Origin of the sequence: Pseudomonas sp. W4I3, assembly GCF_030816195.1 — a bacterium.
In the GTDB taxonomy this organism is placed as follows: domain Bacteria; phylum Pseudomonadota; class Gammaproteobacteria; order Pseudomonadales; family Pseudomonadaceae; genus Aquipseudomonas.
On record NZ_JAUSXS010000001.1, the window covers coordinates 3,910,538 to 3,968,208 of the forward strand.

At 63.1% G+C, this 57,671-nt stretch carries 24 protein-coding genes and 3 pseudogenes (1 of these 27 cut by a window edge); 10 read left to right on the top strand and 17 right to left on the bottom strand.

Features of this window, described 5'->3' with window-relative positions:
* A protein-coding gene (locus QF045_RS17770; protein WP_306493377.1) for a TonB-dependent siderophore receptor crosses the window boundary here: on the top strand, positions 1 to 282 show its 3' end. It extends 1,860 nt beyond the left edge of the window; 282 of the gene's 2,142 nt are visible here — the last part of the coding sequence; its start codon lies off the left edge, out of view; its stop codon occupies positions 280 to 282.
* Here QF045_RS17770 and QF045_RS17775 read toward each other — a convergent pair whose 3' ends face one another.
* The 4 genes from QF045_RS17775 to QF045_RS17790 form a co-directional block, all read right to left on the bottom strand.
* Positions 283 to 720, bottom strand: a complete 438-nt coding sequence (locus QF045_RS17775) for a carboxymuconolactone decarboxylase family protein (RefSeq protein ID WP_306493378.1) — start codon at positions 718 to 720, stop codon at positions 283 to 285.
* Positions 721 to 813: 93 nt separating this feature from the next.
* Positions 814 to 2,259, bottom strand: coding sequence for a mechanosensitive ion channel family protein (locus QF045_RS17780; RefSeq protein ID WP_306493379.1), 1,446 nt, complete (start codon positions 2,257 to 2,259; stop codon positions 814 to 816).
* A gap of 269 nt (positions 2,260 to 2,528) precedes the next feature.
* On the bottom strand, positions 2,529 to 3,395 hold the full coding sequence (locus QF045_RS17785) for a pirin family protein (protein ID WP_306493380.1): 867 nt from the start codon (positions 3,393 to 3,395) through the stop codon (positions 2,529 to 2,531).
* Between the two features lie 76 nt (positions 3,396 to 3,471).
* On the bottom strand, positions 3,472 to 4,677 hold the full coding sequence (locus QF045_RS17790; protein WP_306493381.1) for a multidrug effflux MFS transporter: 1,206 nt from the start codon (positions 4,675 to 4,677) through the stop codon (positions 3,472 to 3,474).
* 99 nt (positions 4,678 to 4,776) lie between these two features.
* On the opposite strand from QF045_RS17790, the gene QF045_RS17795 reads away from it, so the two are divergent.
* From QF045_RS17795 to QF045_RS17815, 4 genes and pseudogenes are all read left to right on the top strand, one after another.
* Positions 4,777 to 5,883 (top strand): efflux RND transporter periplasmic adaptor subunit, encoded by a 1,107-nt coding sequence (locus QF045_RS17795; RefSeq protein ID WP_306493382.1) that lies wholly within the window; start codon positions 4,777 to 4,779, stop codon positions 5,881 to 5,883.
* Between the two features lie 2 nt (positions 5,884 to 5,885).
* The gene (locus tag QF045_RS17800; RefSeq protein ID WP_306493383.1) at positions 5,886 to 8,960 is read left to right on the top strand and encodes an efflux RND transporter permease subunit; all 3,075 of its coding nucleotides are present in this window, start codon (positions 5,886 to 5,888) and stop codon (positions 8,958 to 8,960) included.
* 110 nt (positions 8,961 to 9,070) lie between these two features.
* A pseudogene (locus tag QF045_RS17805) lies at positions 9,071 to 13,760 on the top strand (RHS repeat-associated core domain-containing protein).
* A 1,727-nt stretch (positions 13,761 to 15,487) separates the two neighbouring features.
* Complete coding sequence (locus QF045_RS17815) at positions 15,488 to 15,871, top strand: hypothetical protein (protein ID WP_306493384.1); 384 nt, start codon at positions 15,488 to 15,490, stop codon at positions 15,869 to 15,871.
* An 82-nt stretch (positions 15,872 to 15,953) separates the two neighbouring features.
* Here the strand turns inward: QF045_RS17815 and QF045_RS17820 are convergent, their stop codons facing one another.
* The 6 genes and pseudogenes from QF045_RS17820 to QF045_RS17845 form a co-directional block, all read right to left on the bottom strand.
* Complete coding sequence (locus QF045_RS17820) at positions 15,954 to 17,183, bottom strand: M20/M25/M40 family metallo-hydrolase (RefSeq protein ID WP_306493385.1); 1,230 nt, start codon at positions 17,181 to 17,183, stop codon at positions 15,954 to 15,956.
* A gap of 60 nt (positions 17,184 to 17,243) precedes the next feature.
* Positions 17,244 to 18,291: pseudogene (locus QF045_RS17825) on the bottom strand (diguanylate cyclase).
* A 79-nt stretch (positions 18,292 to 18,370) separates the two neighbouring features.
* Entirely contained in the window at positions 18,371 to 19,003 is a 633-nt protein-coding gene (locus tag QF045_RS17830; RefSeq protein WP_124387038.1) for a LysE family translocator, read from the bottom strand.
* 53 nt (positions 19,004 to 19,056) lie between these two features.
* The gene (locus tag QF045_RS17835; RefSeq protein WP_306493386.1) at positions 19,057 to 19,446 is read right to left on the bottom strand and encodes a TIM barrel protein; all 390 of its coding nucleotides are present in this window, start codon (positions 19,444 to 19,446) and stop codon (positions 19,057 to 19,059) included.
* Positions 19,406 to 19,927: a TIM barrel protein gene (locus tag QF045_RS17840; RefSeq protein ID WP_306493387.1), complete on the bottom strand. Its 522-nt coding sequence runs from the start codon at positions 19,925 to 19,927 to the stop codon at positions 19,406 to 19,408. Before QF045_RS17840 ends, QF045_RS17835 begins: the two co-directional genes overlap by 41 nt.
* 27 nt (positions 19,928 to 19,954) lie before the next feature.
* A complete protein-coding gene (locus QF045_RS17845; protein ID WP_306493388.1) occupies positions 19,955 to 20,137 on the bottom strand; it encodes a rubredoxin in 183 nt (60 codons plus the stop codon).
* 158 nt (positions 20,138 to 20,295) lie between these two features.
* On the opposite strand from QF045_RS17845, the gene QF045_RS17850 reads away from it, so the two are divergent.
* Positions 20,296 to 21,711, top strand: a complete 1,416-nt coding sequence (locus QF045_RS17850) for a PLP-dependent aminotransferase family protein (protein WP_306493389.1) — start codon at positions 20,296 to 20,298, stop codon at positions 21,709 to 21,711.
* A 19-nt stretch (positions 21,712 to 21,730) separates the two neighbouring features.
* On the opposite strand, the gene QF045_RS17855 is transcribed toward QF045_RS17850, so the two are convergent.
* Positions 21,731 to 22,201: an Lrp/AsnC family transcriptional regulator gene (locus QF045_RS17855; protein ID WP_306493390.1), complete on the bottom strand. Its 471-nt coding sequence runs from the start codon at positions 22,199 to 22,201 to the stop codon at positions 21,731 to 21,733.
* 123 nt (positions 22,202 to 22,324) lie between these two features.
* Here QF045_RS17855 and QF045_RS17860 point away from each other — a divergent pair, with 123 nt between their 5' ends.
* A complete protein-coding gene (locus QF045_RS17860) occupies positions 22,325 to 23,569 on the top strand; it encodes a methionine gamma-lyase (protein ID WP_306493391.1) in 1,245 nt (414 codons plus the stop codon).
* Positions 23,570 to 23,798: 229 nt separating this feature from the next.
* Positions 23,799 to 24,470: a helix-turn-helix transcriptional regulator gene (locus QF045_RS17865; protein WP_306493392.1), complete on the top strand. Its 672-nt coding sequence runs from the start codon at positions 23,799 to 23,801 to the stop codon at positions 24,468 to 24,470.
* 117 nt (positions 24,471 to 24,587) lie between these two features.
* Here the strand turns inward: QF045_RS17865 and QF045_RS17870 are convergent, their stop codons facing one another.
* From QF045_RS17870 to QF045_RS17885, 4 genes are all read right to left on the bottom strand, one after another.
* Positions 24,588 to 26,546: a MacB family efflux pump subunit gene (locus tag QF045_RS17870; protein WP_306493393.1), complete on the bottom strand. Its 1,959-nt coding sequence runs from the start codon at positions 26,544 to 26,546 to the stop codon at positions 24,588 to 24,590.
* Between the two features lie 3 nt (positions 26,547 to 26,549).
* Positions 26,550 to 27,701, bottom strand: a complete 1,152-nt coding sequence (gene macA, locus QF045_RS17875; RefSeq protein WP_306493394.1) for a macrolide transporter subunit MacA — start codon at positions 27,699 to 27,701, stop codon at positions 26,550 to 26,552.
* Positions 27,702 to 28,175: 474 nt separating this feature from the next.
* Entirely contained in the window at positions 28,176 to 39,509 is an 11,334-nt protein-coding gene (locus QF045_RS17880; RefSeq protein WP_306493395.1) for a non-ribosomal peptide synthetase, read from the bottom strand.
* Positions 39,506 to 52,453, bottom strand: coding sequence for a non-ribosomal peptide synthetase (locus QF045_RS17885; RefSeq protein ID WP_306493396.1), 12,948 nt, complete (start codon positions 52,451 to 52,453; stop codon positions 39,506 to 39,508). Before QF045_RS17885 ends, QF045_RS17880 begins: the two co-directional genes overlap by 4 nt.
* Positions 52,454 to 52,910: 457 nt before the next feature.
* Between QF045_RS17885 and QF045_RS17890 the strand changes: the two genes are divergently transcribed.
* Positions 52,911 to 53,855 (top strand): aliphatic sulfonate ABC transporter substrate-binding protein, encoded by a 945-nt coding sequence (locus QF045_RS17890; RefSeq protein WP_306493397.1) that lies wholly within the window; start codon positions 52,911 to 52,913, stop codon positions 53,853 to 53,855.
* A gap of 457 nt (positions 53,856 to 54,312) precedes the next feature.
* Here the strand turns inward: QF045_RS17890 and QF045_RS17895 are convergent, their stop codons facing one another.
* On the bottom strand, positions 54,313 to 55,497 hold the full coding sequence (locus tag QF045_RS17895; protein ID WP_306493398.1) for a sugar transporter: 1,185 nt from the start codon (positions 55,495 to 55,497) through the stop codon (positions 54,313 to 54,315).
* A 203-nt stretch (positions 55,498 to 55,700) separates the two neighbouring features.
* Positions 55,701 to 56,700: pseudogene (locus tag QF045_RS17900) on the bottom strand (bile acid:sodium symporter family protein).
* 85 nt (positions 56,701 to 56,785) lie between these two features.
* Here QF045_RS17900 and QF045_RS17905 point away from each other — a divergent pair.
* Complete coding sequence (locus tag QF045_RS17905; protein ID WP_306493399.1) at positions 56,786 to 57,574, top strand: helix-turn-helix domain-containing protein; 789 nt, start codon at positions 56,786 to 56,788, stop codon at positions 57,572 to 57,574.
* Positions 57,575 to 57,671: the final 97 nt, after the last annotated feature.

A 57,671-nucleotide genomic window follows, 5' to 3' on the forward strand; every position in this document is an offset into this window, starting at 1 on the left:
TTGCCGTGGGTCAATGGCCTGGCGGTGCTCGGCGGCGTGCAATACAGCGCCAAGAAGTACGCCAACCGCAGCGGGAATGTGGAGGTGGGCGATTATGCGGTGGTCAACGTCGGCAGCCGCTACACCACCAAGGTCGATGGCTATGAAACGGTGTTCCGCCTGAGCGTCGACAACCTGTTCGACAAGCGCTACTGGCGCGACGCGGGCGAATACATGGGTGACGACTACCTGTTCCAGGGCGCACCGCTGACGGCGCGCCTGAGTGCGTCAGTGAATTTCTGATTATTTAGGCATCTTGCGAAAGCCCACCGCGAGGCGGTTCCAGCTGTTGATGGTGGCGATCGCCACGCTCAGGTCGACCTGTTCCTGTGGGCTGAATTCGGCGGCCAGTGTGTTGAAGTCTTCGTCCGGGGCGTGGGTGTGGCTGAGCAGGGTCAGGCTTTCGGCCCAGGCCAAGGCAGCGCGTTCACGCGGGGTGAAAAACGGCGTTTCACGCCAGGCCGACACGGTGTACAGGCGGCGCTCGGTTTCACCACCCTTGCGTGCGTCGGCGGTGTGCATGTCGAGGCAGAATGCGCAGCCGTTGATCTGCGAGACGCGCAGGCGCACCAGTTCCAGCAGCGGCAATTCGATGGACAGCTTGCCGACCGCTGCCTCCAGGGCAAGCATCGCCTTCATGGCGTCTGGGGAAGCGGTGTAGAAATCGGTACGGGTTTGCATGGTGATACTCCAGAACGGTGGGATTGGTGAGCAGGTTAGTCACCTGGGCGTTCTGGAGAAATAGCCAATCCGGGAGAAGAACAGGTGACCAATCTACAGGCCACGATTCCTCAGCCACTGCAGGAAGCCCTTCTTCATCGGCACCACCGGCGCGTCCTCGGTCAGCGCCTGGGCAGCGTGCACGCGGAAGTCCAACAACGCCTTCATCGCTTCGCCGATGTCGTGCCGCGCATCCAGGCACGGCTTGAGGTACTCGTTTTCGATGCGGTACAGCGTGCAGTAGGTCTTGGCTGTAAAGTCCGCCAGGGTGGCCTGCTCGGTCAGGATGCCGGACTCGCCAATCACCTCCCCCGGTCCCATGCGCCCGGCCTCGAACGTGTGGCCGCCCTTGACCAGCATCACCGAGACCACCCCGGATTCGATGATGAACAGGTGATCGCTGACCTCCCCCGCCGGCAGGATCATGTCGCCGGCGCGGTAGGTGTGCAGGCTCATGTTCTGGCTGAAGGTGTCTTTTTCTTCCTGGCGCAGGGTGGAAAAGATCGACGAACGTTCAAGCAATGCCCGTGCGCCGGAAACCGTGGCGGGCGTGCCGCCCTCAGTGGCGGACAACAGGCCCACGCCCGCCGCTTGCAGGTGCCGGAAAGCCAGGTCGTAAAGCTGGTTGCGCACGTCGCGCTTGAGGCCCATGGCCGGCACGAAGCCGCTGATTTCGTACTCCACGCCGCCGCTGGTCGAGGCCTTGAATGCGACGCTCGGGGCCGGTTTGGCCAACAGAGCCCGGCAGCCTTGCATGGCCCGCTCAAGGGCCTCGATCACCGTCTGCGGGCGCGCATGGGGGCTCACTTGCAGGCTGACCGCGAGGCCGAACATGTCCGCCGGGCGCGAGAAGTTGATGATCTTGGCCTTGGCCGCCAGGGAATTGGGGATGACCGCCAGGCTGCCCTGGGAGGTCTGCAACCGCGTGGCGCGCCAGTCGATGTCGGTGACACGGCCTTCGGTGCCGTCGATGGAGATCCAGTCGTCGATCTGATACGGCTTGGTGGTGTTGAGGACGATCCCGGAAAACACGTCGCTCAAGGTGCTTTGCAGGGCCAGGCCGACGATGATCGCCACGGCGCCGGAGGTGGCGAGCACGCCTTTGACTGGCAGGTCGAGCACGTAGGCCATGGCGGCGATGATCGCGATCAGGAAAATCACCGCGCCCATCAGGTCCTGCAACAGCCGCCCGGTGTGGCCGACCCGCTGCATCATCACCGCGCCGAGCAGAACCGTGAGGGTACGCGCCGCGAACAGCCACCAGCCGATCTGCAACGCGGTTGCCGCCAGGTGCAGGGTGGTGTCATCGGCGTAAGGCGCCGCTTGCATGGGGTTCATGCCGTCGTTGAACAACACTGCGCTGAAGACCGCAAAGATCACCAGCCGCGCCGCGAGTTTCCAGTTAGCGAGCGTGGGCGAAATAAGGCGCCACACGGCGATGTCGATAAGGATCAGCGCCACGGCGCACAACATCGGGTGATCAGTGATAAATGAGGGCATCCAGGCGACTCCAGGGCGAATGCCGAGAAGATCGCATGAAATGCTGATGGCGGGTATAGCGCAGCAAAAAAAGTGGGAGGGGCTTTGATCGTTCCCGCGAGCGTGGGAACGATCATCGAACGCCAGTGAGCCAAAGGCTTTTTGTAGGAGCGAGCTTGCTCGCGAAGAACTCAGGGCCCCGCGTTTATCCAGAATGAACGCATTGCCTGGTCGTTTTTCGCGAGCAAGCTCGCTCCTACAATGAACCACTTACTCTTAAGCGACTGGGATCAACCCTGCATCCGCCCGAACTTGCCCGACTGGAAGTCGGCGAACGCCTGGTGGATTTCCTGCTCGGTGTTCATCACGAACGGGCCGTGGCCGACGATGGGCTCGTCGATCGGCTCGCCGCTGAGCAACAACACCTTGGCGTCGTCATTGGACTCCAGGCTGATCCGGTCACCGTCACGCTCGAACAACGCCAACTGCCCCTGGCGCGCCACTTCCTCGCCATTGACCAGCACGGTTCCGCTGAGGATCACCAGCGCGGTGTTGCGCCCGGCGTGCAAGTCCAGCGTCACGGCCTTGCCGGCATTCAGGCGCAGGTCCCACACGTCAATCGGCGTGAAGGTGCGCGCCGGGCCTTGAATACCGGCGAATTCACCGGCGATCAAGCGCAGGTGCCCCGCATCGTCCGCCAGCGGCAGCACCGGAATGTCGCCATCGACGATGGTCTGGTAACCGGGCTCCGTCATTTTGTCCTTGGCGGGCAAGTTGACCCACAGTTGCACCATCTCCATCGAACCGCCTGTGCGGGCAAAGTCCTGGGAGTGGAATTCTTCATGGAGAATGCCTTTGGCAGCCGTCATCCATTGCACATCACCCGGGCCGATTTTGCCGCCGGCACCGGTGGAGTCGCGGTGCTCCACTTCGCCGTCATAAACGATGGTCACCGTTTCAAAGCCGCGATGCGGGTGCTGGCCGACGCCGCGACGGGTGTCGGTAGGCGTGAATTCGACCGGGCCGCCGTGGTCCAGCAGCAGGAATGGGCTGATGTGTTTGCCCATGGTGTCGTAGGAAAACAGCGTGCGCACCGGAAAGCCATCGCCAACCCAGTGGGTGCGTGGGCTGGTGTAGATACCGATCAGTTTTTTCATGGTGTACCTCCAAAGTGCCTACACCATAAGGCCCTCGGCCGTTGCGCACTAGCCGGCGAAAGCGGCCCGGATCGTTCTATGTATAGGACAATGCCTTGGCCGCCCGCTGACGCAACAGGTGAAACGCGACGAAGGCCGTGACAGCAAAAACGGCCTGGATGACGATCATCGGCGTCGCGCTACCATCGCGTAGATGGCTCAACAGCACGCCGCTGCAGGTGGCCCCGAACATCTGCGCGAACCCCATCAACCCGGCCGCCAGACCTGCACGGTGGGCGTTGGGCATCACCCCGCCCGTGACCGCCCCGGGCAGCACCAGCCCGCCGCCAAGCGTGGCCAGGGCGATGGGCAGGTCCAGGCCCACCACTGAGAGCCCGAACAGCGCATAGATCAGCAGTGCCAACACCCCGCCGGCGGCCACCAGCGTCACGCCTATCGTCACAATCCGTTGCGGTCCCAGGCGTAGGATATTGCGCCGGGTATAGGTGGACCCGACGATCAGCATCGACACGATCAGGCCGAAATTGATGCCGTACTCCAGGCTGCTCAAGCCCAGCAGGTTGATAAACACCGCCGACGAACCGGCAATGACCGCAAACATCGCGCCGTAGGTACAGGCCAGCGCCACAGCGTAGGCGCGGTACTGGCGACCCTTGAGCAAATCCAGATAGTGCCCGCCGAGGGTGCGCCAATGCGCGGCCCTGGGATCGAGATGAAGGTTGCTCTCGCGAAAGAACAGCACCGCGAGCACTAACACCACGCTGCCAATGACCCCTGCGAGCACGATGGGCGCGTGCCAACCGAACAGTTTGATCAGCAAGCCGCCCGCCATCGGCGCCACAACGATGGCATAAAGCATGCCGATCATGGTCAGCGCCAGGGCCGGGCCCGCCTCGGTTTTCCACACATCACGCACCACCGTGCGCGCCAACACCAACGCGGCGCACGCCCCCAGGCCCTGTAGCACGCGGGCGGCGATGAATTGCTGGATGTCAGTGACCAGCAGCATCGACAGCGTCGCCAGCACATACAGCGTGAGGCCAGCGAGCAACACCGGGCGCCGGCCGATACGGTCCGACAACGGCCCAAACAGCAACTGGCCCAGGCCGAACGCGGCGACAAACGCCGACAGTGCCATCAGCGCCGAGCCTTGCGGCGCCGCCAGTGCCTGCTCGATGGCGCCCAGGCCCGGAATGATCAATTGCGTGGAGACTTCACCCAGCGCGGTCAAGGCAACCAGTAAGAACAACAAGCGGCGCGAAGGTGTCGGGGCGTTTGCCATGGGAGATATCCGGGGCTGGATTAATTTATATTTCGACCATAATATGGACGAAAAATTATGTCCATAATTTTTTACCCTGTGGTCACCCTGGAGTCCGTCATGCCCCCTCTCCATCTGCGCCTTCTCACGCCGCTGGCTTTGCTCGTCGTCCTCAGTGGCTGCAACAGCCAGGCCGACAGCGCCGCTCAAGCCTCCCCGCCGCGCCCGGTCCTGGCTGTTAACGTCGAGGCTGGCGGCACCCAGCAGAGCGCATACACCGGCGTGATCGCCGCCCGCACCGAAAGCAACCTGGGCTTTCGGGTCAGCGGCAAGGTGATCGAACGCAAGGTCGACCCCGGCCAGCACGTCTCCCGTGGCGGTACGTTATTGGTGCTGGACATCGGCGACTTCGAACTGGCACTGCGCTCGGCGAAAAACCGCGTCAACGCCGCCCAGGCGCAGTTGCGTCAGCGCCGCGATGACGAAAACCGCTACCAGCGCCTGGCCAGCACCGGCGCGGTGTCACGGCAGATCTTCGACCAGTCGGCGACCAACCTGCGGGTTGCCGAAGCGGAACTGGCCGCTGCGCAATCGGACGCCAGCCAGATCGAAAACCGCCGCACCTATTCCGTGCTCAAGGCTGATGGCGACGGCATCATTACCGACGTGCTGGCGGATCGCGGCCAGGTGGTGGCCGAAGGGCAGACCGTCGCGCGCCTGGCCCATGACGGCGCCCGCGAAGCCATCGTCAATCTGCCGGAACACCAGCGCGCCCAGGCCACGCAAAACGCCCTGGCCTTCGCCTTCGGCGCCCCGGAACAGTCGGTCACCGCCACCCTGCGTGAGCTGTCCGCCAGCGCCGACCCCACCACCCGCACCTACCGCGCACGCTATGTGCTGCACGGCCCGGTCGAACGATTCGCCCTCGGTTCCACCATCACCGTGCGCCTGCAGGGTAACGGTCAGGCCCAGCAAACCCGCGTGCCCATCGGCGCGTTGCAGGACGCGGGGCAAGGCACCGGCGTATGGCTGATCGGTGAAGACAACACCGTCAGCTTCGCCCCGGTGAAAGTCGCCAGTCTCGGCCAGGAAGAGGCCCTGCTCGACAGCGGCGTCACGCCCGGCCAAACCATCGTCGCCCTCGGCGCGCACCTGCTGCACAGCGGTGACAAGGTACGCCTGCTGCCCGCCCAGGCGCTGGCCCTCAACCGCAAACAGGACCAATGAGCATGCGTGGAATCAACCTCTCGGAACTGGCGGTCAAGCACCGCGCGGTCACGCTGTTCCTGATCATCGCAATTATCGCTGCCGGGATTTTCGCGTTCGGCAAACTGGGGCGCGCCGAAGACCCATCGTTTACCGTCAAGGTCATGACCATCACCGCCGCCTGGCCCGGCGCCACCGCCGTGGAGATGCAGGAGCAAGTGGCCGACCGTCTGGAAAAGCGTCTGCAGGAACTGGACTACTACGACCGCGTCGAGACCATCGCCCAACCGGGGTTCGTCTCGATGCGCATGACTTTTCTTGAATCCACGCGCCCAAGCGAGATACAGGACCTGTTCTACCAGACCCGTAAAAAACTCAGCGACGAAGCCGCGAAACTGCCCAAAGGGGTGATCGGGCCGTTTTTCAACGATGAGTATTCGGATGTCTATTTCGCGCTGTATGCCCTTGAGGCCGAACACCTGCCCCATCGCGATCAAGTGCAAATGGCCGAAGCACTGCGCCAGGGCCTGCTCAACCTGCCGGGCGTGAAGAAGGTCAACATCCTCGGCGAACAGGCCCAGCGCGTGTTTGTCGAGTTCTCCTATGAGCGCCTGGCGACCCTGGGCATCAAGCCCGAACAGATCTTCGCCGCCCTCGCCGCACAAAATGCCGTGGCCCCCTCAGGCTTCGTCGAAACCGCCGGTGCCCGCGCCTACATCCGCATCGATGGCGCTTTTGACAGCCTGGCGTTGATCGAAAACGTGCCGATCCAAGCCAATGGCCGCGTGCTGCGCATCGCCGATGTGGCAACCGTCCGGCGAGGCTATGAAGACCCGCCCAGCTACCGCATCCGCCACCAGGGCGACCCGGCGCTGATGCTCGGGGTCATCATGGAGAAACACTGGAACGGCCTGGAACTGGACAAGAGCCTGCAGGCCCAGGAAGCCCGAATCCAGGCCGACCTGCCCCTGGGCGTGAACTTTGCCAAGGTGTCCGACCAGGCGAAAAACATCAGCCTGGCGGTGAACGAGTTCATGCTCAAATTCTTCGTCGCCCTGGCCGTAGTGATGCTGATCAGCCTGTTGGCCCTGGGCTTTCGCGTGGGGCTGGTGGTGGCGGCGGCGGTGCCGCTGACGCTGTCGATCGTGTTTGTGATCATGCTCGTCACCGGCCGTGAATTCGACCGCGTCACCCTCGGTGCGCTGATCATTTCCCTGGGCCTGCTGGTGGACGACGCCATCATCGCCATCGAGATGATGGTGGTGAAACTCGAGGAAGGCTTTGACCGCATCCATGCGGCCACCTACGCCTGGAGTTCCACGGCGGCGCCCATGCTGACCGGCACGCTGGTGACGATCATCGGCTTTTTACCCGTGGGATTCGCGCGATCCGGTGCCGGCGAGTACGCCGGGAATATCTTCTGGATCGTTGGCTTTGCACTGATTTCGTCCTGGCTGGTGGCGGTGGTGTTCACGCCGTATCTGGGCGTGAAACTGTTGCCGCAGATCAAGCCGGTGCCTGGCGGGCATGATGCGATTTACGCCGGGCGCTACTACCAGAAACTGCGCAGCCTGGTGGAAACCTGCGTGCGCAGGCGCTGGCTGGTGACCGGGTTGGTGGTGGCGGCGTTTGTGTTGTGCGGCCTGGGCATGGGGGTGGTGAAGAAACAGTTCTTCCCCGATTCCGACCGTTCGGAGCTGATTCTGGAGGTGTACATGCCGCCCGGCAGTGCCTTCAAAAGCACCGAAGCGGTGGCGGCGCAGGTCGAAAAGGCCCTGCTGCAAGAACCGCAGACCCGTCTGGTCGACACCTATGTGGGCGGCGGCGCACCGCGTTTTTTCCTGTCGCTGAACCCTGAACTGCCGGACCCGGCGTTCGCCAAGTTGATCGTGCAAACCCCGGACTCTCACGCCCGCGACGCATTGAAAGTGCGCATGCGCGAGCGCATCGCCGCCGGTGAGTTTCCCGCCGCGCGAGTGCGCGTGACGCAATTGGTGTTCGGCCCGCCGGTGCCTTTCCCGGTGGTGTTTCGTGTGTCCGGGCCGAACCTGGATGTGCTGCGCGGGCTGTCCGAGCATGTGCGCCAAGTGGTGGCCGGCAACCCGCTGACCCGCGACGCCTTCCTCGAATGGGGCGAGCGCGCCAGCGGTTATCGCCTGGTACTGGACCAGGATCGCCTGCGCCTGCTCGGCTTCACGCCCGACGAGGTCAAGTCCCAACTCAACGCCCTGCTCAGCGGCAACCCCATCACCGAAGTGCGCGAAGGCAACCGCACCGTGTCCGTGGTGGCCCGCGCCCAGGGCAGTCAGCGCGAAGACCTCGGCAACCTCAACAACATGACCCTGACCAACAGCGCCGGCACCTCGGTACCGCTGGCCCAGGTCGGGCATTTCCAGGCGGTGATGGAAGAGCCGATCCTCAAGCGCCGCAACCGCGCCACCACCGTGGAAGTGCGCGCCGACATCATCGACGGCGTACAACCGCCGGATGTGGAAATGTCCGTGTACAAAGACCTGCAACCGCTGATCGCCAAACTGCCCAGCGGCTACCGGATAGAAATCGGTGGCCCGGTGGAAGAAAGCGCCAAGGCCAACGTCGCCCTGGCGGCGCTGTTCCCGATCATGATCCTGCTGACCCTCACGGTGATCATGTTCCAGGTGCGCTCCTTCGGCGTGATGTTGATGGTCTTCGCCACCGCGCCGCTGGGCCTGATTGGCGCGGTGCCGACCTTGCTGCTGTTCAACCAGCCGTTCGGCTTCAACGCGATTCTCGGGCTGATCGGCATCGGCGGGATTCTGATGCGCAACACGCTGATCTTCACCGACCAGATTCGCCAGAACCAGGATCACGGCATGCCGATACGCGAGGCGATCATCGAAGCCACCGTGCGCCGGGCGCGACCGGTGATCCTCACCGCACTCGCGGCGGCGCTGGCGTTCATTCCACTGACGCTGTCGGTGTTCTGGTCGTCCCTGGCCTACGTGCTGATCGGCGGGGTGTTGGTGGGCACGGTGTTGACGCTGTTGTTCCTGCCGGCGCTGTGCAGCCTGGTACTGCGTGACCGGGTTGCCGAAACTTCCCACGTAACCGCCGGATAAGCTCTACTCCCCTCCCTTGAAAACCGCTGCAAAGTCCCTCGCCTGATCAAACAGTGCGAGGGATTGCAGATGGTTTTTTTCGTTAGCGCCCAGGTTGTCCGGGGCGTCTTTTGATTCCGGTGATTGCCAGCTTTGTACTGGCACCGATGGATCCCGAAGCGCTGGACGCTGAAAAGGTTCTTCGTGATTTCCGCAACTGCCTGAACACTTTCGATACGTGGGCTGACAGCTTTTTAAGTGGCTCGGCACTGGAAGTGGAGCAGGTGTTCAAGGTCGGTGACGACGTCGCACTGGTTGCGCCGATTTCTTCCGACAAGCCCAGTCGCACCGTCGCCCAGTGCAAGGCCCAGGGCGGGCTGACCCTGGTGCATCTATTCGAGAGCACCCGGTTCGTGCCGATCGGCAATACGCCGGTCACGCTGCAAGCCATCGCCCAGGATGGCACGCCCATGGGCGCGCCGGTTGCAGCGAACCATCGGGCCCAGCGGCATTCTTAAAGTGCCCGAGTGCACCCGCGACCAGCAGTACCAGATCACGTTCTACCCCAACGTTTCCAAAGATCATGTCAGGGCACTGTATGCGTCCTACCAGTCGGTGATTGCCGGGCTGGAAGCAGACCTGCGCCAGCAATGGAACGAGCAGTTCCAGCCTCAATGGGCCGACTTTGCAAAAGCCCCGCGCTTCGAGCGCAGTGCGAAACAGGGCGTGGCCTTTGCGACCGGCGTCGGCAAGGCCTTCTACAACCTGTGGGACAACATTACCGAGCTGGTCGACCTGCTGGCGAACCTCAAATCCAACAGCGAACAGTTGCTGAAGTACCTCTCTCAAGCCGAGCTGGATCAGTTACTCAAGCTGGGCAAAGACACGCTCGCCCAGGGGTTGCTGGTGCTCAGTGATGAGCCGCTGTTGTTCATTTATTTATCGGCGGTGGTGGCCTGGCTACGCCTGCTGCCGCCGCCCGAGATGTACGAGCTGGTGGGTGAGATAACCGGCGAAATCCTGATCAACCTGTTGCTGATTTGGGCGACGCGGGGGATTGGGCTCCAACTTCGGCTGGGGGCTCAGGTACTCAGCCAGGTCAAATCCGGGCGGGCGCGGGCGTTGTTGGAGCTTATGGCCAAGCAGGTTGCAGGGCCTCGGCTGGAAACGCACGTGGAAGCCGCCAAGCCGGTGTTGCTGAACAGTGCGGCGGTGCCGGTCAAGGCGGTGCCGGTGGCGTCGTTGAAGGCGGGTGAGGAGTTGGTTGCCAACCCGGTGTCGGCGGTGCGCCGCAAGACCCAGCGCACGGCGTTGGTCCGCCAGGAGGCGGTGGATGATGTGCCTGCTTCCGCGAAAAATCCGGCCGGGGATGCTGCTGCTTCCTCGGACAAAACCGTCACCCACGGTTGCCCGGTGTCGATGGTTACCGGCGAGGAACTGCTGACCCTCACCGATGGCGCACTGGATGGAGTTTTGCCGTTCGAGTGGACGCGCTTGTACCGCACCAGCGCGGTGGAAGTGGATTGCGGGTTGGGGTTTGGCTGGAGCCATGCACTGGCTCAGCGGCTGGTGGTGTCGGGCGATTCGGTGGTGTGGACCGACCATGAAAACCGCTCGACCACCCTGCCTTTGCCGACGGTGGCTCGGCCGGCGATTACCAATAGCCTGGCCGAAGCGGCGATTTACTTGGGGTCGTTGCAGGATGAATTGGTGCTGGCCCAGGGGTCGCGGTTCTACCACTTTTGCGACTGCGTGCTGACGGCGATCAGCGATGCGTATGACAACCGGTTGCGCATTTTCCGGGATCGGTTGGGGCGGATTGAGCGAGTGGACAACGGTTCCGGTCGCTCGCTTTTATTGCGTTATGAATTCGACCGCATTGTCGCAGTGGACTACCAGGTTCATCGCGCCAAGGGCCATGAACCCTTTGTTTGGGTGACCGAGCAGAACGTCGTTTCCTACGCCTATGACGACAGTGGACGACTGGTGTCGGCGACCAACGCTGTCGGTGAACGCGAGGTTTATCGGTACGACGAACAACACGTCATTCTTGAGCGGCAACTCGCCGGTGGCGCGAGTTTTTTCTGGGCATGGGAACGCACTGGAAAGGCCGCACGCTGTGTCCGGCACTGGGCCAGCTTTTCGCAGATGGACACGCGCTATGCCTGGGACGACGACGGCAGCGTCACCGTGCACAACGCCGATGGCAGCCAGGAAGTCTACGTCCACAATCAAAGGGCAAGGCTGGTACAGCGCATCGACCCGGACGGCGCCCGGCACTTCAAATCCTACGATGACAAGGGCCGCCTGACCGTCGAGCAAGACCCGCTGGGCGCGGTGACGGCTTATCAGTACGACGACGCCGGACGTCTGGTGGCGCTGTTTCCGGGGGATGACGAGCCGACGTCCTACGAGCATGACAACGGCTTCGTACGGGTTATGCGCCGGGGTGAGGCGGTCTGGACATACGAACGTAATGACCAGGGCGATGTCATTCGCCAGATCGATCCGGATGGCCATGCCACCGACTACAGCTACGACAAGCAGGGGCAACTCACCGGCGTTTGGTACCCCAACAACAGTTGCCATCGGCTGGTGTGGAATGAGCGCGGGCAACTCGTTGAAGAACAGCTGCCCAATGGCGGGACCAAGCGTTATCGCTATGACGACCTGGGCCGGCAGGTTGCCCGAGAGGATGAGCATGGCGCGCTGACCCAGTATCAATGGGACGGCGTAGGTCGGTTAACGCGCTTGGTGCTGCCGGACGGTGCCGCACGGGAATTCAGCTACAACCCCTACGGAAAAATCATCGCCGAACGCGATGAACTCGGCTACGTCACCCGCTACGAATACGCCGACGGCCTGCACTTGATCAGCCGTCGCATCAACGCCGATGGCAGCCAGGTCAAGTACCGCTACGACAACGCCCGATTGCTGCTGACCGCCATCGAAAACGAAGTCGGCGAAACCTACCAGCTCGACTACCACCCCAACGGTCTGATCCAACAGGAAACCGGTTTTGACGGCCAACGCACCGCCTACGCCTACGACCTCAACGGCAACCTGCAGGAAAAGACCGAACACGGCGACGACGGCCGTCAGCTAGTCACCCAATACCAGCGCGACCACGCCGATCGTCTCGTACGAAAAACCCTGCCCGACGGCAGCACTGTCGACTATGCCTACGACCGCCAAGGCAACCTCCTCAGCGTCGACGACGGTCAGTGGTTCCTGGCCTACGAATACGATAAACAAAACCGCCTCACCGCCGAACACCAGGGTTGGGGCACCTTGCGCTACGGCTACGACGCCTGCGGCCAGCTTCAACATTTACGCCTACCGGACAACAACCGCCTCACCTTCAACCACGATAAAGGCGGCCACCTCGCCACCGTCGAGCTGAACGGTTCGTTACTGACTTCCCACCTGTTCAAAGCCGGCCGCGAACACCAGCGCCAACAAGGGCAACTGCTCAGCCACTACCACTACGACGACCAAAACCGCCTGCACGCCCACGCCGTCACCCAGCAACAAAACCACCTTTACCAACGCCACTACGACTACGACAAAGCCGGCAACCTCACCCGCCTGCACGACACCCGCAAAGGCGAACACGTTTATCACTACGACCCGCTCCAGCGCCTGACCCGCGCCAATCATTCGCAAGACGTACAGGAGCGTTTCGGCCACAACCCGGCGGGCAATTTACTCATGCAAAACCGGCCGGGGCCGGACATCGTTGCGGGCAATCGCCTGATGATTCAGGGCGATCACCATTACGACTATGACGCCTTCGGCAACCTCATCCGTGAGCGGCGTGGCAAGGGGCACTCACTCGTTACCGAGTATCGCTATGACTGCCAGCATCGGCTGACTGGAATCACCAAGCCCAACGGTCAAACTGCCAGTTATCGCTATGACCCGTTTGGACGACGTATCAGCAAAACCGTCGACGGAATCACCACGGAGTTCTTCTGGCAAGGCGACAAAGTAGTCGCTGAGCATCACGCGGATCGTCATCGCAGCTACCTCTACGAACCGGACAGCTTCCGCCCATTGGCACTGCTGGCAGGCTTCGGCCCAGAAGAAACCAAGCCCTACCACTACCAACTCGACCATCTCGGCACACCGCAGGAACTCACCACCCCTGAGGGCGACATCGTCTGGTCCGCTCACTACCGCGCCTACGGAGAAATCAGCCGTCTCGACGTAGGCAAAATCGACAACCCGCTCCGTTTCCAAGGTCAATACTTCGACCCGGAAAGCGGCCTGCATTACAACCGCCATCGCTACTACAATCCTGATATTGGTCGTTACCTGACGCCTGACCCGGTGAAGCTGGCGGGAGGGATCAATGCATACCAGTACGTGCCTAACCCTACGGGCTGGATTGATCCATTAGGGTTAGCTTGTGTACCCACAGATTGCCCCAACCCCCAAAATCGAAGCACCTGGAAATTTAACGCCGATGTCGATCTGGACTGGCGCAAACAAACCGGTAGCAATTACGAACAAATGCATAGAGGTTTAGATGAGGCCTTTCGTAGAGCCGGCATACCCAAGGATGAATACAGCGTATCCAAATGGGGTAAAGACCAGTATGGAAAATCATTTCCGACCGAGTGGCGCGTACAAACAGGCCCAAATAGAGGAGCGGAAGTGAATATTGACGACCCCACACTTATCCCAAGCAAAGAAGGTCCGAAATCGCCTCATATTGGTTATCAAACTCCAGGCAAAAGAGCAGGCGGTGGCGCAAAAAGAGGTCATATACTGCTAAAGCTGGTCCCCGTTACTCGATCTAAGATTGGTACCCTGTGATGAACTATCTGGAACAGGAAATAGACGAAGCCTGCATAACCTTGGCTATAAACGCCAAAAAGCTTGGGCAGGACGAACTCACAACGTTGGTAAATGATCTCACGAAACATTTTTTCAGATTTCAAAGCAACGTTCTTGACCCAGTCGAAATGAACGAGAAACAGCACGGAACACAATCCCGACTTCTGGGCGGAAATACAGCATCGCATTGACAAAAAAAACCTGATTCTTTTAGTACTTGACTCAGGATATAGAGGCTGGGAAATCGATTGCGCGCAAAATATTACATCCATTTTAGGTGAGACCTCGGGATACCCATTCTGGATAACGGATAGAAAACTTACGTTCCTAGTACACATGGATGATCATGACTGTGTCATTTGGGTTTAAATGGCGTTCACCGGAACCACTTTTACTGCTTACGCGAATTTAAAAATGAAAAGACGACCACAGCTATCAATACTTAAAGGGTTGCTATTTACCTATTGCATCGAAAACTCTAGAAATCTAGAAAGAGAGGAGATCATAGCTTCAAAAAACGTCAATGACTCAAAAGAACTAGCAGAGCTTTTCGATGCATTAACCAAACCAGAATTTTATACGTACACCTTGGAAGAACAGGACTGGTATATCGAAACCATCAGATATTGCCTATCAACCGAAGAAACTTTCGACTCAGTCTTTTATCTTTTTGACACATATTTTGAGGATAACATTAACAACAATAGAGCATTCATAAAGACCTTACTCGAATGTCTGACTCGTTATCGAACTGAGGCGAAGACCTAGTAGAGCCACCACCACACTTTCTAAAGGCCACAATTCCTCGTGAAGAGCGAGCATGCCAGTTCGCCACAAAAAGTTATCAGACAAAGATCTCTAACTTGATCAATAGGTCCGCACCAAATGAACCTATTTCCTCCCACGCAGGTTTATTATCGGCACCCAAACAATCCATGCACATGAGAAAAATAATTGCACAAGGGTATAAACGAATGGCTTTAAATATAGCTAAACGAAGAAGCTAGAGTTTTCTTAAACGAGGACTGAAAACCTAACACATCATTTGCGGATCTCGAATGAAACTCAAGCCAAGCCTCTCGATAACACAAGGTCTTCTTTTTACTTACTGCATCGAAAACACTAGGAGCGCAGACAGAGAAGAACTTATCTCATCAATAAACACAAACAGCCAGGAGGAACTTACACGACTATTTAACGAGCTAACCAGACCAGAATTCATCAGATACAAGCGAGATGAAAGAGAATGGCACATTAACGCCCTTCAACACTTCCTAAGCACGAACGAAAACTTCGAGTCAGTATTTTATCTCTTTGACACTCACTTCAACGATGAAATAACCGATAAACGACAATTCATGAAAACCCTATTAAACTGCCTTAACAGATACAACCTTGAAGCCGTCGAGCGCGAATCAACCATAGCACCCTAATCCTAACCGGTGACGAACGAGCCTGTTCCGCTCGCCACAAAACGCCCGTCAGCCACGAGGTCTTTCACCTACAGCAATAATGGAACGGTCCACTTAAATCAGCGTTTGAAAAGTTTCACAGTCATCCGACTCAAAAAATAAACCCGAGGCGCCACGATCTACACCTCAGCGTTTTCCTCCGGCGTGTAATATCAACAAATAAATCTTTGCCCTTTTTCCGAGCAGCATTGGATAAAGACCGCAACCCAAGACAGCCTATGCGGAACTATAATTATGAATAAAAAAGCACCCAGCATGTCAATAATTCGCGGACTGCTGTTTACTTATGACATCGAGAACACTGACGACCCAAAAAGAGAAAAATTCATCGCGTCAAAAGATGTAAACAACAAAAAAGAACTCATCGAGCTTTTTAACGAACTGACCAAACCAGAATTCATGGAATACACCAAATCCGAGCAAAATTGGTTTATTGATTCAATTGAGCACTTCTTGATGGCTGGTGATAGCTTCGATGGTGTATTCAAAAAAATGGCAACTTATTTCGGCACCGAAGTACTCGACCAACAAGAATTCATGAGGGTACTCCTAAGCTGCTTACGACATTACAACCTAGAAGCCGTCACAAACGAACAGCAGCCAAGCAAACACCCATAAATCCTTAATCAAATAAAAGCTATCAAATGCAATTCCCCTGTGGCGAGCGAGCAAGCTCCCTCACCACAGGTACATGACCTTTTCAGCGATTGGACAGCTCCATGATCATCCGACTCAACAAATAAACCCGCGGCGCCACGCTCTCAACCTCGGCGTATTCTTCCGGCGTGTGAATATTCCCGCCCACTATGCCAAACCCATCCGACGTCGGCGTCCCGACCCCGGCCGATAAGCTCGCATCCGCCGCGCCGCCGCTGCCTTCAATGGTCAGGGTTTTACCCAGTTCGCCGTAGATCCCCTGGGCAATCGCGACCAGTTTGTCCGACTCCGCCGTTTGCGGCATCGGCGGCAAGCCGCGCTGCAGGCTGGTCGTTACTTCGGTTTCGGGGATCAGTTTGTCCGCTGAAACCCGCGCCAGGTCTTTCTCGATGCGGTCGAATTCTTCCGGCAACGCGGCGCGTACGTCGGCTTTGGCGGTGGCCTGGTCGGGGATGACGTTGGTGCGGTCGCCGGCCTTGAGCACGGTGAAGTTGATGGTGGTTTTCTTCTCGGCATCGCCCAGCTTGCCCAGTTGGAGGATCTGGTGCGCGGCTTCCATGGCGGCGTTGCGCCCCAACTCCGGGGCAACGCCGGCGTGGGCGGCTTTGCCTTTGACTTCAACCACGGCGGTGGCGCTGCCTTTGCGCCAGACCACCAGGCCATCGGCTGGGCGGCCGGGTTCCAGGTTGAGGGTCACGTCGTGGCCCTTGGCGGTGGTGCGGATCAGTTCGGAGGCGGCGTCGGAGCCGGTTTCTTCGCTGGCGTCGAGCAGGAAGGTGATTTGTGCGTAGTCCTTGAAGCCCTGGTTTTTCAAGACCTTCAACGCGTAGATGCCGGCGACGATGCCACCTTTGTCGTCCATCACGCCGGGGCCATAGGCGCGGCCGTCCTTGATGTGGAACGGGCGCTCGGCAGCCGAGCCTTCCTTGAACACGGTGTCCATGTGCGCCATCAGCAGGATCTTGGCCTTGCCGGTGCCCTTCAGGGTGGCGATCACGTGGCTGTTGTTGGCGGCTTTGTCCGGCACCAGCTCGATGCTGAAACCCAACTGTTTCAATTCATCCACGGCAATATCGCGCACTTGAGTCAGGCCCGGCTCATAGCCGGAGCCGGAATCGATATTCACCAGCCGCTCCAGCAGTTTCAGGGCCTCGGCCTTGTACTGTTCGGCGTCCGCCTGGATCTGCTTGTGGGGTTCGGCGCTGTAGGCCGGCACGGCGAAGGACAAGGCCAGGGTGGCGGCCAGAAGGGTACGGGGGAAGGTGAAGAGCATGAACCGATCCTTGTTTTTGTTGATAGGGTGCCGCCACACCCTACCCCACTCAACGGACCGCTACCAAGCCCCCTGCAGCGAGCTGACCCGGTTGCGCCCGCTGCTTTTGGCTTCGTACAGGGCCTGGTCGGCATCGTTGAGCCAACTGGTGGAGTCGGCGTGGCTCGGCTGATACGGCGCCAGGCCGATGCTCAAGCTGACGCGCAAGGTCGGGTCCTGGGCGTAGGCCAAGGCGTTGAACCGATCACGCAGGGCGTCCATCACTTGCGTGGCACGGTCGAGCGGCATGTCCGGCAGGATCACGCAGAACTCATCACCACCGTAGCGCCCGGCCAGGTCGGTGGCGCGCAGGTTTTGGCGCAACACCTTGCTCAGCTGGCGCAGCACGATATCGCCGGTGACATGGCCATAGGTGTCGTTGATGATCTTGAAGTGGTCGATATCGATCAGCGCGATGGCGGCGCCGGCCGGGCCACGGCGACAGCGCTGGAATTCGATTTCCAGGTGGTCTTTCCAGGCACCGTGATTGAGCAGGCCCGACAGACTGTCGGTGCGGCTCAGGGCCAGCAGTTCGCGCTTGTGCCGCGCCAGGGTCACGGCCTGGCGGTAGCAGATCCAACCCAGGGCCAGCGGATACAGCATCAGGATCGGCAGGCAGGCATACAACTGGGCCTGGGTGGTAACAGCGACAAATGCCGGCGCGAACATCAGCAGCGCGGTGGCGATGCCCAGCGCCTGGTGCCACCCACCCCGCCAGCATGAAGCGCGGCCCGCCGATGGCAACGTTGTTCATGCTCATCATCGACAAGGTCGTGACGCTGGGCAGCGGGTTGAAGTGCATCGCGCCGACCCAGAAGCCACCGCAGAAGGAATCGAACAACAGATTGCGGCGCTCACTGCGCAGTGCATGAGCGGCACGCACGGACGCTTGAAACGCCAGATGCGGCCACGCAAACGCATTTATCAGCATCCAAATCCACACCCATACGGATGGATTGAGCGGATACATCGCAAACGCCACGCAAACGAAGCCGAGCGTCAGCCCCAGGAGGCGGGATTTGTACAAGCGCGAAGCGAGCGGAAGTCCATTTCCTCCGGCAGCTGACATGATGAGGGGCATCCTGAGTGGATGCCTGGAGTCTATCAGGGCAACGGCAAATCGCCACTACTGCTTACCGGCTAATGCTTCAGTGCGAAAACCCGCGCGCCAGCATGAGCGCCACACCCAGCAACATCACCGCTGTGATCCGCTGCAACAGTACGCGCCGCTTGGGGTTCTCCAGCACGTGCTTGATGCGCTGGCCGAAATAGCAATACAGACAACCACTGGCAAATTGCAGCAACAGGAACGTCAAGCCGAGGATGGCGATGTCCGCCGCCGAGCTGTGCTCCCCGCCTCCAGCAAACTGCGGGAACACGGCGCTGAACATGATGATGGTCTTGGGGTTGGAAAAACCGGTCAGCAAGCCCTTGCCGAACAGACTGCGCGAGCCCTCCACGGCGCCGGCCTTGTCGATCGACACACCGCTGCTGGTCCACTGCTTGTAGGCCAGGTAAAGGATGTAGGCGACGCCGACGAACTGGATGGCTTGGGTGATCGCGAGGTTGCCCTTGATCAGCTCCGAAAAGCCCACGGCAAAGATCAGGATCGAAATCAGGTACGACACACTGGCGCCAATCTGCGCCGGAATCGAACTGCGCAAACCATCCTTCAAGCCCAGGCTCAACAACAGCAGGGTCATGGGGCCGGGACTGAAGGTCATGGTGGCGCAGAACAACAGGAAGTAGAGAAACGAAGACAGGGTTAACGCGCTTGTCATGGTCCGGGACCTTGAATGGGGCGCACGCCACAGACGTGCGCCCGTGGTTTACATCAGGCGACCGCGATTTCGGTCGTCAGGGATTCGCGGTACATCAAGGCCAGGTCCGCCAGGGCGGCCTTGGCGGTCTGGTTGCGGGTTTCGAACGCCACCAGGCCTTTCCAGTTGGTTTCAACGATGGCCTGCATCACGTCGGCGTAGTCGCAGTTGCCGTCGTGAATGCCAAAGTGCTGGTCTTGCACACCGTTGTTGTTGCTGAAGGAAATCCCCTTGATCAGGTGGTGATACTTGCGCACCACAGCCGCCGGCATTCCGTTCTCGATATTGGCGTGGCCGGCATCGAGGAAGAAAAACACGTTGTCGTGGGCTTGCAGACGCTCGAACACGAAGGCGTACTCGGCCTCATGGGTGAAGATGTAACTGGAAAGGCCGGTAGTTGACATAGTTGGACAGGTTTTCCAGGTAGATATCCGTGCCCTTATGCGCCGCGTAAGTGGCCAGTTCCTGGACTGACTTGAGGTAGTGCTCCAGGGCGACTTTCTTGGCCTTGAGCACCATCTTTGGCTCGACGATGCAACCGCCGTGAATGATCAACGGCGCGCCCAGGCGACTGGCGATATCAATCTCTTTCTTTACGTAGGCCACCGCCGCCACGCGAAACGCCTCGACGTCACTGCCCAGCGGCGCCTTGAAGTTGCCATGGAAGATCGGCTTGACGCCGCTGGCGGCGATCTGCGCCTGCAGGCTTTCGATGCGCGCATCGGTCCAGTCGTCGACCATTTCGCCAAACAGGCTGCCGTCGACATACCAGTGGGTGCACTGGCCTTCGATGGCCGTTTGCAAGCCCTGTTCGGCGTCGAGGTATTTCTGGTGCGCCACACCGGTACAGAACGGCACGGCAGGGTTGATCAGTTTGCTTTCCATGGAGCGATTCCTTTCGTTGATGGAGGATCAGGCGTGTAACGGGTCAGCGAGTTCGATGGCCATGAAATCGGCCTTGGTCACGCCGCAATCCGGGCATGTCCAGTCTTCAGGCACCTCTTCCCAAGGGGTGCCCGCGGGTATCCCGTCCTCCGGAATGCCCAATTCTTCTACGTACATAAAACCGCAGGGTGCACACATATAAGTCTTCATGAGAATGCAGAATCCATTGCTCGCTTGTAGGAAATTTCGCCAACTCCTGGCGAGATGGCGCGCAGTCTAGGGGAATGGCATTGCGCCAGGCAGGTAAAGTGATGCCTAATTCGGCCTAACTTCACCGGTAAAAGCACCGGCAAACATAAGGACGTTTCATGTTGGTATCCGCCATCGCCTTTGTGGAAGGCACCCCCAAGGTCCAGCAGATCGTGGAGGCCTTCAGCCAGGCCATCGAGGCCGGTGAATGGGCGCCCGGCAGCAAGTTGCCGTCGGTGCGTGAGTTGACCGAGATCCTCGGTGTCAGCAAGTTCACCCTCAATGAAGCCCTGGATCGCCTGCGCGGGCGCAACCTGCTCACCTCAAGCCAGGGCCGTGGCTATTTCGTAGCGATGGACAGCGCGCGTCCGGCTGCGGCGACCTGGGTCGACCTGCTGCCCCAGGACCTGCTCAGCGTGTTGCGCCGCCCCCTGGCGACCGCCAGTGGCGAGCTGCGCCCCGGTGGTGGCCACTTGCCGGAAGACTGGTTGAACGGCGAAGCGATCCGCCAAGCCATGCGCAGCGTGGTGCGTGCGCCGTCGCTGCGCATTGCCGGGCTCGGTACGCCGGCCGGGCTGTTGCCGTTGCGCCAGGCGCTGCAACAGAAACTGCACGGCGAAGGCCTGTCGGTGCCGGTGGAACAGATCATCACCACGCCCAACACCGTGCAAGGCCTGGACATGCTCATGCGCCTGCTGGTGCGTCCCGGCGACACGGTGCTGCTGGACGCGCCCTGCTATTTCAACTTCCACGCCAACCTGGCCCTGCATGGCGTCAAGGTAGTGACCCTGGAACGTCGCCCCGACGGCTTCGACTTCACCGCCCTCGAACAGCTGCTCGCCGAACACCGCCCCAGCCTGTACCTGACCACCAGCGTCTTGCATAACCCCACCGGCCATTCCTTCAGCCCCAGCCAGGCGTTTCGCCTGCTGCAACTGACCCAGCAGTACCACTGCCATATCGTCGAGGATGACCTCTACGGCGACCTGCACCCCAACCCACCGCCACGCCTGGCTGCCGTCGCCGGGCTGGACCAGGTCACCTACCTGTCGGGGTTCTCGAAGATCCTCAGCGCCAACACCCGCGTCAGCTACGTGGTGGCCGCGCCGCAACTGGCGGCCAACCTGACCAATATGAAGTTGATGAGCGGCGGCGTGACCTCGGAGCTGTTCGAGCAGATCGTGTACCGCATGCTCAGCGAAGGCAGCTATGCCAAGCACCGCAAACGCATGGTCCAGCGCCTGATGGAGGCTGGTGGGCGCGTCGAGCAATGGCTCAAGCGCTGCGGCTGCGAGCTGCCGATGGCCTTTGAAGGCGGCATGTTCATCTGGGCGCGCCTGCCGCCTGGGGTCAACGGCGAAGTGCTGGCTCAGGAAGCCTTGAAGCGCAGCATGGTGCTGGCGCCCGGCACGCTGTTTGGCTACGACCCTGCCCACCGCGACTTGATGCGCTTCAACGTGGCCCACAGTGATGAGCCACGGGTGCAGCGGGTGTTCGAGGCGCTGCTGGTCAAGGCGGTGCGGTCAGGTGATTGACGGCGGGTAAACGGCTGCGTCAGTCCGGCAATGGGATCACTCGCAATGGCCGCACCGACTTGTAGGAAAAGCTCGAATAGATTTCTTTCACACAGGGCAACGTCTGCAGCACTTCCCGGGCAAATTCGCCAAACGACTCCAGGTCCGTGGCCACCACTTCGAGCAAAAAGTCATACCGTCCCGACACGTTATGACAGGCCACAATCTGCGGAATCGCCAACAGCCGTTGCTCGAACGCCCGTGCGATTTCCTGGGTGTGGCTGTCCATCATGATGCTGACGAAGGCGGTCACTCCATAGCCCAGGGCCTTGGGTGACAGGATCGCCTGGTAACCGCTGATCACCCCACTCTCTTCAAGACTGCGCACCCGCCGCCAGCATGGCGATGTGGTCAGGGCTACACGGTCGGCCAGTTCGGCCACGGTCAGGCGAGCGTTGCTCTGCAAGGCGTTTAACAAGGCTTTATCGGTGCGGTCCAGACGGGCGGGCATAACGTGCCTCTATTCATTGTTTTTGTCGGTTTTTCTTCCATGACGCCCCGTGTTTGCGGGCGTTTTCGCAACGTTCAACTGTGGTTATGAGCATAGCATTGTAGGAAATAAGGAGCGCCAGACATGAACAATAAACACCCTGCGTTCGGTTTTTCCACCCGCGCCATTCACCACGGTTACGACCCCAAGGACCATCACGGCGCCCTCGTACCGCCGATCTACCTGTCGGCCACCTTCGCTTTTCCCACCGCCGAGTACGGCGCGGCCTGCTTTGCCGGGGAAGCCAGCGGGCATTTCTATACGCGCATTTCCAACCCGACCCTGGCACTGCTCGAGTCACGCATGGCCACCCTGGAAAACGGCGAGGCGGCGGTGGCCTTCAGTTCCGGCATGGGCGCGATTGCGGCAACGTTCTGGACCCTGCTGCGCCCTGGAGACGAGGTGATCGTCAGCCAGACGCTCTACGGTTGCACGTTCGCCCTGTTGCACCACGGCATCGGCGAGTTCGGCATCAAGGTGCGCCATGTCGACCTCACCGACCTGAACGCGCTGCAAGCGGCACTTTCCCCCGCCACCCGCATGATCTACTGCGAAACCCCGGCCAACCCCACCCTGCGCCTGGTGGACATCGCCGCCGTGGCGCGGCTCGCCCATCAACAGCCAAGTGTCACCGTGGTGGTCGATAACACGTATTGCACGCCCTACCTGCAACGGCCCCTGGAGCTGGGCGCCGACGTGGTGGTGCACTCGGCCACCAAGTACCTCAGCGGGCATGGCGACATCACCGCAGGCATCGCGGTCAGCAGTCAGGCATTGGCGCAACGTATTCGCCTGCAAGGGCTCAAGGACTTGACCGGCGCGGTGATGTCACCCCAGGACGCCGCCTTGCTGATGCGCGGCCTCAAGACGCTTGCCTTGCGCATGGACCGCCACTGCAGCAACGCTCGAGCCGTGGCCGAGGCGCTACAGGCCCACCCCGCCGTGAGGTGGGTGACCTACCCGGGGCTGGCGTCTTTCCCACAATACGAATTGGCGGCACGCCAGATGAAACAGGCGGGCGGCATGATTGCCTTTGAGCTCACCGGTGGGATCGACATGGGCCGGCGTTTCATGAACGCGCTCAAGCTGTTTACCCGTGCGGTCAGCCTGGGCGACGCCGAATCACTGGCCCAGCACCCGGCCAGCATGACCCACTCCACCTACACCCCCGAGGAACGTGCGCAGCACGGCATCAGCGAAGGCCTGGTGCGCTTGTCGGTGGGGCTTGAAGACGTCGCCGACCTGTTGGCGGATGTGCAGCAGGCGTTGGCCAAATGTGCGCGTGCCGTTGCGCGCCCAACCTTGCTGGACGCCCACGCGATGAAATGACCGTCAGGCTGGCGTGTTGCTTTCCCACAACGGCGACCAGACAAGTCTGATCGCCGTTATGCGTTTTTAATCTGGTTTTTTTGACGATTGGATCCCCACCCTTCTGTCAGGCTGTACTAGCATACGTCTCGGCGGGCTGCACCATCACCGCAGGGTATTCGTATTGGCTAGCATTTTAATCCCCGTCGCTATATGCCGAATGCCTGCACCGAAACTCATGGACGAATTGATGAACTCACACCTGTTCCCACATCTCGGCAAGGTCATCGCCAGCACGGGCAGTCGCCACTTCCCACGCATGCTGCATGACCTGATCCTCACTCAATTGGCAGTGGACGCCACCCACATTACGCAATTACGGGTGAATGCCGCAGGCGACACGCGCCGCAAGATCAGCCCGGTCTACACCGACTCGACGTTGGCATTGGGCGAGGAACAACCCGCCGCCCAGCTGCACCTCACCCGGCGTAAAGATGATGTGCGCTATGTGCTCTCGGTGTACCGCTCCCACGACTCCGAAAACTTCTCGGCGCAAGAGCGCAGCATGCTGCAGGACTTCTCGACGCTGCTGCTGCCCATGGTGGAAAAACACATCAGCGCAATCCAGCCAAGCCCTGCGGGCGATACACCACTGGAACCACAACACCAGGGCATCGAGACCTTGCGCCGACGCATTCAGGAGCGGCTGGTGCAATCGGGGTTGACCCTGTCCAACCGCGAGCTGGAAGTGTGCGTGGGCCTGCTGGCCGGGCGCACCGCGCCGGAGTTGGCCGAGCAACTGGCGCTAAAGGTCAACACCATCGAGAGCTACCTCAAGCGCGCAGCGATCAAGTTGGGGATCAGCGGGCGGCACTCATTGTTGCGGTGGATGTATTCGACGGACGACAGCGCCAGCTTCTAAAAAATGTGGGAGGGGGCTTGCCCCCGATGGCGGTGCGTCAGCCATATGAATGTTGACTGACCTCCGTCATCGGGAGCAAGCCCCCTCCCACATTTGATCTGTGTCGGCCGGCAGTTTTCAGTCGCGGGCCAGTGCCTCGATGGGATCCAGTCGTGCCGCGTTCCGTGCGGGCACGAAGCCGAATACGATGCCGATCAGCGTCGAACAGGCAAACGCGGTGATGATCGAGCCCACGGAAAACACCATTTCCCATTCCTTCACGAACAGCGAAAACAGATAGCCGATGGCATAGGACAACGAGATGCCGATGATCCCGCCGATCAGACACACCATCACCGCCTCCACCAGAAACTGCTGACGAATATCCGACTGCCGCGCCCCGACTGCCATGCGAATGCCAATCTCGCGGGTGCGTTCGGTCACCGACACCAGCATGATATTCATCACCCCGATGCCACCCACCAGCAACGAAATCACCGCGATCAATGACAACAGCAGCGCCAGTGAGCGGCTGGTTTTCTGTACCGTCTGCATGATGCTGTCGAGGTTGTTGGTGAAGAAGTCCTTGGTGCCATGGCGTTGCAGCATGAGCTTATTAACGTTGTCTTCCACCACCTTGCTCGGCTGGCCGTCCTTGATGCGCACGGTGATGCTGTCCAGATGACGCTGGCCCAGCAAGCGCCCCGCCGCTGTCTCATACGGCACCCACACATTCAACGCCTTGCTGGCGGCAAACATGTTCTTGTTGTCCGCCGTCACCCCGATCACCGTGCACGGCAGGTTGCCGACCAGGATGACCTGGCCCAGCGGATCGACGTTCGGCCCGAACAGGCGCTGGCGGGTGTTGTGGTCGATCACCACCACCTGCGCCTGACGCCGTGCATCGCTTTCGCTGAAGGCGATGCCCGCTTCGAGCTTGAGGCCCTTGACCTTGAAGTAACGATCGCTGACGCCGTTGACCTGTGCATCCACGTCGATGTTGCCAAAGCGCAGCAACAGGTTGCGTCCCACCACCGGGGTGGCGCTGTCGACGTAATACAGCTGGTTCAACGCGTCCACATCCGAAGGCATCAGGGTCTCGATGGCCGAGGCGCGGCTGTCACCGAAACTGGTGCCGGAAAAGATATCGATGGTGTTGCTGCCGATGGCCTGGATGTCCTTGAGCACATAGCGCTTGGCGCCCTCGCCGATGGCCGAGATCGACACCACCGAGGTGATACCGATAACGATGCCGAGCATGGTCAGCAAGGTGCGCATGCGATGGGAAATCAGCGCGACCCAGGCCATGTTGAACGCCTCCTTGAACAACCCCAGGCTCGCCACCAAGCGCCGGGCGCCGCTGCGCCTGGGTTCGACCGGCGCTTCGTTGGGCAGCTGCGCCCCAGTGCTCTGATTGGCCTTGTCGCTGACGATCTCGCCGTCGCACACCTCGACGATACGCTGGGCATTCGCCGCCACCTTGGGGTCGTGGGTGACGATGATCACCGTGTGCCCTGCCGCATGCAGCTCGGCGAGGATGCGCATCACCTCCTTGCCACTCTGGGTATCCAGGGCCCCGGTGGGTTCGTCGGCGAGGATCACTTCACCGCCGTTCATCAACGCCCGGGCGATACTCACGCGCTGCTGCTGGCCACCGGACAACTGGCTCGGCCGATGGGTGATATGCCCCGCCAGGCCCAGGCGTGCGAGCAGATCCCGCGCGCGGCTGTGGCGTTGCGTTTCCGGGGTGCCGGCGTAAATCGCCGGCATTTCCACATTGTGCAAGGCACTCAGGTGCGCCAACAGGTGGTAGCGCTGGAAAATAAACCCGAAGTAGTCGCGGCGCAGTTCCGCCAGTTGCTCATCGCCCAGGGAACGGGTCTCGATGCCATTGATTTTGTAACTGCCCGCCGTGGCGTAATCCAGGCCGCCGAGGATATTCATCAGCGTCGATTTACCCGAACCCGACGCGCCGATGATCGCCAGCATCTCACCCGCATGAATCGTCAGGTCGATACCTTTGAGCGCAATGAACTCTCGCTCTCCGGCCATGAAACTGCGGGTGATGCCCTTGAGTTCCAACAGAGGTTGGGTCATGGCTCAGTTCCCCGCCACGGCAGGCGTTGCATCGCCGATCACGACTTTATCGCCCTCGACCAGGCCGTCGAGAATCTGCACCTTGACGTTGTTGTTGATGCCGGTCTTGACCTCACGCACCAGCGCCTTGCCCTTGGCGTCCAGCACCCGCACCGCATAGCTGCCATCGGCGTTGCGCGGCCCGAGTGCCGCCACCGGCACCATCAGCGCGGCCTCGGCGGTGTCGAGCACGATGCGCACCTGGGCGGTCATGGCGATGCGCAGGCGGTGGTCGGGGTTGGGCACGTCAAACAGCGCGTTATAGAACACCGCCGTATTCTGCTTGGGCGTGCCGGCGGTCTGGGTTTCCAGGAAGTTCTGCGGCGCAGGTTCAGTACCCCGCAACTTGGCGTAGTAGCGTTTGTCGGCCTCGCCGAGGATGGTGAAATACACCTGCTGGCCGGGGCTGATGTGAATCACATCGGCTTCCGAGACCTGGGCCTTGACGGTCATGGTGTCCAGGTCGGCCAGCTTGAGCAGCACCGGCGCGAGCTGGCTGGCAATCACGGTCTGGCCTTCCTGGGTGACGATGCCCACCACATCACCGTCGATGGGCGCATTGATGCGGGTGTAGTCCAGGTTGATCTTGGCGGTGTCGATCTGGATGTGTGCGCTTTTGATCTGGGCGTCCAGGGCCAGCAGATTGGCCTGCTGCACCTGGAAGGTCGACTCGGCGTCTTCGAAGTCCTGGCGCGACACCGACTCATCGTCCTGCAAGCCCTTGTAGCGTTCATACACCGACTTGGCCTGCTTGAGCTGCGCCGCCGTGGCACGGCGTTGGGCCTGCAGGTTTTCCTCATCGACCTGGGCTTTGCGCAGGGTGTTCTGCAGGATCAGTGGGTCGATTTCGGCCAGCCACTGGCCCTTTTTGACCTTGTCGCCGACCTTGACCTTGAGCGATTTCAACTGGCCGGAGACCTGGGCACCGACGTCGACCTGCTTGACGCCTTCCAGCAGGCCGGTGGCCAGAACGGCGTTCTCGATATCGCCGCGCTCGACCGTGGCGGTGAGGTACAAGGGCGCATCGGCGGGAGCCTTTACGGTGTAGATAACCAATGCGACGGCAATGGCCAACACTGCGAATATGCCGATTTTGCGTAACTTAAACGTTTGCATAAATGACCATAAAGTTGGGCTTTTTGATTGAGCATGGGTATCCAAACGCTAACCACGATGCGCAGCGAGTCGCTCTTGATCTTGATCTGGCTTTTGATCCTGGGCGCCCCGTTAAACCACGCTGGCCGAACGCAGGCTTGGATTCGTGGGTAACCCGGCAGGACGCCGGGTTAGCCGCCCCGCGCCATGGATGGCGCGTGGCGGCGGCCCACGGATTCAAGCCTTCGTTCGGGCACACCGAGCCCAAGCGAGGTGCCGAGTGGTGGGGCAAGAGCCCTTTGGTTACTTTGGGGCTTTTCCAAAGTGACCCGCCGTAAGGGCGGAACCCTAAGTGGCCGTGACCGCAGGAACGGATATGTACCCGGTCCGATCCAACATCCTGGTCGGCCCAGAGGCCGCCATCGGGGGCAAGCCCCCTCCCACATTTGGACCGAGGTGTATCAGGAACAAGCCCCTTCCCACCTTTATCGGCCATCAAGACACCCGCTCCCCAACCACAACGCCCTCAAGCCACCACTTGGCCAACGCCGCAATGTTCGGCGCCTTGAGCAAGGTGAAATGATTGCCCCCGCCGTGCCACACCTGCAGACCACGCCCCTGCCGTCGCCACCCTTCGACCATCAGCCCCTGCTCGCGTTGGTTGCCCGCCGCATCCAGCGCAGGGTCCCGCGCCAGCACCAGGCGCACCACGCCTTCATAGCGCGCCTGTGGTCGATACACCGTGCGCAACGCCGCCGCATAGGTGCGCGCCGGCCCGGCCATGGCGTCGACGGCAGCGCGTGCCGGCAATAACCCGACGTCGACCATTCCCGCATGCAACGCCTGGCGCTGCGCCAGCTCATCGCGCCCAGCAAACTCCAGCGGGTCGATTCCCAGCGATTGCCCGGCCGCCAACTGCATCGCTTCAATCAGCCGCAACAGCGCCGCCGTCGATGTGTACGGGCGCCCCACCACGCCGTTGCCGCCCGGCGACTCGCTGTCGATCACGGTCAACGACGCCACCTCGCGGCCCATCGCCTGCAAGCGCAGGGCCATTTCCAGCGCGACCCAGCCGCCAAACGAATGCCCGACCAGGTGCACCGGCCCCGCCGGACACTCATGGGCCAGTGCGGTCAGGTAACACTGCGCCGCCGCTTCCACCTGGCTATGGGGCACGGCTTCACCGTCCAGCCCGCGCGGTTGCAGGCCATACAACGGCCAGTCACGCCCGAGTGCCTCGCTCAAACCGACGAAGCCGGTCACGCTGTCTCCCGCCCCCGGCACACAGAACACCGGCGCATGCCCGGCTCGCCCACTCTGAATGCGCAACACCGGTTGATGCACCGCGCAACTGACTGGCGCGCCGGCCTGCAGCGCCTGCGTCATCGCCCGGCCCAGACCTTGGATGTGCGGAGCCTGCATCATGCTTTGGTGGTCTCCCGGTACCGGCACCTGGTGCAGCTGCCCCGGCGCCAGCGCCGTGTCCCAACCCAGCGCCGCGCTGCGCCGGGACAGCTCGGTGGGCCGCTGCTCGGCACTGAATAAATGCACGGGGATCGGCAGCGGGAACAGGCTGTAATGGGCCAGCGCATGCCCATGCCCGACTTCACGTTCGAGAAAGCTCACCAGATCCGCGTCCGCAGCCGCCGCCATTTGCGCGTATAGCAGACCTTGATCGCGACAGCGTTGCAGCAGGCCCGCAACGTCCAGCTGTCCAAGGTTTGCCTCCAGTTGTTCCAGACTCGCCAGCTCATCGACCCCTCCCTGTGCTTTCCAATACGCCGTGCACTGCAGCAGCAAATGCCGCTTGAGCGCGTGCGGCCCGCTCCAGCGCGCCTTGCCCTGGTCGGTCATGCGCGGCACATAGCTGTCGATCAGGCCGAGAAAGGCCACCGGCTCATCGAGCCCCAGCAGTTGCATGGCCACTTCATAGGCCAGCACTCCGCCAAACGACCAGCCTGCGACGCGGTAAGGGCCATGGGGCTGGATGCCCCGAATCAACCCGACCATGCGCGCCGCCAGGCCTTCCATGGTGGTCAGATGCGCCTCGCCCAGCGGCACCCCCGGCAGGCCGTAGATGGGGTAATCGCCGGGCAAGTGTTGGCCCAGCGCTGGGAAATAAACGTCCATGCCGCTGAATTCGTGCACGAGGAATAACGGCGCCTGCGTGCCGCTCTCGCGCACGGTGATCACCGAGGTGTCGCGCACAGGCGCGTCGGTACGCTGGCGCAACAGCGCGGCGATGCCCGCCACGCTGACATGCTGGAACAGCTCGGCCAGCGACACCGGCAAACCGGCTTCGTCGAGCAGCGTGACCAGGCGAATCGCCAACAGCGAATGCCCGCCCAGATCAAAGAAGCTGTCGTGCCGCCCCACCTGCTCCAGCTTCAACACCTGCGCCCACATCTGCGCCAGGCGCTGTTCCAGGGCGTCGAGGGGCGCCTCGAACTCGCCGCTGGCGAGCGCGTCATACGCAGGCACCGGCAAGGCTTTGCGGTCGACCTTGCCGTTGGCCGTCAATGGCAGCCGGTCGAGGGGCACATAGGCGGAGGGCCGCATGTATTCAGGCAGTTGCTCATGCAGGTGCGCACGCACCCGGTCGAGGCTAACCGCGTCTGCGGCCCAGGTGAAATAGGCGACCAGGCGCTTGTCTCCCGGCACGTCTTCGCGCGCCAGCACCACCACGTCCTGGAGGCCCGAAAAGGTCGCCAGGCGCGCCTCGATCTCGCCCAGTTCGATACGGAAACCGCGGATCTTCACCTGATCATCGTTGCGCCCGAGGCACTCCAGCAGGCCGTCCGCCGTCCAGCGGCCAAGGTCGCCGGTGCGGTACAGCAATGCGCCTGGATTGAAGGGGTCGTGCACGAATTTTTCAGCGCTCAGTTCAGGCCGATTCAGGTAACCCTTGGCCACGCCGTCACCGCCGATGCAGATTTCACCGCTGACGCCCAATGGCACCGGCTGCAATTGCGCATCCAGCACGTGCACCTGGGTGTTGGCGATCGGTCGCCCGATCGGCACGCTGTCGGCCTCGTCAGCCAATGCGCGCACTTCATAGGTGGTGGCGTAGGTGGTGGTTTCGGTCGGGCCATAGCAGTGCACCAGGCGCAATGCCGGTGCCTGCGCCAACAGGCTGCGGAACGCCGCCGGGTCGGCGCGCTCGCCACCGCAGAGCAGGATGCGCAAGCAGGCCAGGGCCTGGGGAATCATCTGCACGTACTGGTTGAACAGCGCGGTAGTGACGAACAGCACCGTGGCGTCCTGCAGTGCCGCGCCGAACGCCAGCGGGTCGAGCAAGGTGGCATGCTCGATCACGTGCACCTGGCCGCCGTTGAGCAACGGCCCCCACACGTCCATGGTGCTGGCGTCGAAGGCCGGGTTGGACGCAAAGGCCACGCGGTCACTGGCATTGAAGTCGGCGTAACCGTTGTTGAGCACCAAACGCGTGATGCCACGATGGGGCACCAACACGCCTTTGGGTATGCCGGTGGAGCCGGAGGTGTACATGATGTACGCCACGCTGTCCGAGGACTGCGACAGGTCGGGGTTATGGTTCGGTTGCGCAGCCAGCGTCAGGCGGTCCAGGTCCAGGCGTTGCGCCACGAAGTCGAGCGCTGTATCGCTGTGGGTCAACAGCCAGGTCGCGCCGCTGTCGTGCTGCATGAAGCCTTGGCGCTCGGCGGGTGCGTGGATGTCCAGCGGCACGTAGGCGGCGGCGCATTTGAGAATCGCCAGTTGGCTGACCAACAAATCCAGGCAGCGCGGCAGCAGGATCGTGACGTTATCGCCGGGCAGCACCCCCAGGCCCATCAGGTGATGCGCCAACTGGTTGGCCCGCGTGTTCAGCTCGCCATAGCTCAGCCGCTGCTCGCCGTGCACCGCCGCCAGCGCGTCGGGACGCGCCTGGGCCTGGGCTTCGCACAAACGCTGCACGGTGTGCTCGCGCGGGAAATCACGGGCGGTGGCGTTGAAGTCCGACAGTAGCTGGCGCTCCGTCGCCGGCAACACCTGCACGCAACCGATGGCAATAGCGCTGTGGCTTTCCAGCGCTTGCACCAGGTGCTCCAGGGCAACCTGCAGGTATGCACACAAACGCTCGGCGCCCGGCCCCATGGCGCTCAAGGTAAAGCCTTCACCGAGGTCGTCCACGCTCAATGACAGGCCGTAGTTGGTGTGTTCTTCGGCCTTGAGCAACTCAATGCCTTGCCATGCCTGCGCCACGGCGCCCGCTTGCGGCGCGCTGTGGCGGTAGTTGAACAGCACGTCGAACAACGCTGTACTGGCGGGCACGCCGCTGCAACGCTGGGCCAGGGCCAACGGCGCATGCTCATGGCTGAGCAATTGACTCAGGCGCGCATGGGTGGCCCGCAGCGCATTGCGCACCGAGCGCTCACCCAGGTCGATGCGCAGCGGCAAGGTGTTGATAAACACGCCCATGGCGCGCTCGGCACCTTCACCGCCCTGCAGGCGACCGAGCATCACCGTGCCGAACACCACGTTTTCACGCCCACTGACCTTGCCCAGTACATGGCCCCAACCCAGGTGCATCAGGCTCGCCGCACTCACGCCCGACTGCCGGGCCTGCACCCGCAGGCGCTGGCTCAAGCCTGGATCCAGCGACAGCTGGGCGCGGTGCGCACCGTCGGTAATCTGAACCTGGGTCGGCTCGTCGATATCACCGAGCATCTCGCGGAGGAATGCCTCGTGGTCGCGGTCAATCAGGCAGGTCTGCGCCACGTAGTTGCGATACGGCACGGCCGCACCCAGTTCATCCTCGCGCCCCAACAGAAACGCCTGCATCTCATGCTGCAGAATCTCCAGCGCCACGTGGTCCATGACCAGATGATGGAACAGCAAGGTCGCGACCACGCGCTGCGCCTGCTCGCTGTACACCAGGCGCATCAGCGGCGCCTGGTCCAGTTCCAGGCGCTGTGGCAGCGGCCCGCTTTCGACGCGCAGTGAAGCCGTGCGCCACACCACCTGCACCGGTTGCTCCAGGCCCTCCCAATGGAAGGAGGAGCGCAGGATGTCGTGCCGCTCGATCACCGCCTGTAACGCATGGGCAAACGCGTCCAGGCGCACACGGCTGTCGAAGCCGAACTGCGCCTGCAGTACGTAGGCGTCGTCCCCCTGCGCCGCCCGATGCTGATAGAGCATGCCCGCCTGCAACGGTGCCAGCGGGTAGATGTCCTGCACATTCGCCGCGCCGCCGGGAATGACCGCGACAATGCGCTCGATGGCAGGCGGGTCGAGCTTGATCAGCGTCAACATCGGCGGGGTGATCCGTACGCAGTCGGCCGCGATGCCATTGGCCGGCACCGCCACTTCACGCCCGCTGCCGAGGGCTGCCGCCAACGCCGACAGCGTAGGCTGGCCAAACAGCACTTTCACGTCCGCCGCCAGCCCCAGGCGCCGCATGCGCCCCACCAGGCTGACCGCCAGCAACGAGTGCCCGCCCAGTTCGAAAAAATTATCGTGGCGGCCGACCCGCTCCACGTTCAGCAACTCGGCCCACAGGCTGGCCAGGGCGATTTCGGTGTCGCCCTGGGGCGCTTCATACTCGCGCAGCCTCTGCGCGTCCACGCCAGGCTCCGGCAGCGCCTTGCGCTCAAGCTTGCCGTTAGGGCTCAGCGGCAATGCCTCCAGGTGCACGAAGGTCGCCGGCACCATGAACTCCGGCAGGTGCTGCAACAGGTGCGCGCGCAAGGCGTCGAGGTCGCAGCGCACGCCGGTGTAATACGCCACCAGGCGCTGCTCGCGGGCGATCACTGCGGCTTCGTTGACCGCTGGGTGGTCAGTCAGGCGCGCCTGGATTTCTCCCAGTTCAATGCGCAGGCCACGGATTTTCACCTGGTCATCGTTGCGCCCCAGATACTCGATAGCTCCATCCGGCAAATAGCGCCCTACGTCGCCCGTGCGGTACATGCGCCCCGCCACGAAGGGGTCGTCGAGAAAGCGCTCGGCGGTCAGCTCGGGGCGGTTCAGATAGCCGCGCGCCACCTGCACGCCGGCGATGAACAGTTCGCCCACCACGCCCAGGGGCACCGGCTGCAACTGCGGGTCCAGCAGGTACAGACGGGTATTGGCAATCGGCTTGCCGATAGGCGTGTTGTCCGGGGTCTGCGGGCCGCTGCAGTCCCAAGCCGTCACATCCACCGCCGCTTCGGTCGGGCCGTAGAGGTTGTGCAATTGCGCGCCCGGCAACTGCTGCTTGAAGCGCCGCACCAGGCTGCCCGGCAGGGCTTCGCCGCTGCACATCACACGCACCAGCCCAGCCGCCTGGCTGACGTCGCCGTGGGCGAGGAACACATCAAGCATCGACGGCACAAAATGCAAGGTGGTGACCTGTTCGGCCTCAATCACCTGGCACAGGTATTCAGGCTCCTTGTGCCCGCCCGGCCGCGCCATCACCAGGCGAGCGCCGGTGAACAGCGGCCAGAAAAACTCCCACACCGACACGTCGAAGCTGAACGGGGTTTTCTGCAGCACCGTATCAGCCGCGCCGAGTGCGTATTCGTCCTGCATCCACAGCAAGCGGTTGACCACCCCGGCGTGTTCGTTGATCACGCCCTTGGGTTGGCCGGTGGAGCCGGAGGTGTAGATCACGTAGGCGGTCACGCTCGCCACGCCGGGGTTGTGCTGGGGCTGGTGTTGCCAACTCGGCTGGTCCAGGTCGACCACCGCCACCTCGCCCAGCAAGCCGCGCGTGCTGCCTTGGGCCAGCACCACGCTCGGGGCGCTGTCGTGCAGCATGTAGGCCAGGCGTTCCAGCGGGTACGCCGGGTCCAACGGCACATAGGCAGCGCCGGCCTTGAGGATCGCGTACAGGCCGATAACCATGTCCAGGCCACGCTCCACGCAGATCGCCACCCGCGCATCCGGCTGCACGCCCAGGGCCAGTAGGTGGTGGGCCAGCTGGTTGGCGCGTGCGTTCAGTTCGGCGTAGGTCAATTGCTGCTCGCCGGCCTTCAGCGCAATGGCGTGCGGCGTTCGCAGCACCTGCGCTTCAAACAGGCTGTGCAGGGTCTGGTCGAGATCGTAGTCCACGGCGGTGGCGTTGAAATCGAACAGCAGATGTTGGCGTTCACGCTCATCCAGCAGCGGCGCGTGTTCCAGCACCGCCTGATCGTTATCGACCATGGCCTGCAACACCCGGGTGAAATAACCGACATAACGCTGCACCGTCGATTCATCGAACAGCGCCACCGCATATTCCAGTACACCGAGCAGCGTGCCCTGCACTTCGCCCAGATTCAGCGACAGGTCGAACTTGGCGAAGTGGCTGTTCTCCACAATGCCTTCCAGGGCCAGGTCGCCCAGGGCCAGGGTGGGCGCGCTGCTGTCCTGCCAACTGAACAAGGTCTGGAACAACGGGCTGTGGGAGAGGCTGCGCGGTGGCCGAGTGATTTCCACCACCTGCTCGAACGGCAAATCCTGGTGGGCCTGCGCCGCCAGCGTCAGTGCCTTGACCCGCGCCAGCAGCGCTTCGCTGCTCAGTTCGCCACTGGTGTCGATACGCACCGCCAGGGTGTTGACGAACAGTCCGATCAGCCCTTCCACCTCAGTGCGTGTGCGGTTGGCCACCGGCGAGCCGATCACCAGGTCGTGCTGCCCGGACAAGCGCGCCAGCAACGAGGCCCAGGCACTCATCAAGGTCATGTACAGCGTGGTGCCATGGCGTTGGCTCAAGGCCTTGAGCCCGGCGGTAAGGCGCTCATCCAGGCGCACTTCGACACTGCTGCCGGCGTAGTCCTGCTGCGCCGGACGCGGGCGGTCGGTCGGCAAAGTAAGCAAGGCCGGCGCACCGGCCAGGGCCTGTTGCCAATAGCTGCTTTGGCGGTGCAGCACCTCACCGCTCAGCCACAGGCGTTGCCACACGGCGAAGTCGGCGTACTGGATCGGCAACGGCGGCAGTGGGTCAGCCTGGCCGTGGCTGAAGGCCTGGTACAGCGCCATCAGTTCGCGGGTAAGCACCCCCATTGACCAGCCATCGGAGACAATGTGGTGCAGGGTCAGCAGCAGCACGTGGTGATCGTCGGCCATGACTACCAGGCGACCGCGCAGCAAGGGGCCGCGCTCGAGGTCGAACGGCGCCGAGGCTTCACCGTGGATCAGCGCGTCCAGCGCCTGCTGCGGTTGCGGATGGCGGCGCAAGTCCTGCACCTGCAGCGCCAGCATGTCTTCGGCCGGCACGATCAGCACCTGGGCTTCGTCGCCGTGCTGGGCGAAGCGACTGCGCAAGGTTTCATGCCGCGCGACAATGCGCGCCAAGGCACGCTGCAGCGCCTGCACATGCAGGTGCCCGCGCAAACGCAAGCCGATGGGGATGTTGTAAGCGGTGTTGGCGCCTTCCATCAAGGCGAGGAACCACAAGCGCTGCTGGGCGAACGACAACGGCAGCTCGGCGTCACGATTGGCCGGCAGGATGTCCGGCAAGGTACTGCGCCCGGCGCGGGCCAACAGCTCGGCGACCGCTGCCAATTCTGCATTGGCGAACAGGTCACCCAGCACCAGCTCCACCCCCAGGCGCTGGCGCACCTGGGAGACCATGCGCATGGCCAGCAACGAATGCCCGCCCAGCTCGAAGAAGTGATCACGACGCCCGACCCGCTCCACCTGCAACACATCGGCCCAGATCTGCGCCAATACGCTTTCGATCTCGCCCAGCGGTGCCTCGTAGTCGCGGCTGAACACCGCAGCACTGTCGGGTGCCGGCAACGCCTTGCGGTCGAGCTTGCCGTTGGCGGTCAACGGCAGTGCGTCAAGCTTCATGAAGGCGGCCGGCACCATGTAGTCCGGCAGATGGGCCACCAGGTGCGCGCGGATATCAGCGACCGCCAGCCCATCGAGTTGCGGATTTTCGGTGAAATAGGCCACCAGCCGTTCTTCACGCACCAGCACCACCGCTTCGAGAATGCCCGGCAGTTGATTGAGCTGGGTTTCGATCTCGCCCAGCTCGATGCGCATACCACGGATCTTCACCTGGTCATCGTTGCGCCCCAGGTACTCGAGGTTGCCGTCGGGCAGCCAGCGCGCGAGGTCGCCAGTGCGGTACATGCGGCCACTGTTGAAGGGGTCGCGCAGGAAACGCTCGGCGGTCAGTTCCGGGCGATTGAGGTAACCACGGGCCACGCCCGTGCCGCCCACATACAGTTCGCCCGCCACACCCAACGGCACCGGGCGCTGCTGTTCGTCCAGCAGATAGACCCTGGCGTTGGCGATGGGTTTGCCGATGTGCAAGGGCTGGCCCGCCTCGACCTTGCCGGAGGTGGCGACCACCGTGGCTTCGGTGGGGCCGTAGTTGTTGATCAGCTCAAAGCGCTGCGCTCGCCCGAACTGGCGCAGGCGGTCACCGCCGATCAGCAGCGTGCGCAGGGTCGGGTGTTCGATGTTCTGGCTGAAGGCGTATTCGGCCACTGGCGTCGGCAGAAAACATACGTCCAACGGCTGCGCGCACCACCACGCCAGCAGCGCGTCGAGGTCTTCGGCGCCGTCGTGGGCCGGTGGCAGGTGCAAGGTGGCGCCCACGCACAGCGCCGGCCACACTTCCCAAGCCATCGCATCAAAGCCGAAACCGGCCACGCTGGCGGTATGTCGCCCGGCGCGCAGGTCGAAGGCGCTGCAATGCCAGTCCACCAGATTGGCCACGGTGTGATGTTCCACCATCACCCCTTTGGGCAGGCCGGTGGAGCCGGACGTATAGATCAGATAGGCCAGGTTCGACGGCGTGACGGCCACCTTGGGGTTGCTCGCCGAATGGTGCTGCCAGGTGAAGCGGTCGAGGTTGATCACCGGCACGTCAAGCGGCGGCAGGCGCTCGAGCAAGGCGTGCTGGGTCAGCACCGCCACCGGGGCGCTGTCGCTGAGCAGGTAGCTCAGGCGCTCGGCCGGGTGGGCGGGGTCGACCGGTACATAACAGGCGCCGGCCTTGAGGATCGCCAGCAGCCCGGCCAGGGTGTCCAGGCCACGGCGCGCAACGATGGCCACGCGATCATCGGGCTTGACCCCCAGCGCCAGCAGATGATGGGCCAGCAGGTTGGCTTGCTGGTTGAGTTCGGCGTAGGTCAGCGTGCGCTCCAGGCACACCGCCGCGATGGCATCCGGGGTGAGCGCGGCCTGGGCTTCGATGCGGCCGTGCACGGTGGTGCCCTGGGGGAACACCGCCTGGGTTGCGTTGAACTGCTCGAGCAACAGGCGTTGTTCGGCAACCGGCACCACCGGCAGTTGGTTGAGCGCAGTGTGCGGCGCCTGCTCCAGCGCGGTCACCAGGTGTTCCAGCGCGGTTTGCAGGTAGGCGCAGACCCGCTGCGGGTCGACGGCAGTGCTGGCGAGCAGGCTCAGGCCGAAATCCTCGCCCAGGTCATCCACGCTCAGGGTCAGCGGATAGTTGGTGCGCTCCTCGGCCCGCAGCGCGGTGATGCCGTGCCACGCCGACACCGCCTCGGCGCTGGCCGCCGCCGCGCTGTGCCGGTAGTTGAGCAGCGCACTGAACAGCGGTGTCGGCGCCACCACTGCGCTGCAGCGCTGGGCCAGGGCCAGCGCCGCGTGTTCATGGCGCAATAACGTGGTGAGGCGTGCGTGGGTGGCCTTGACCCCGGTGCGTACGTCCTGGGTGTCCACGTCCACACGAAACGGCAACGTATTGATGAAGATGCCCAGCGCACGATCCGTGGCATGACTGCCCTGCATGCGCCCCATCAAAACGGTGCCGAACACCACCTGAGCCTTGCCGGCCAGCACCCCGAGCACCTGGGCCCAGCCCATATGAAACAGGCTGGCGGTACTCACCCCCAACTGCCGTGCCTGGGCGCGCAAGCGCCGCGAAAGCTGCGGCGCCAACGCCAGGCTGACTTCGACAATGCCCCGCGCATCGCCCTGCACATCCTGCAAGCCGAACGGCAAGGTCGGCTCGCTGATGTCGCCGAGCATCTGCCGAAAGAAGCGTTCATGTTCCTGCTCGCTGATGCCCAACCGTGCCTGCGCCACGTAGTTGCGAAACGGCACCGCCTGGCCCAGGGCGGCGCCCTGGCCCAGCAGGCACGCCTGCATTTCATGGCACACCACTTCCAGGGCGCTGTGGTCCAGCGCCATGTGATGGAACAGCAAGGTGGCGACGATGCGCCCGTTGGCCGGGTCGTCGGCACGCACCAGGCGCAACAGCGGCGCCTGGGTCACGTCGAGGCGGTAGTGGCGCGCGTCGAACAACGCGTGCAGTTGCGCGGCGATATCGCCGTCGGCCGGGTCCAGCATCAGCGCCTGCACCGGCAGGCGCGCCTGGCGCCACACCACTTGCGAGGGTTGCTCCAGGCCATCCCAGACCACGCCCGTGCGCAGGATGTCATGGCGGTCCATCACCTGTTGCAGGGCCTGGGCAAAGGCGTCGAAACGCTCGAGGCTGTCGAAAGCGAACTGCGACTGCATCACATACGGGTCGCCCTGCTCGGCGCTGACGTGATGGAACAGAATGCCTTCCTGCAAGGGCGCCAGCGGGTAGATATCCTGGATATTCGGCACACCGCCCGTGACCGTGGCGACGATACGCTCGATCTCGTCCTGGCTCAGCGTGGACAGGCTCAACATCGCCGGGGTGATGCGCTCGGCGCCCGGCACAATGCCGTTGGCTGGCACCTGCACCTCACCGGCCTTGGTGGCCGAATAGTCACCGGCCTTGATCAGCTCGATCAGTGCCGGCTTGTGTTCGCGCAGCGCGGCGAGGATCGCCGGGTCGCTCAGGGCGTGCTTGTTGCCTTGCACCGACAACTGCTCGCCCTTGAGCGCCAGTTGCACGTCCTTGGTGTTCAGGGTTGCCAGCAGCTCAAGGATGTTCACAGGACGATCTCCATTCGTTCGGTCATTGCGGCGTAGCCGGCCAGGGTCGGTTGTTCGAACAACCCCCGCACATCGGCTTCCATGCCTTCCTGGCGCAAGCGCCCGATCAAGCTCACGGCGAGCAGCGAGTGCCCGCCCAGTTCAAAGAAGTTGTCGTGCCGCCCTACTCGCTCCACCTTCAGCAACTCGGCCCAGAGCTGGGCCAGCAGGATTTCGGTGTCGCCTTCGGGCGCCTCATACTCGCGCACACTCAACGCCGCCATGCCCGGCGCCGGCAGCGCCTTGCGGTCCAGCTTGCCGTTGGGGCTCAGGGGTAAAGCTTCAAGGTGCACGAACACGGCGGGTACCATGAAGTCCGGCAGGTGCTGCAGGAGTTCGCCGCGCAGCGCGTCGATGGCGGTTGCCACGCCGGTGTAGTAAGCCACCAGGCGCTCTTCGCGGGCCACGACCACCGCATCCTTGACCGCCGGATGCTCGACCAGGCGCGCCTGGATTTCCCCCAGTTCGATACGCAGGCCGCGGATCTTCACCTGGTCATCGTTGCGGCCCAGGTACTCGATATTGCCGTCCGGCAAATAGCGCCCCAGGTCACCGGTGCGGTACATCCGCCCCTCATTGAACGGGTCCTTGAGGAAGCGTTCAGCGGTGAGTTGCACACGGTTGAGGTAACCACGCGCCACTTGCACGCCCGCAATGAACAGCTCGCCCACCACGCCCAGCGGCACGGGCTGCAACTGCTCATCCAGCACGTACATGCGCGTGTTGGCAATCGGCTTGCCGATGGGGGTGTTGTCCGGCACCTCAGCGCGCGCGCAGTTCCATGCGGTCACGTCCACTGCGGCTTCGGTCGGGCCATACAGGTTGTACAAACCGGTGTCCGGCAGTTGCTGCTTGAAGCGCCGCACCAGGCTGCCCGGCAGCGCTTCACCGCTGCACATCACGCGCAACAGCCCGGCCGCCTGGCTGACGTCGCCGTGGGCCAGGAACACGTCGAGCATCGAGGGTACAAAGTGCAGCGTGGTGATCCGCTCGGCCTCGATCACATCACACAGGTACGCCGGATCCTTGTGCCCGCCCGGACGCGCCATCACCAGGCGCGCACCGGTCAACAGCGGCCAGAAGAACTCCCACACCGACACGTCGAAGCTGAACGGGGTTTTCTGCAGCACCGCGTCGTGTGCCTTGAGGCCATAGGCGTCCTGCATCCACAGCAGACGGTTGACCACCCCGGCGTGTTCGTTGATCACGCCTTTGGGCTGTCCGGTGGAACCGGAGGTGTAGATCACGTAGGCCTGATGCCGGGCCGTGAGGCCAGGCACCTGTGGATTGCTCGCAGGCTGGTGCTGCCAGGTGTCGTGGTCCAGGTCGATGACCGGCACAGCGCCCAGCCAGTCACGGGTTGCACCCTGGGCCAGCACCACCACCGGCGCGCTGTCCTGCAGCATGTAGGCCAGGCGCTCCTGGGGGTAGGCCGGGTCCAGCGGTACATAACCGCCGCCGGCCTTGAGGATGGCCAGCAGGCCAATGACCATGTCCAGGCCACGCTCCAGGCAGATACCCACCCGCGCATCCGGCTGTACGCCATGCGCACGCAAGTGATGGGCCAGGCGGTTGGCGCGTTCGTTGAGCTGCTGGTAGGTGAGTTGCTCCTCGCCGGCCTTCACCGCGACCGCCTCCGGTGAACGGCGGACCTTGGCTTCGAACATCCCGTGCAGGGTCTGCTCGAGGTTGTAGTTCACCTCGGTGGCGTTGAACTCGACCAGTAGTTTGTGCCGTTCTTCGGCGCCCAGCACCGGCAAGCGATTCAACGCCTGCTGCGGTGCCTGCTCCAATGCCTGAACCAGGCCGGCCAAGGCGGTCTGCATGTACCCGCAGACCCGTTGTGCATCCACCCGCGCCAGGGCGGTGACGTCATAACCGTCGCCCAGGTCATCCACGTTCAGGGTCAGCGGGTAGTTGGTGCGCCCATCATTGACCAGGGTCTGCATGCCTTCCCAGGCGTGCTGCGCATCCGCCGAGCGGGTGGCGGAACCGCGATGGCGATAGTTGAGCATCGAACTGAACAACGGTGCCGGGGCCGCCACCCCGCTGCAACGCTGGGCCAGGGCCAGGGACGCGTGCTCATGGCCGAGCAAGGCGGTGAGCCGCGCATGGGTGGCGCGCACCGCCTCGCGGGCGCCTTGGGCGTCGATGTCCAGACGCAGTGGCAAGGTATTGATAAACACCCCAAGGGCCCGGTCGGCGCCCTCGCCGCCCTGCAGGCGCCCCACCAACACGGTGCCGAACACCACGCTGTGGCGCGCCGAAGTGGCGGCCAGCACCTGGCCCCAGGCCAGGTGGAACAGGCTGGCGCTGCTGACCCCGAGCAAGCGGGCCTGGGCACGCAGGCGTCGGTTCAGTTCAGCGTCCAGGTGCAGGGTGTGTTCTTCGATGGCGTTACCGTCACCGCGCACGTCCTGCAGGCCGAACGGCAAGGTGGGTTCATCGACATCACCAAGCATGTCGCGAAAGAACGCTTCATGTTCCTGCTCACTCACGCCCAACCGCGCCTGGGCCACGTAGTTGCGGTACGGCATCGGTGCGGCGGCAGGCGCGGGGTGGCCCAGCAGGTAGCCCTGCATTTCGCGCAGTACGACGTCGAACGCGGTGTGGTCCAGGGCGATATGGTGGTAAAGCAAGACCGCCACCACACGCTGGTTGGCCGGATCGCGCGCATGGATCAAGCGGATCAGCGGCGCCTGGCTGATATCCAGGCGATATCGGCGTGCGTCAAAACGCTGATGCAGGCCGGCGAGTACGTCACCGTGCAACTGCAACGCCTGCACGCTCAATTGAGCCTGGCGCCACACCACTTGCAGCGGTTGTACCAGGCCTTCCCAGACCACGCCGGTGCGCAGGATGTCATGGCGGTCGATCACCTGTTGCAGCGCCTGGGCAAAGGCTTGCAGCCGCTCGACACTGTCGAAGGCCAGGTGTGATTGCAACAGGTACGGGTCGCCCTGCTCAGCGGTGAGGTAGTGGTAGAGAATGCCTTCCTGCAACGGCGCCAGCGGGTAGATGTCCTGCACATTGGCGGCGCCGCCCGGCACCTGGGCAATCACCTGATCGAGCGTCGATTGCGCCAGCGTGACCAGGGGCAGCATGTCGGCGGTGATGCGTTGGCAACCGGCAGGGATGCGGTTGGCCGGCACCTGCACTTCGCGTCCACTGCCGACGGCGGCCGCCAGCGCGGCCAGGGTCGGTTGGCTGAACAGCACGCGCACATCGGCGCTCAGGCCCACCTGGCGCATGCGCTCGATCAGGCTGACGGCCAGCAACGAGTGCCCGCCCAGCTCGAAGAAGTGGTCATGCCGGCCGACCTGCTGCACCTGCAACACCTCGGCCCAGATCTGCGCCAGGCGGGTTTCCACCTCGCCCTGGGGCGCTTCATAGTCACGGGTCAGCAGCGCCGCCTGGTCGGGCGCCGGCAGGGCCTTGCGGTCCAGCTTGCCGTTGGCGGTCAGGGGCAAGGCCGCGAGTTTGACGTAGGCCACCGGCACCAGCGCCTCGGGCAACTGCGCTTGCAGCTGGGTGCGCAGCGTTTCGATCGGCAGCGGTTGGCGCTCGGTGAACCAGGCGATCAAGCGCCCTTCGCGCACCAGCACCACCGCTTCCGCCACGCCGTCGAGAGCCGCGAGGCGGCTTTCGATTTCGCCCAGCTCAACGCGCACCCCGCGCAGTTTGACTTGGTCGTCGTTACGCCCCAGGTACTCAAGATTGCCATCGGGCAACCAACGCACCAGGTCGCCGGTGCGGTACATGCGCCCAGGGTTGAACGGGTCTTGCAGGAAGCGCTCGGCGGTCAAGTCCGGGCGGTTCAGGTAACCGCGCGCCACGCCGCGCCCGCCCACATACAATTCACCCGCCACGCCGACCGGCACCGGGCGCAGTTGGGCGTCCAGCACATAACTGGTGGCATTGGCGATGGGCCGGCCGATATGCAAAGGCTGCCCGGCACGCACACGGCCGGAGGTGGCGACCACCGTGGCTTCGGTGGGGCCGTAGTTATTGATCAGCGCAAAACGCTGTTCTTGCGTGAACTGGCGCAGGCGGTCGCCGCCCACCAGGAGCATGCGCAAGGTCGGGTGTTGCAGGTTCAGGCTGAACGCGTATTCGGCCACCGGGGTGGGCAGGAAACTCACGTCCAGCGGCTGCGCCAGCCACCAGGCCAGCAGTTCATCAATGTTTTCATTGCCCACATGGGTGGGCGGCAGGTGCAGGGTCGCGCCCACGCACAGCGCCGGCCAGACTTCCCAGGCCATCGCATCAAAACCGAACCCCGCGACGCTGCTGGTCTGGCTGGCGGTCCTCAGGCCAAAGGCCTCACAGTGCCAGTGCACCAGGTTTTCCACGCTGCGGTGCTCCACCATCACGCCCTTGGGCTGGCCGGTGGAGCCGGAGGTGTAGATCACGTAGGCCAGATGCGCCGGGGTCAATGCGTCGAGTTGCGGGTTGTTCACCGCGTGGCGCTGCCAGCCGGGATCGTGCAGATCGATGCTGGCGACGGCGCCGAGCAGGTCTTGTGTGCAGGCCTGCGAGAGCACCGCGACCGGTGCGCTGTCCTCCAGCAAAAAGGCAATCCTTTCAGCCGGGTACGCAGGATCAATCGGCACATAACCGGCGCCGGCCTTGAGAATCCCCAGCAGGCCCACCAGCATCTGCGGGCCGCGACGGCAGCAGATCGCCACGCGGTCGTCCGGCTGCACGCCAAGCGCCAGCAGGTGATGCGCCAGCTGGTTGGCGCGTTGATTGAGCTGTTGGTAGGTCAGCGTTGCACTGTCCTGCTTCATCGCGATGGCATGGGGCTGACGCTCGACCTGCACCTCGAAAGCGCCGTGCAGGGTATGCCCACGCGGGAAGTCATGGGCGGTGGCGTTGAACTCGCGCAGCAGCGTGTCATGCTCCGTCGCCGGCAGGAGCGGCAAATGGTTCAAGCGGGTGTTCGGCGCGCTTTCCAGGGCGCCAACCAGTTGCGCCACGGCGTTGTGCATGTAGTCGCACAACCGCTGGGCGCCGATCTGCGGCACGGCCAGCACCGCCAGCGCAAAGCCCTCGCCCAGGTCGTCCACACTCAAGGTCAGCGGATAGTTACTGCGCTCTTCGCCGCCGAGCAGCTGTACGCCCTCCCAGATGCCATGGCCGTCGCGTGCCATTTCGTCGGGGCTGCTATGACGGTAGTTGAGCAAGGCGCTGAACAACGGTGTGGACGTCGCCACCCCGCTGCAACGCTGGGCCAGGGCCAGTGAGGCATGTTCATGCCCGAGCAAGGCGCTCAAGCGTGCATGGGTGGCTTTGACCGCGTCGGCGGCACCGGCGGCCACATCGACCCGCAGCGGCAAGGTGTTGATGAACATGCCCAGGGCGCGGTCCGCACCGTCGCCGGCCTGCATGCGGCCCATCAGGACGGTGCCGAACACCACGTCGTCGCGCCCGGACACCAGCCCCAGTACCTGCGCCCAGGCCAGGTGCATCAGGCTCGCGGCGCTGACGCCCAACTGGCGCGCCTGCTCACGCACCCGCTGGGCCAACTCGGCCGGCAGCTGGCGTTCGGCCTCTTCGATGGCGCTGCCATCACCCTGCACATCCTGCAGGCCGAACGGCAACGTGGGCTCGTCGACATCGGCGAGCAAGGCGCGGAAGAATTGCTCATGTTCGGCAACACTGACCCCCAGGCGCGCCTGAGCCACGTAATTGCGAAAGGGCGCGGCCTCGGGCAAGTCATCGGCCTGCTCCAGCATGAACGCACGCATCTCCTCGCCCACCACGGCCATGGCGGTGTGGTCCAGCGCCAGGTGGTGGAACAGCAGGATCGCCGCGACCCGCTGATTGGCCGGGTCCTGGGCGTAGACCATGCGCAGCAGCGGCGCCTGGGTGATGTCCAGGCGGTAGTGGCGCGCATCGAAGCGTGCGTGCAGTTGTTCAATGATGCCGCCATCGGCCGGGTCCAGGCTGACTTCCTGTACGACCAGTTGCGCCTGGCGCCAGACCACTTGCACCGGGCTGTCCAGGCCTTCCCAGACCACCCCGGTACGCAGGATGTCGTGGCGGGCTGCCACCTGTTGCAGCGCGCCCATGAAACCCTGCAGGCGCTCGAGACTGTCAAAGGCCATGCGTGATTGCAGCAGGTACGGGTCGCCCTCTTCGGCGCTGATGTGGTGGTAGAGAATGCCTTCCTGCAACGGCGCCAGCGGGTAAATGTCCTGCACATTCGCCGCACCGCCCGGCACGTTGGCGACGATGCGTTCGATGGCGACCGCGTCGAGTTGCACCAGGCTGAGCATGGACGGCGTGATGTGGGTGCAGCCCACCGGGATGCCATTGGCCGGCACCACGACCTCGCGACCGCTGCCCACCGCCGCCGCCAGCGCCGCCAGGGTCGGTTGGCTGAACAACACGCGCACATCGGCGCTCAGGCCGACGCGGCGCATGCGCTCGATCAGGCTGACCGCCAGCAACGAATGCCCGCCCAGCTCGAAGAAATGATCATGGCGACCGACGCGCTCAAGCTTGAGCACGTCCTGCCAGATCTGCGCCAGCAAGCTTTCCACCGCGCCTTGCGGCGCCTCGTAGCCACGGCTGAGCAGGGCTTGCGGATCCGGCGCGGGCAAGGCCTTGCGGTCGAGCTTGCCGTTGTTGGTCAAGGGCAGACTGTCCAGCGGCATATAGGCCGAGGGCAGCATGTAATCGGGTAACTGGCCTTGCAGGTGCGCGTGCACGTAATCGATGCTCAGCGCAGCGTCGGACCAGGTGAAATAGGCGACCAGGCGCTTGTCCCCCGGCGCGTCTTCCCTGGCCAGCACGGCAACCTCCTGGACGCCGGGGCAACTCGCCAGGCGCGCCTCGACCTCGCCCAGTTCGATACGGAACCCACGGATTTTCACTTGATCGTCATTGCGTCCCAGGCACTCGAGCAAGCCGTCCACCGACCAGCGTCCCAGGTCGCCCGTGCGGTACATCAAGGCGTGGGGCTGCTCGGAAAACGGGTCATGCACGAATTTTTCGGCGGTCAGGTCCGGGCGGTTCAGGTAGCCCTTGGCAACCCCATCGCCACCGATGCAGATTTCGCCGATGATGCCCAGCGGCACCGGTTGCAACTGCGCGTCCAGCACATACACCTGCGTATTGGAAATGGGCCGCCCTACGGGCACGCTCTGCGCGTCGTCGGGCAGTGCACGCACTTCGTAAGTGCAGGCATAAGTGGTGGTTTCAGTCGGGCCATAGCAATGCACCAGGCGCAAGGCCGGCGCCTGGGCCAGCAGGCTGCGGAAGGCGTCCGGGTCGGCACGTTCGCCGCCGCACAACAGAATGCGCAGGCCGGCCAGTGCATCGGGGATCAGTTGCACATACTGGTTGAACAGCGCGGTGGTGACGAACACTACCGTGGCGCCCTTAAGCGCGGCGCCGAACGCCTGTGGGTCGAGCACGGTGGCGTGGTCGATCACCTGCACCTGCCCGCCATTGAGCAGCGCGCCCCACACGTCCATGGTGCTGGCGTCGAACGCCGGGTTGGAAGCGAAAGCCACGCGATCCTGGGCATTGAAGTCGGCGTAGCCGTTATTGATCACCAGCCGAACAATGCCGCGATGGGGCACCAATACGCCTTTGGGCGTGCCGGTGGAGCCGGAGGTGTACATGATGTAGGCCACGCTGTCGGCAGATTGCTTCAGCGCGGGATTGCTCGACGGTAGCCCTTCCAGGTCGAGCCCGGCCAGGTTGTCGAGCACCTGGCGCGCGCCGCTGTCGCGCACCATGAACGCCCTGCGTTCGGCCGGCGCGTTGACGTCCAGCGGCACGTACACCGCCGCGCACTTGAGCACGGCCAGTTGGCTGACCACCAGATCAATGGAACGCGGCAGCGCCAAGGCCACCGACTCACCAGGTTGCACGCCCAGGCTGATCAGGTGATGCGCCAGGCGATTGGCGCGGCGATTGAGGTCGCGGTAACTCAGGGACAGTTTGCCGTGCACCACCGCCACCGCTTCAGGCCGTGCCAGCGCCTGGGCTTCGAACAGTTGCACCACGCCCAGATGCGCCGGGTAGTCACGGCCACTGGCGTTGAATTCCACCAGCAGTTGCCGGCGCTCTGCGGGCGGTACGATCGACAGCGCCTGCAGCGCGGTGGTCGGCGCCTGTTGCAGCGCCGTCACCAACTGGCGCAGGGCGGTGAGCATGTACTCGGCCACGCGCTGCACATCCAGGGTGGCGACGCCTTGCACGGTGAGGGCAAAGCCGGTGCCCAGGTCATCGATATTGAGCACCAGCGGGTAGTTGCTGCGCTCCTGGGAGCTGAGCACCTGGATGCCGGACGCGGCGAACGGACTGTCGCCCGGCGCTTGATCCGCTGCGCTGTGGCGATAGTTGAGCAAGGTACTGAACAACGGCAACGCAGCCGGTACGCCGCTGCAGCGCTGAGCCAGGGACAACGAGGCATGTTCGTGACCGAGCAATTGCGCCAGCCGTGCGTGGGTCGCGCGCACACCGGCCTGTACGCCCGTGGCGCCCAGGCTGACGCGCAGTGGCAAGGTGTTGATGAACATCCCCAGCGCCCGATCCGCGCCCTCGCCGCCCTGCATGCGCCCCAGCAGCACGGTGCCGAACACCACCTCCGGCTGGCCGGAAACCTGGCTGAGCACCTGGGCCCAGGCCAGGTGCACCAGGCTCGCGGTGCTGACGCCCAATTGCCGCGCTTGTTCGCGCAGCGCCAGGCTCAGCCCCGACTCCAGCGGCAGGTGCGCTTCGACGATACCGCTGCCGTCGCCATTCACATCCTGCAAGTCGAACGCCAGGGTCGGCTCGTCGATATCGCCGAGCATCTGACTGAAGAACGCTTCATGCTGCGCCTGGCTGACCCCAAGGCGCGCCTGGGCCACGTAGTTGCGGTACTGCACCGCGTCGGGCAGTTGTGCGCTGCGCCCGGACAGGCTGGCGCTCATTTCTTGCACCAGCACGTGCAGGGCGGTGTGGTCGAGCAGGATATGGTGCAGCAGCAGGATGCCGACCAGGCGGCCCGGTTGCTGCGCAGGGTCTTGGGCATGCTCCTCGGTATAGGCCAGGCGCATCAGCGAGGCGCGTGACAGGTCCAGGCGATAATGACGCGGATCGAAGCGCTGCTGCAGTTCAGCCAGGGCATTGTCGCCCGTGGCTTCGACCCGCTCGACCGCCAGCGGCGCCTGGCGCAGCACCACTTGCACCGGCTCATCCAGGCCCTCCCAGAGGATCGCGGTGCGCAGGATGTCATTGCGCTCGATCACGCTGTGCAGCGCCTGGATAAACCCGTCCACGGCGGCCTGATCAGCGAAGCTGAATTGCACCTGCAGCACGTAGGGGTCGCCCTGCGCGGTGGCCAGGTGGTGGTAGAGAATCCCGGCCTGCAACGGCGCCAGGCCGTAGATGTCCTGCACATTGGCAATGCCGCCGGGCACCGCCTGGATGATGTGGTCGATAGCGGCCTGATCCAGGTCCACCAGCGGCAGCATGTCCGGCGTGATGGCCTCACTGTGTTCTTCAATGCGATTGGCCGGCACCTGCACTTCGTGCTGCCCGCCCACCGCCGCCGCCAGCGCGGCCAAGGTTGGCTGGCCGAAGAGCACGCGCACGTCGGCGCTCAGCTCCACTTGGCGCATGCGTTCGATCAGCTTGACCGCCAACAGGGAGTGGCCGCCGAGTTCGAAGAAATTGTCCTCGCGCCCTACCTGCTCGACGTTGAGCAAGTCCTGCCAGAGCGCGGCGATGGCGGTTTCCACCGCGCCTTGCGGTGCTGCATAAGCGCGCCGGGCCAGCGCGTCGGCGTCGGGTGCGGGCAACGCCTTGCGGTCGAGTTTGCCGTTGGTGGTCAGCGGGAACCGCTCCAGCAGCACGAACGCGCCGGGCACCATGTAGTCGGCCAGGTTCAGCAGCAGATGCTCGCGCAGGGCGGCGGCGCTGGTTGCGCCGTCAGCGATCACGTAGGCCACCAGGCGTGTGTCGCCCGGTGTGTCTTCGCGGGCGATCACCAGCGCGTCGCGCACGCCGTCGGCAGTGGCCAGGTGCGCCTGGATTTCGCCGAGTTCGATACGGAAACCGCGAATCTTCACCTGGTCGTCGTTGCGCCCCAGGTACTCGACGCTGCCGTCGGCCCGCAGGCGACCGAGGTCGCCAGTCTTGTACATGCGCAGGCCGGTGGCCGGGTCGGGCAGGAAGCGTTCGGCGTTAAGGGCGTCACGGTTGAGGTAACCGCGCGCCACGCCGGCGCCACCCACATACAGCTCACCGATCACGCCGAACGGCAGCGGCTCACGCTGCGCATCCAGTACGTACAGCTGCAGGTCCGGGATGCGCACGCCAATCGGGCTCACGCCCACCAACTGCGCATCGGCCGCTTCCAGGGCGCGGTACGTCACGTGCACGGTGGTTTCAGTGATGCCATACATGTTCACCAGTTGCGTACCGGCGTTGACCGCCCGCTCATACCACGGCTTGAGCATGCCGGGTTCGAGGGCCTCGCCGCCGAAAATCACCTGGCGCAACGAATGCGCCCGGTCGCTGTTGCCCTGGGCCGCGATCAACTGGCGGAACGCGCTCGGCGTCTGGTTGAGGATGCTCACCGAAGCGTCGCAGAGCAGCTGGTAACACTCATCCGGCGAACGGCTGACCAGTTGCGGCACGATCAGCAACTGGCCACCGTGCATCAGCGCGCCCCAGATTTCCCACACGGAAAAGTCGAACGCAAAGGAATGGAACAGCGCCCACACGTCGTGCTGGTTGAAACCGAACCAGTGCTGGGTGGCGCTGAACAGGCGCGCCACCTGGCGGTGCTCGATCATCACGCCCTTGGGCTGGCCGGTGGAGCCGGAGGTGTAGATGACATAAGCGAGGTTGGCCGCGCTCAGGTGCAGCCGCGGGTTGACGATAGCCTCTGCGTGCAGGGCATCGAGGTCGATCTGCGCCAGGTCGCCGACCAGGTGCCGCGTATTGGCCTGCACCAGCACCGCCACCGGCGCGCTGTCGCTCAGGGTGTAGGCGATGCGTTCGAGCGGGTAAGCCGGGTCGATCGGCACGTAACCGGCACCGGCCTTGAGGATGCCGAGCAGGCCGATGATCATCTGCGGGCCGCGCTCCACGCAGATCGCCACGCGCGCGTCGGGGCGCACGCCCTGGGCCAGCAGCGCATGGGCGACCTGGTTGGCGCGTTCGTTGAGTTCACGGTAGGTCAGGCTGCGCTGTTCGAAGCGCAAGGCGATGGCGTCGGGTTGGGCGGCAGCGTGGTGTTCAACCTGCTCGTGGATCAGTGCGGTGTCGGAGTAGTTCGCGGGGCTTTGGTTGAGGCCATGCAGCAGGGTGTGGCGTTCGAGGTCAGGCAGGATGTTCAGGCCGCGAAGCGGCATGTCCGGTCGCTGTTCCAGCGCATCGGCCAGGCTTTCCAGCGCCGTGTGCAGGTAGCTGGCGACCCGTTGCGCGCTGATGGACGCATCGACCATCACCGTCAGTGCAAAGTCTTCGCCCAGGTCATCGACGTTGACGGTCAGCGGGTAGTTGGTGCGCTCCTCGGCGCCGAGCACCTGAATGCCTTCGGCCACCTCAATCACCGCGTGCATGTCGGTGGCGGCACTGTGGCGGTAGTTGAGCATCGCACTGAACAGCGGCGTCGGTGCCGCCACTCCGCTGCACCGCTGCGCCAGCGCCAGGGACGCGTGCTCGTGCTCAAGCAACGCGGTGAGCCGTTCGTGAGTGGCCTGGATCGCGGCGCGCACGCCTTGCCCGCCCACATCCACGCGCAGCGGCAAGGTGTTGATGAACATGCCCAACGCACGCTCACCGCCCTCGCCTGCGCCCATGCGGCCGAGCATCACGGTGCCGAACACCACCGACTCGCGGCCGGACACCACCCCCAGCACGCGGGCCAACGCCAGGTGCATCAGGCTGGCGACACCCACGCCCAACGGGCGCGCCAGGCTGCGCAGGCGCAGGCTGAGCGCGTGATCCACCGGGATGCGCGCTTCGTCGATGCCCAGGCCATCGCCCTGCACGTCCTGCAGGCCGAAGGGCAACGTTGGTTCGTCGATGTCGGCGAGCATGTCGCGAAAGAAGGCTTCATGCGCCTGCTCGCTCACACCGTGGCGCACCTGGGCGATATAGCTGCGAAACGCCACCGGCTGTGCGGCCAGCGCCTGCTGGCCGGCCAGATACAGCTGGATCTCTTCGCGCACCCCGTCGAGGGCAGTGTGGTCGAGGATGGTGTGGTGGAACAGCAACATCGCCACCACGCGCTGGTTGGCCGGATCGTCGGCGAACACCAGGCGCAGCAGCGGCGCCTGGCCCAGGTCCATGCGATAGGTACGCGCGTCGTAGCGCGCAAGCAACTGGGCCAGGCGGTCGGCGCCGTCCAGCTGCGCCTCTTCACAGGCCAGGGTTGCCTTGCGCCACACCACTTGCAGCGGCTCGTCGAGGCGCTCCCAGGCCATCGACGTGCGCAGGATGTCGTGGCGGTCGATGACCCATTGCAGCGCTTGGGCGAAGCGGTGCAGACGGGCGCGGCTGTCGAACACGAACTGCGCGTGCAGCACGTAGGGATCACCCTGCTGCGCCGAAAGATGGTGGTAGAGCATGCCTTCCTGAAGCGGCGCCAGCGGGTAGATATCCTGCACATTCGCCGCACCGCCGGGGATCGCCGCGACGATGCGGTCGATGGCCGGCTGGTCGAGGCTGACCAGCGGCAGCATATCCGGGGTGATGCGATAGGCCGGGCTCAACCAGTCGCCGCCCTGCGCCGCGACCCACTCAAGCAGTTGGGGTTTATGCGTGATCAGTTGGTCCCACAGCGCATCATCCAGCGCTTGGTCATCGCCCAGGACGATCAGGTCGCCGTCTTCAGTTTGCAGACGGATCGCATGGGTGGAGATCGCTGCCAGTAATTCGCTGAACTGCATGGGGAAACCTGCCTGATATGTCACGGTTGAAGAGAATGTCCGTATTCAGTTGCCGCTGGGATCGGCGCAGCCGGGGGCCTGGAGAGGCTTCCGACAGGCTTGGAAAATTAAGGGATTTGTGCGGCGGGGGGTGACATGGGAAGCGGGGACAAGCGAAGTGGGGGATCGTTCCCACGCTCTGCGTGGAATGCCTCTGGGGACGCTCCGCGTCCCGCCAGACGCCGCAAGTGACGCAGAGCGTCACAGGCTGCATTCCCACGCGGGAGCGTGGGAATGATCGGTTGAGCGTTGGGCTGGCTACCAGTCTCCTCCAGCCCCAGCAGCCCCTCTTCCACCACCTTGGCGATGCGTGCGTAGTACTCAGGGGAAAAGCGCCCTAAGCTCAGATCGAACGGGTATTTATTAAACGTTTTTCAGATCATTAAGCTGGGCCGTCATAGAGAAAATCGAGCCCGCCATGTCCCTTCGTCGTCCTTTCGCTGTTGCCTTCGGGTTACTCACACTCTGCGTTGCGCTGAGCGCGCCCGCTCAGGAAACCGTACGTATCGGTTACCAGAAATCCTCGACGCTGATCACCCTGTTGAAAACCCAGGGCACCCTGGAAAAAGCCCTCAAGGCCGACCACATCGACGTCAGCTGGCACGAGTTCCCCAGCGGGCTGCCCTTGCTGGAAGCATTGAACGTCGGCAACGTCGATATCAGCGCCGATGTGGCCGATACGGTGCCGATCTTCGCCCAGGCGGCTCAAGCCAAGCTCACCTATTTCGCCCAGGAAGCGCCCTCGCCCGCAGCCCAAGCCATCGTGGTGCGCAAGGACTCGCCGATCCAGCAACTGGGGGACCTCAAGGGCAAGAAAATCGCGGTGACCAAGGCTGCCGGCACCCAATATTTGCTGATCGCCGCCTTGAACAAGGCTGGCCTGGACTTCTCGGATATCGAGCCGGCGTATCTCTCGCCCGCAGACGGTCGCGCCGCGTTCGAAAACAACAAGGTGGATGCCTGGGTGACCTGGGAACCCTTCCTCACCAGCGTGCAGCGCCAATTACCGACGCGCACTCTGGCGGACGGCACAGGGCTGGCCAGTTACAAGCGTTATTACCTGACGGGTACGCCCTACGCCCAGGCCCATCCCGAGGTATTGAAAGTGGTGTATGCACAGCTGGAAAAGGCCGGACAATGGGTAAAAACCCATCCGCAGGACGCGGCGAAAGTACTCGGGCCGTTGTGGGGCAACCTGGATGCGGCAACGGTGGAAGCGGCGAATGCGCACCGCAGTTACCAGGTGCAACCGGTGACGCTGGAGCAGTTGGGTGAACAGCAGAACATTGCCGATGCGTTCTTCAAGGCCGGGTTGTTGCCCAGGGCCGTGGACGCCAAGGCTGTGCAGACCTGGCAGCCGTAAAAAAGCAACCTGTGGGAGGGGGCTTGCTCCCGATGGCGGCCTGACAGCCGACCAGGATGTTGGATCAGAGCGCGTACATATCCGTTGCTGCGGTAACGGCGGCTTAGGGTTCCGCTCTTACAGCGGGTCACTTTGGAAAAGCCCCAAAGTAACCAAAGGGCTCTTGCCCCACCACTCGGCACCTCGCTCACGCTCGGTGTGCCCGTAATCCGACATTGATTTGGGGGGCCGCCGCCACGCGCCATCCATGGCGCGGGGCGGCTAAACCGGCATCCCTGCCGGTTTACCCTCCAAATCAATATCGAATTCCGGCCAGCGTGGTTTAACGGGGCGCCTCAGATCAAAAGCAAGATCAAGAGCGGCTCGCTTCGCATCGTGGTTACCGTAGGCTGCTACAAAGTTGTGTGGTACCTATGCCTGGACTGACTGGCATTAGCACAGGGCCGCCGTCTATTTTTCAACTCTGCACCACACCCGTCCCAAACCGCCGAATCGCCAGGCAATACCCCACCAACGCAAGCGCCGCCAGCAAGCCGCCCGCCGCGCCGATCCAGGCGAAGCCGAAGTGGCTGCCGACCCAGCTGCCCATCAGCGCGCCGCCGCCGATGCCGATGTTGTAGATGCCGGAAAACATCGCCATCGCCACGTCGGTGGCGTCGGGGGCCAGCACCAGCACCTTGGACTGCATCGCCAGGCCAAAACCCATGATCGCCATGCCCCAAAAGATACTCAGGACCACCAGGTAGGATTCGGCGCCGCTCAGCGGCAGCATCAGCGCCAGGCAGGCCGCGAGCAGGAACACGCAGCTGATCACGAACACGTGCGGATTGAAACGGTGCACCAGGCTGAACAGCAGCGAGCCGATGATGCCGGCGCCGCCGAACACCAGCAAAATCAGGGTGACCGCACTGCCGCCCAGGCCGGCGACACCTTCGACGAAGGGTTCGATGTAGCTGTAGGCGGTGAATTGTGCGGTAACGGTCATCGCCGTCAGCACGTAGAGCGCCACCAGTGCCGGGCGCTTGAACAGCAACGGCAGGCTGCGCAGGGAGCCGGAGTTCTGGCTCGGCAGCGGCGGCAACGTGCGCGCCAGCCAGAAGACCAGTGCCGCCGCGAACGCGGCGATCACCAGGAACGTGGTGCGCCAGCCCATGGCCTCGCCGAGCAGGCGACCCAGGGGGATGCCCAGCACCATCGCCAGGGACGTGCCGGTGGCGAGCAGACCGAGGGCCTGCACCTGCTTGCCCGCCGGTGCCAGGCGCACCGCCAGCGACGCGGTGATCGACCAGAACAAGGCGTGGGCCAGGGCAATGCCGACGCGGCTGACCATCAGCAGGCCGAAGCTGGTGGCCACGCTGGACAGGATATGACTGGCGATAAACAGCCCGAACAGCACGATCAGCAATTTGCGCCGTTCGACGTTACGCGTGAGCAGCATCACCGGCAGCGACGTCAGCGACACGATCCACGCATAGATGGTCAGCATCAGGCCGACGCTGGCCACAGGCATGTCAAAGCTGGCGCCGATGGCGCTGAGCAGGCCGACCGGCACGAATTCGGTGGTATTGAACACAAACGCGGCCAGCGCCAGGGCGATGACCGGTTGCCAATTGGCTTGAGGGGTTGCGGCTGAAAGGCTCATTGACGGGCGAGGTACTCTGACGGTGATCAAACGGCCGCGCCGAACAGGCGGGGCCGTTGAACATTCTATAGGTTTCTCGCGCGGCTGTTGGCGCCGATCCCGTCCAGTTATCGCCGAGCCGCTGCGTGCATTTGTCGCAGGGGCAGTTACGTCAATCGGCGCAGCGTTAACGTGAGGCTATTTGCCCGTCGATAAAAACTGACTCACGGATCCACCTGCGTCATCAACTCAGGAATGCTTTCCGGCCGTTTCGCATAGCGCTGGGCCAATGCCGCACACACCATCAACTGGATCTGATGGAACAGCATCAGCGGCAGGATCAGCACGCCCATGGTCGCCCCGGCGAACAGTACCTGGGCCATGGGCACGCCGGTGGCCAGGCTTTTCTTCGAACCGCAGAACAGGATGGTGATGCGGTCTTCCTGGTGTGAAGCCGAACGCTTTGCCCAGCAGCGCGGACGCCACCAGCACCAGCGCCAGCAACACGCAGCACGCCACTACCAGCCCACCCAGCTCCCACAGCGGAATCTGGTGCCAGATGCCTTCGTTGACCGCTTCGCTGAAGGCGCCGTAGACCACCAGCAGGATCGAGCCTTGGTCGACGAACTTGAGCCAGGCTTTATTGCGCCCGACCCAGTCGCCGATCCAGCGCCGGGCGATCTGGCCGGCGACGAAGGGCAGCAGCAGCTGCACGCTGATTTTCAGGATCGCGTCGACCGTGGAGCCGCCATCGCCGTGCACATTGAGCAGCAGGGTCACCAGCAACGGCGTCAGGAAGATACCGAACAGGCTGGAGGCCGCTGCGCTGCAGATCGCCGCCGGGATGTTGCCGCGCGCCAGCGAAGTGAAGGCAATCGCCGATTGCACGGTGGCCGGCAGCGCGCAGAGGTAGAGCATGCCCATGTACAGGTCGTTGCCGATCAACGGTGACAGCAAGGGCTTGAGCGCCAGGCCCAGCAGCGGGAACAGCACGAACGTCAGGCTGAACACCAGCAAATGCAGGCGCCAGTGCCCAGCGCCGGCGACGATGGCGTCGCGCGACAGCTTGGCGCCGTGCAGGAAAAACAGCAGCGCAATGGCCAGGTTAGTGACCCAGCCGAACGCCACGGCAGTCTGGCCGCTGGCGGGCAGCAGCGAGGCGAGAATGACCGTAGCGATCAGGGTCAGGGTGAAATTGTCGGGCAGGAAACGAGGACGGGTCATAAGCAAATCTTCCAGGGGTTGCCAAGAGCGTACTGGCGACTCTAACGTAACCCTCTTTTACCGACTAACGCCAATGAGCCAGTAAATGCCGCCCAAAGGACATGACAAAACCGTGCGACGCACTGTGCCCGGGCTGTCCAGCCTGCCACGGCCGGTGTACGGGCGCACCGAATCGTTGCCGAATCGGGCGCTGACGCGGCGGCATAGCCATCCTTGGGTGCAGTTGTCCTATGCGATTTCCGGAGTGCTGGAGATCCAGACCAGCGCCGGGCGCTTCGTTGCGCCGCCCCAGCGTGCAGTGTGGATTCCGGCGGGCATGCCCCATCGCGTGTACAGCTCGCCCCACACCGAGATGCGCAGCCTTTACCTCGATTGCCGCGTCACCGCGTGGGCGGCCGAGCGTTGTCAGGTGCTGGCGGTGAGCAGTTTGCTGCGCGAGTTGATCCGCAGCTTCAGTGAACTGCCGGTGGAATATGCCGAGGACGGCCCGGACGGCCGCCTGGCCCAAGTGGTGCTGGACCAACTCGCCGCAGCGCCTCAAGTGGATTTGATGTTGCCCTTGCCCCATGACCCGCGCCTGCGCCAGATTTACCGCAGCCTGAGCCTGCACCCGGAGCAGCAGACCACCTTGGGTCAATGGAGCGGTAAGCTGGGGGTGAGTGAAAAAACCCTCAGCCGTCTGTTTCTCCGTGACACGGGGCTGACGTTTCGCGCGTGGCGCCAACGCCTGCGACTGCTCAGCGCCCTGCCCGCCCTGGAGCAAGGCGAACGGGTGACGGATGTGGCGTTGGGCTGTGGTTATGAATCGACTTCGGCGTTTATCAATGCGTTTCGCCAGCAGTTCGACGCCACGCCCGGTGAATTTTTCCGCTGATTTTGCTCGGGCAACCGTGCGTACGGTTCAAATAATCCCCAAACACGCGCTCGGCTGGTATTGTGCCGCGCTTTGAAAGACCGCTACCGACTTGCGA

Coding starts and splice junctions, on each gene's coding strand:
- QF045_RS17775 (WP_306493378.1), bottom strand. CDS start 720: ATGCAAACCCGTACCGATTTCTACACCGCTTCCCCAGACGCCATGAAG.
- QF045_RS17780 (WP_306493379.1), bottom strand. CDS start 2,259: ATGCCCTCATTTATCACTGATCACCCGATGTTGTGCGCCGTGGCGCTG.
- QF045_RS17785 (WP_306493380.1), bottom strand. CDS start 3,395: ATGAAAAAACTGATCGGTATCTACACCAGCCCACGCACCCACTGGGTT.
- QF045_RS17790 (WP_306493381.1), bottom strand. CDS start 4,677: ATGGCAAACGCCCCGACACCTTCGCGCCGCTTGTTGTTCTTACTGGTT.
- QF045_RS17795 (WP_306493382.1), top strand. CDS start 4,777: ATGCCCCCTCTCCATCTGCGCCTTCTCACGCCGCTGGCTTTGCTCGTC.
- QF045_RS17800 (WP_306493383.1), top strand. CDS start 5,886: ATGCGTGGAATCAACCTCTCGGAACTGGCGGTCAAGCACCGCGCGGTC.
- QF045_RS17815 (WP_306493384.1), top strand. CDS start 15,488: ATGAATAAAAAAGCACCCAGCATGTCAATAATTCGCGGACTGCTGTTT.
- QF045_RS17820 (WP_306493385.1), bottom strand. CDS start 17,183: ATGCTCTTCACCTTCCCCCGTACCCTTCTGGCCGCCACCCTGGCCTTG.
- QF045_RS17830 (WP_124387038.1), bottom strand. CDS start 19,003: ATGACAAGCGCGTTAACCCTGTCTTCGTTTCTCTACTTCCTGTTGTTC.
- QF045_RS17835 (WP_306493386.1), bottom strand. CDS start 19,446: ATGTCAACTACCGGCCTTTCCAGTTACATCTTCACCCATGAGGCCGAG.
- QF045_RS17840 (WP_306493387.1), bottom strand. CDS start 19,927: ATGGAAAGCAAACTGATCAACCCTGCCGTGCCGTTCTGTACCGGTGTG.
- QF045_RS17845 (WP_306493388.1), bottom strand. CDS start 20,137: ATGAAGACTTATATGTGTGCACCCTGCGGTTTTATGTACGTAGAAGAA.
- QF045_RS17850 (WP_306493389.1), top strand. CDS start 20,296: ATGTTGGTATCCGCCATCGCCTTTGTGGAAGGCACCCCCAAGGTCCAG.
- QF045_RS17855 (WP_306493390.1), bottom strand. CDS start 22,201: ATGCCCGCCCGTCTGGACCGCACCGATAAAGCCTTGTTAAACGCCTTG.
- QF045_RS17860 (WP_306493391.1), top strand. CDS start 22,325: ATGAACAATAAACACCCTGCGTTCGGTTTTTCCACCCGCGCCATTCAC.
- QF045_RS17865 (WP_306493392.1), top strand. CDS start 23,799: ATGAACTCACACCTGTTCCCACATCTCGGCAAGGTCATCGCCAGCACG.
- QF045_RS17870 (WP_306493393.1), bottom strand. CDS start 26,546: ATGACCCAACCTCTGTTGGAACTCAAGGGCATCACCCGCAGTTTCATG.
- macA (WP_306493394.1), bottom strand. CDS start 27,701: ATGCAAACGTTTAAGTTACGCAAAATCGGCATATTCGCAGTGTTGGCC.
- QF045_RS17885 (WP_306493396.1), bottom strand. CDS start 52,453: ATGCAGTTCAGCGAATTACTGGCAGCGATCTCCACCCATGCGATCCGT.
- QF045_RS17890 (WP_306493397.1), top strand. CDS start 52,911: ATGTCCCTTCGTCGTCCTTTCGCTGTTGCCTTCGGGTTACTCACACTC.
- QF045_RS17895 (WP_306493398.1), bottom strand. CDS start 55,497: ATGAGCCTTTCAGCCGCAACCCCTCAAGCCAATTGGCAACCGGTCATC.
- QF045_RS17905 (WP_306493399.1), top strand. CDS start 56,786: ATGCCGCCCAAAGGACATGACAAAACCGTGCGACGCACTGTGCCCGGG.